We start from the raw sequence: 56,322 nt of genomic DNA, 5'->3' as shown, positions 1-56,322 counted from the left end.
TTCACCTATTTCGTGATCTTCGCGCTGGCCGGCTCGGCGGCGATCGTCGCGAACCTGGTCGGCGTGACCTATATCGTCCAGTTCGTCGCGGTGATCCTGGCGATCAACTTCGCGCTGAAACTCTCCCCCGCCGCCGCATACCGGATGGCGGCGATCAGCTTTGCGATCGGTGTGATCCTGTTCCTCGCAATGTACGCCGCAGGGTATACCGCGACCGCGATGCTGTTCTGGGTGCCGGTGCTGTTCGCCGGGCTCGGCCGCGGCGCGCTCAACTACATCCCGTGGGCGACCTACAATTACATGGCCGATGTCGACGAGATCGTCACCGGGCGCCGCCGCGAAGGCGCGTTTGCGGGCGTGATGACCTTCGTGCGGAAGATGAGCCAGGCCGCCGCGATCATCCTCGTCGGCCAGGTGATGCAGGCATCGGGCTTCGTCTCGGGCGCGAAGACGCAAAGCGCCGGCGCGTTGGTCGGCATCGTCGGGGTGATGGGCGCGGGCACGATCGCGATGCTGCTGTTCGGCATGTTCGTGTCGACGCGCTTCCGGCTCGATCCGCGCACCCATGCGATCCTGCTCGCGGAGATCGAGCATCTGCGCAGCGGCGCGCGCACGCCGTCCGATCCGGCGCATGCCGCCGTGGTCGAGGATCTGTCGGGCTGGTCGTATGACCGGCTGTGGGGCAACAATCCGGTGGCGGACGCGCACAAGTGATCGCGCTAGTCGCCGCGGCCTTGCTCGCGCAGGCCGCGGTGCTGGCGCCTAAGCCGCTGTTCCGCGATCCCGTGCATGACGGCGCTGCCGACCCGTCGACGGTCTACGATCCGGCGACGCGCGAATGGGTGATGTTCTACACCAACCGCCGCGCCGATTTGCCGATGGACGATGCCACGGACGTCCGCTGGGTCCACGGCACCGCGATCGGCATCGCCCGCTCGAAGGACGGCGCGCAGTGGCGCTACGGCGGCACCGCGGCGATCCCGGTCGCATGCACCGGCGCGACGCTGTGGGCGCCCGATGTCGAGCGGTTCGCGGGGCAATGGCACATGTGGGTCACCGTCGTCCCCGGCATCTATCGCGACTGGAACGCGCCGCGATTCCTCGTCCACCTGACCAGCTCCGACCTCAAAAGCTGGCGCTGCGGCGGGCGAGTCGAGCTGGGCTCGGACCGGGTGATCGATGCGAGCGTCGTCGCGTTGCCGCGCGGTGGCTACCGCCTGTTCTTCAACGACGAGCGGATGAACAAGGCGATCCGCACCGCCGACAGCCGGGATCTGGTGCATTGGACGCTCAAGGACCGGCTGACCGACACGCCCGGCGAAGCGCCCAAGGCGTTCCGCTGGCGCGGGCGCTGGTGGCTGGTGTCCGATGCGTGGAAGGGGCTGCTGGTGATGCGCTCGTCCGATGGCGAGCATTGGACGCGCCAGAGCGACTATCTGCTCGCCGCCCCCGGCGCCGCCGCGACCGACCGCGCCAAGGGGCAGCATCCCGACGTGATCGTCGCGGGCGAGCGTGTGTATCTCGTCTATTTCGTCCACCAGTCGGGCGAGCCGCAGGCCGCGTCCGATCCCGAGTGGCACCGCCGCAGCGTGCTCCAGATCGCCGAGCTGAACGAGGTCGACGGCATCCTCACGGTCGATCGCAACGCGCCTGTCTATGTACGGCTGCTGCGCCGCTGAACGCGGGCGCTAAAGGGTCGAGTACGCTTGGCGCTTTCCCGAACGCCCCCCGCCCGTTCGCCCTGAGCCTGTCGAAGGGCACCTCTCCACAACGAGCCAGCCCTCACGCGGAGAGCAGGGCTTCGACAAGCTCAGCCCGAACGGCGTTGGCGGATCACGCCAATTCGAAGGTGACCTAGAGAAACCCGACCTGCCGCAACCACGCCGCGCACAGTTGCGGCCACACCAACACTGGCAGGCCCTGCGTATCGAGCGCGAAGCCGTGCGGGGCATCGGCGAAGATGTGGCACTCCGCTGCACCGCCGGCTTGCTCCCAAGCGGCGTGCAGCCGCCGCGCATTCTCGACCGGGACGACCGGATCGTTGCCCGAATAAACGATGAACGCGGGCGGCGGGTCTTGCAGCAGTTGCGCGTCGGGCTGCAGCCGATCGTACATCGCCTGCTTCTCGACCGGGGGCAGCGGCGGCTTGTCGGCGACGATCGTGCGGCCTGCGGCATTGGTCGAAATCGGCGCATAGCCGATCACCAGCACATCGGGCCGCGTCGTCGCGTCGCGATCTACGCCCCAATCGCCGGGCACCGCCGCAGCGAGGCACGCCGCGAGATGCCCGCCCGACGACAGCCCGACGACACCGAGCGCGCTATTGTCCTCGCGCAGCAGCCGCATCGCCGCCAACCCATCGGCGAGCGCCGCGCCCGGCCCGTTGTCCGCATCGGGGAAGCGATGGATCAAAACATGCGCGTGATAGCCGAGCGTATTGAGCCAGCGCGCCACTTGGACGCCCTCGCGCCCGACCATCAGCTGGACATAGCCGCCGCCGCCGAGCACCAACATCGCGCGACCATTGGGCTGCGCAGGCGCGAAGCTCAGCAGCACCGGCTGCGTCACCGCAGTCACCACCGCTTGCGCCGGATCGGCGAAGGCGGGATCGAACGTCACCGCATCGGCGCGCACCGCCGCGCCATCGAGCGTACGCACTTGATCGGCACCGAGCGTCAGCACCCCGGATGCGCCCCGTCGAACGACGAGTGGCCCGCGACGCACGGATGCGTCGGATAGGCCTCGCCGTCGAGCTCGACCGCCTCGCGCACCACCGACAACCGGTCGCCATCGTCGCGCATCTCGTACAGCTTGCCGAGCGCATAATTGAACGGCCGATGCAGGATCATCATCAGTCTGCCGTCGAAGGTGTGGAACAGCATGCCGTGCCCGCTGTCGCGCTGTACCAGCGGCCCGAGCTGCTCCCACGGCCCGGCTATCGTGCCCGAGGTCGAGCGCGCCTGCGCCTCGACATAGCCCTTCTGCCCATAGCTCGACCACAGCATCAGCAGCGTGCCGGTCTTCGATCGATAGAGTTCGGGGCCGTCGGTGACATAGACGACGTCGCCGTTCGGCTGCTTCTGGCCGACCGCCCACGGCGCGTCGTTCGCCTTGAACAGGGTCTGCGGTGAGCCGGCAGCGGCGAGGTCGTCGGCGAGCGGCAGCGCTTCCATCGTGCCGACCGTCGTCTGCCACCATTCATGCGCATAGACGAGCCACGGCTTGCCCTTCGGATCGACGTAGAGCGAACCGTCGAGCGTCATCAGTCTGGGATCGACGATCGGCGCGCCGCCACGCACGAGCCGGTACGGCCCGGCGACCGTGTCCGACACCGCCAGCACCGTACCGCGGCGATAGGTGTCGCGCGTGCCGTTCTTGCCGAGCGGCAGGTCGGGATTGTGGAAGGTCGTGAACAGATACCATTTGCCGCGCCAGCGATGCACCTCGGGCGCCCAGCTGCCGGCCTTGGCCCACAGCCCGGCGGGCAGGACCAAGGCGAGCTTGGGCTTGCTCCAATGCTTCAAATCGCGGCTGGCATAGACCATCGTGCCGAGCCGCTGGTCGCCGCTCATCGCCGCCTCGTTGCGGGTGAACAGGTAATAGGTCTTGCTAGCTGCGTCGGCGACGATCCACGGATCGTGCAGATGCATCGCCGTCAGCACCAGCGGCGCCTCGGCCTGCGGTGCGGCGGGTGCCGCCCCCGCCAGTCCGAGCAAAGCGGCAGCGGCGAACACCCACCTCACGGCGCGACGGCGATGCTGTTGCCATAGCCGATCACCACGGTGGCGATCAGCAACAGGCCGACCCCGCTCCACACGGTCGCCTTGATCCGCGCGCCGGCTTCCTTCCACTCGCGGAAGGCGAAGCCCCACAGCGTGCCGAAGATGATGATGCTCGCCATGTGCAGCGTCCAGCTGGAGAAACCCAGCCGGCCCATCTGGCTCTCGCCCATCGTGTAGAAGAAGAACTGGAAGTACCAGGTGACGCCAGCCAGCGCGCTTAGCAGATAGTTGCGCAGCAACGGTGGCCGGCCAACGTCGCCCTTGGTGATCCCGCGCCATTCGGGGGCGCTGCGGTTCTTGGTGATGAGGAACGCGCACCATGCTCCGTTGGTGATCAGTCCGCCGAACATCACCAGGCACAGCACCGGCAGCCCGGTCCACAGCGGCCCCGTCCCCGCCGCAGCCGACAACGCCTTGATCGGCTCGCCCGCGGCGAGGCCGAAGGCGAAGCAGGCCGACATGATGCCCGCGAAGATCGCGACGAGGATGCCCTTCTTGAAGTCGAACTCGGCGACCACCGCCGCCTTCTGCGCGGGCGTCAGCAGCGCATCCTTTTTCGCACCGGCAATTGCGACGACGATGATGCCGAGCAGCGTCAGCGCGATACCGAGCAGCACGATCCGGCCTGAGGCGTTGGCGAGCAGCTTCGCGTGGAATTCGCCCGCGAACACCGGCGGGATCAGCGTGCCGAACACGGTGCACAGCCCCAGCACCACTGCCATGCCGAGCGACAGCCCGAGATAGCGCATTACCAGCCCGTAGCCGAGCCCGCCGAACCCCCACAGCACGCCAAAGACAATCGGCCACCAGAACGCCGTCGGCGTCGCGCCGTGGAGCACGCCGAGCAGGTCGTTGGTCCGCAGGCTGGCGAAGAACCACGGCGCGAACAGCCAGGAGAAGACGCCGCCGGTCAGCCAGTAAATCTCCCACGACCAGCGCTTCACCCCGCGATACGGCACGTAAAAGCTCGCCGAGGCGAGGCCGCCGAGCCAGTGGTAAAGAACGCCGAGCAGCGGGTTCATAGGTCTAATCCCAGGCGATAGAGGCGGTTGGCGTTGCGCGCGAACAGGTCGCGTTGCTCGTCGTCGCTGAAGTCGGCGGCGATCGCGTGGAATGCCGCCATCGTGCGCTCGATCGGCGCGAAGAGCGTGTCGGTCGGGGTATCGCTGGCAAACAGGCAGCGCTCGGTGCCGAACAGGTCGATCGCCGCGAGCAGCAACGGCCGCACGCTGTCGAGCGTCCAGGCGCGATCGATGAAGCCGAGCCCCGACAGCTTGATCGCGACATGCGGAAGCGCGGCGAGCGTTTCCAGTCCCGAGCGCCACTGCGCGATCCCATCGCGATCGCTAATCACCGGCATCCCGAGATGGTTGATGACCACCGGCACGTCGGGATGCCGCGCAATCAGCGGCGCGAGCCCGGCCATCTGCGCGGGATAGCATTGCAGGTCGAACGACAGGCCGTATTTCGCGAGCAACCCGAAGCCCGCCCCCCACTGCGCGTCCTGCGTCACATCGCGCGGCGTGTAGCTGCGCAGCGGATCGGCGTGCCAGTTGACGATCTGGCGGATGCCGCGAACGCGCGGATGCGCCGCCTGCTGCGCGAGCAACGCTTCGACCTCGGGATCGTCGAGCCGCGCAAACGCCACGATCGCGCTCGGCAAGCCACCCGCGTCGGCGACGCCTTCGAGCCATTCGGTCTCGTCCAGCGCCTGCGCCGGGTCCGCTCCGGCATCGATGTGCACCGCGCCGACGACGTTCCAGCGCGCCATGTCGGCGCGATAGTCGGCGAGCGTGTAGTCCTTGGCGATCGCTTCGACCGAGCCGTTGGGCCCGTCCTCCGCAAATGGCGGCGTCAGCCACGGATAGCGGATCCGGCCGAGCTCCCACAGATGGATGTGCGCATCGACGAACGGGATAGTCACGAAGCCTCTCCGGCTGAACGAGGCCGCGCCGTCGTCTTTCGGACGGTCGCGGCCATAAGGGCGATCAGAAAGTGGTGCGACCGCCCGACGTGTCGAAGGTCGCCGCCGTGGTGAAGCTACACTCCTCCGACGCCGCGAAGCACACCATCGCGGTCGATTCGTGGATTTCGCCCAGGCGCCCCATCGGGATCTTCGAGCGCATATATTCGACCTGGCTCGGCGGCAGCTGCTCGAGGATCGGGCTCTCGAAGGTCGCTGGGGTGATCGCATTGACGATCACGCCCTTGCCCGCGAGTTCCTTGCCGAGGCTCTTGGTCAGGCCGATCACCGCCGCCTTGGTCGCCGAATACGCGCTGGCGTTGGGATTGCCTTCCTTGCCCGCCACCGACGAGACGTTGACGATCCGGCCATAGCCATTCTCGAGCAGATACGGCACGACCGCGCGGTTGCAGTAGAACAGCCCGTTGAGGTTGACGTTGACCACCTGCAGCCAGCTGTCGATCGGGAATTCGTGCACCGGGACGGTCGCCCCGGTGATCCCGGCCGAGCAGATCAGCACGTCGATCTTGCCCAGAACCTCGGCACTTTCCTTAGCGGCAGCAGCGACCGCATCGGCATCCGACACGTCGAGCGCGACGACATGCGTCGCGCCGATCTCGTCCTTGGTCGCGGCCAGCGCCGCAGCGTTGCGATCCCACAGCACTGCCTTGCCACCCTCGGCGATGATCCGCCGGGCGACATCCTTGCCGAGTCCCGAAGCGCCGCCGGTGATGACCGCGCAGCGCCCTGCGAAACGTCCTTCGTAGACGCTCATGCGAGTTTGCCTTCGCCGAGGTGGCGCCACTCGACGACGGTCTGCGTCTGCGTGCCGAGCTTGGCGATCGACAGCGCCATCACGTCGCCGGCCTTCAAGAAGATCTTGTCGGGCTTCTTGCCCTCGCCCACGCCCGGCGGCGTGCCGGTGATGACCAGGTCGCCCGGCATCAGCGTGACATATTCGCTGGCATAGGAGATCAGCTCGGCGAGATCGAAGATCATCGTCTTGGTGTTGCCGGTCTGCATCCGCACGCCGTTCACGTCGAGCGTCATGTCGAGATCCTGCGCGTTGCCGACTTCATCGGGCGTCACCAGCCACGGGCCGGTCGGGCAGAAGGTGTCGTGGCCCTTGCCCTTCGACCATTGGCTGCCGCGCTCCTTCTGATTGAAACGTTCGGACACGTCGTTGACGAGCGTGAAGCCCGCGATCGCGTCGAGCGCGTCTTCCTTCGCAATATAGCGGCAGGTCTTGCCGATGATCACGCCGAGCTCGACTTCCCAGTCGGTGTGGGTCGAGCCCTTGGGCAGCACGACATCGTCGTTGGGGCCACTGAGGCTCGACAGCGCCTTGGCGAACATCACCGGCTCGGTCGGGATCGGCAAGCCGGACTCGATCGCATGGTCGCGATAGTTGAGCCCGATCGCGACGATCTTGCTGATCCCGGCGATCGGCACGCCGTAGCGCGGCGTTCCCTCGACCACCGGCAACGACGCGACATCGGCGGCGAGCGCCTGCGGCAGCGTTGCGATCGTCAGGTCGGCAATCACGCCCGAGAGGTCGCGGAGCGTACCGTCGGCGTCGACGATACCGGGCTTTTCCTGGCCGGGCTGGCCATAGCGGCAGAGCTTCATGAGACGGTCTTTCGTTATCAGTGCGTGTAGGGACGGTGCATCGCGATATCGCGATTGAGCTCGACGCCGAAGCCCGGCGCATCGAGCGCGCTGGCCTTGAGTCGGCCATTCTCGGGAACCGGCTCGCCGATCAGCTGCGGGTGGAACATCGGCACCACTTCGGTCGGCCCCGGATGCATCATCAGGAACTCGGCGAAGGGCGAATTGTGGCGCGTGATCACGAAGTGATAGCTGTAGACCGACGATCCGTGCGGCACGACCATCTTGCCCGCGGCATCGGCGAGCGCCGAGATCTTGAGCAATTCGGTCACGCCGCCGCACCAGCCCACGTCGGGCTGGATGATGTCGCAGCACTCCATCTCGAGCAGCATGCGGAAGCCCCAGCGCGTCGCTTCATGCTCGCCGGTGGTGACCAGCATGCCCTTGGGGACGTTGCGCTTGAGCTGCTGATAGCCCCAATAATCGTCGGGGCTGATTGCCTCCTCGATCCATTTAAGGCCGTGCTCATGCGCCGCGATCGCGAGGCGTGTCGCGTAATCGAGGTCGAGCGCCATCCAGCAGTCCCACATCAGCCAGAAATCTGGCCCGACGCGCTCGCGCATTTCGGCGAGCTCGGCGATATTCTTGTGGAAGCCCTCGAGCCCTTCGGCCGGGCCGTGGTGCAGCGGCATCTTGCCGCCGATGAAGCCGAGCTCCTTGGCGATATCTGGCCGCGCGCCGGTTGCGTAGAATTGCAGCTCGTCGCGCACCGCACCGCCGAGCAGGTGATAGACCGGCTCCTGCCGCAGCTTGCCGAGCAGATCCCACAAAGCGAGATCGACGCCCGAAATGGCATTCACCACCAAGCCCTTGCGGCCGTAATATTGCGTCGAGAAGTACATCTGGTCCCAGATCTTCTCATATTCGGTCGGGCTGCGGCCCTCGAGGAAGCGCGCGAGATGCTTCTCGACGATGAACGCCGCGGGCTCGCCGCCAGTCGTGACCGCGAAGCCGATCGTGCCGTCCTCGGCCTCGATCTCGACCACCAGCGTGCCGAGCACGTTGATCCCGAAGCTCTGCCGGCTCTGGCGATATTCGGGATAGCGGCTCATCGGCGTGGCGATATGGTCGTCGATCCAGTGGCCGGCACCCTGGTCGTGATAGTCGGCCCCGCCGCCGCGCACGGTGAATGCGCGGACATGCTTGATCTTGGGCAACTGGACGATCGCCACGTGTCTCTGCTCCTCATCATCGCTTCACGGATGCGAAGCGGTCCTCCACTAAGCAGACGTTCCGGGGCACCGCGCCGAAGCTGGCAGCCTCTCCCGGGCCGTTTGCATGGTCTCACTTTATGAGATAGGTCGTTAGTTGATGGAAAGAGCCGCGTCAAATACAGACTCGGGCGAACGAGAGGATGCTGCGGTGCGCGACAGTCTATGGGATCGTCGGAGCGTGCTCGCGGGCGCTGGCGCGCTGTCTTTTGCCGGCACGGTTCCTGCCGTGGCGCAGGGCGCTGACGTAGGTGTGGGCGCGTTCCGCACGATGCCGCTCTGGCCGGGCAAGCCGCCCGGCGGCGCGCGCGTCACCGCGACCGAGAACCGGGTCGAGCGCCAGCCGGCGACGGCCGACGGCAATTACATCGTCGAACATGTCCGCCAGCCGACGCTGACGATGCTCAAGCCCGCCAAGCCCAACGGCGCCGCTGTGCTGCTGATCCCCGGCGGCGGCTATCGCTTCGTATCGATGGGCAATGAAGGCTTTCCCGTTGCGCGGCGCTTTGCCGAGGCGGGCTACACTTGCTTCATCCTGCTCTATCGCCTGCCCGCCGACGGCTGGTCCGCCGGTGCCGACGTGCCGCTGCAGGATGCGCAGCGCGCCGTCCGCATGATCCGCAGCCTTGCTCCGCGCGAGGGCTTCGACCCGCAGCGGATCGGCGTAGTCGGCTTCTCGGCGGGCGGGCATCTCGCCGCCTGGCTCGCGACGCGCGACGTCCGCGAGATCGCGGCGCCGGTCGATGCGATCGACCGGCTGCCGGCCAGCGTCACCGCCGCCGCTTTCGTCTATCCGGTGATCACGCTGCGCGATCCGGTCGCGCACAAGGGCTCGCGCGAGCAGTTGCTCGGCGCCGATGCCACTCCTGCGCGAGTCGCGGCCTATTCGCTCGAGGAGAATGTGATGGCGACGCCGCCGCCCGCGGTGCTGGTCCACGCGCTCGACGACCCCGCCGTGCCCTATCAGAACAGTCTGCTGATGGCCGAGGCACTGCGCGCGCGCAAAGGCGCGGTGGAGGTGCATTTGCTTGAGTCAGGCGGCCACGGCTTCGGGCTCGGCACCACCAAGTCGGCCGTGGCGAACTGGCCCGAGTTGGTGGCAGGTTTCCTCGGGCGGCACGGCGTATGACCACCACGCCGCGCGTCGCACTGTTCGTCACCTGTCTGGTCGACCTGATCCGCCCGCGCATCGGCTTCGCCTCGATCGCCGCGATGGAGGCGGCGGGATGCGAGGTCGTCGTGCCCGAGGCGCAGACATGTTGCGGCCAGCCCGCGCTCAATTCGGGCGATCGCAAGACCGCCGAGGACTTCGCGCGCCGCAACATCGCCTTGCTCGAAGGCTATGACCAGGTCGTCGTCCCGTCGGGTTCGTGCGCGGCGACGATCCGCGTCCACTATCCCGAAATCCTCGAGCATGACGCGACGTGGTTCCCGCGCGCGCAAGCGCTGGCCGCCAAGACGTTCGAGATCCTCGCCTATCTCGACGAAGTCCGCGGCTGGAAGCCCGCAGGCGTCGCGCTGCCGACGACCGCGACCTATCACGACAGCTGCTCGGGCCTGCGCGAGCTCGGTATCAAGCGCCAACCGCGCCGCCTGCTCGCCGCGATCGACGGGCTGGAGCTCAAGCCGCTGGCGGGAGCCGAGACGTGCTGCGGCTTCGGCGGCACCTTCTGCGTGAAGTACCCGGCGATCTCGAACGCGATCGTCGGCGAGAAGACAGCGGCGATCAATGCCGCCGGCGCCGCGCTGCTGCTCGCGGGCGATCTCGGTTGCCTGATGAACATGGCGGGCAAGCTCCACCGCGACGGCTCGCCGGTCCGCGCGTTCCACGCGGTCGAGCTGCTCGCGGGCATGGGTGACGGTCCCGCGATCGGCGAAGAGGCGTGAGCGGCGGGTTCGCGGAACGCGTCGACGCCGCGCTTGCCGATCCGATCCTCAAGCTCGCGGTCGAGCGCACCGCCGGCACCGCCGAGGCCAAGCGCACGCTCGCGATCGACGCGTTCGCCGATTTCGAGGCGGCGCGCGACCGTGCGGCGGCGATCAAGGATCATGTCATCGCCAATCTCGGCGGCTACCTCGAACGCTTCGAGGCGAACGCGGTGGCGGCGGGCGCCGTCGTCCACTGGGCGCGCACCTCGCAGGAGGCGTGCGACATCGTCATCGGGCTGTGCAAGGCTGCCGGCGCGAAAAGCGTCGCGCGCTCGAAATCGATGCTCGGCGAGGAAATCGGCCTGCCGCACGCACTCACCGAGGCCGGCATCACCCGCGTCGAAACCGATCTTGCCGAACATATCATCCAATTGTCGGGCGAGCGCCCGTCGCACATCATCTGGCCCGCGATGCACAAGACGCGCGAGCAAGTCTCGGTGCTGTTCAAGGCCAACCACCGCGATCCGCACACCGAAGAGACGATCGCGGCGATGGCGGAGAGCGCCAGGCGCCATCTGCGCGAGGGGATGCTCGCGGCCGATGTCGGCATTTGCGGCGCGAATTTCCTGATCGCCGACACCGGCGCGGTGTGCACCGTCACCAACGAAGGCAATGCCGAACTGTCGCTGGTGCCGCCGCGAATGCAGATCGTTACCGCCGGGATCGAGAAGATCGTGCCCTCGATGGGCCACGCCGTGCACATGCTGCGGATGCTCGCGCGCTCGGCGACGGGTGCACCGCTGACGCAATATACGACCTTCTACACCGGCCCCAAGCGCCCCGGCGACCGCGACGGGCCCGAGGAAATGCACATCGTGCTGGTCGACAACGGCCGCACCGCGATGCGCGCGGACGGGCTCGCCGAGATGCTGCGCTGCATCCGCTGCGGCGCGTGCATGAACCATTGCGTGGTGTTCCGGCAGATCGGCGGCCATGCGTATGGTGGCACCTATCCCGGCCCGATGGGCGCGGTGCTGACCCCGGCGATCGACGGCCTGGCGGCGAACCGCGACTTACCCAACGCCTGCACGCTCAACGGCAAGTGCCAGGAGGTGTGCCCGGTGCGCATCCCGCTCCCCACGCTGCTGCGCGGCTGGCGCGAGAAGAGCTGGCGCGAGGGGCTCGAACCCAAAGCGACCCGCGCCGGGATCGGGCTGTGGGCGTGGGTGGCACGCCGCCCGCAACTGTACCGCACGGCGACCGCGACCGCGCTCACCGCATTGCGGCTGCTGGGACGGACCGGCTGGCTGAGCAACGTGCCGCTCGCCGGCGGCTGGACGCGGCATCGCGACTTGCCCAAGCCGGCGGCGGAAAGCTTCATGGCGCAATATAAGAAAGGCCAGCGCCGATGACCGCGCGCGACGCAATCCTGTCGCGGCTCGGCGGCACCATGACGCCCTCGCAAATCGAGGATGAAGCCGCCGCCCTGCTGATTGCGCCCGAACGGCCGCCCGTCGATCTGGTGGCGCTCGAGGAAACCTTCGCGGAGCGCCTCGCGCTGCCGAGTGTGGCGGCAAGCTACGACCGCATCGCGGACTGGAGCGAAGTTCCCGAGGCCGTGCGGCGCTATTGCGCGGCGAACAACCTGCCGGCGGTGCTGTGCCTTCCCCCCGACCCGCGGCTCACCGCGCTCGACTGGCACGGCGTGGCGCTGCACGACGCCGCCGCCCCCGATGAAGACGCGGCGTTGGCGATCGCGCGGTGCGGCGTCGCCGAAACGGGATCGCTGGTATTCGAGACCAGCCGCGAAGCGCCGATGCTGCCGAACTTCCTTGCGTTGCATCATCTCGTTATCGTCCCCACGCTGGTCGCGCATCTTGAGGACGCGATCCTGCCAGGCGCACAGCCGCGCGCGCATTACTGGGTGACGGGCGTTTCCGGCACGACCGACATCGAGGGCACCTATGTTCGCGGCGCGCATGGCCCGCGCTTCCTCCACGTTATCCGACTGGCGACCCCGCTAAAGCGTTGAACGGACCCGACGAACGCTTGCGCTGAACGTGCGGCCCGATAGGCGAGCGTATCTCGCACGACACGGAATTTCACATGTCGTACATTTATCCTTTCATATGGCATTTAATTAGCCGTATATAGATACCGCACTTCACATATTGGGATCAGCAACGACTGACCCGCGTGATTTTCGGGGAGGATATCATGACCTATCGTCGCGCCGCGCTCGCAGCCGCTCAAGTTTCCACGCTGGCCCTTATGGTCGCCGCGACCCCGTCCTGGGCGCAGCAGGCGAGCGCCCCCCAAACCACACCGCCCGAAACCGCCGCCGCTCCGACCGATGACGCGCAGGCGCCCGACATCGTCGTGACCGGCTTTCGCGCCTCGCTCAACGCCGCGATCAACCAGAAGCGCCGCGAGACCGCCGCGGTCGACAGCATCGTCGCCGAGGACATCGGCAAGTTCCCCGATTCCAACCTCGCCGAATCGATGCAGCGCATTCCCGGCGTCGCGCTCGCGCGCGGCGATGGCGGCGAGGGTCGCAACATCTCGGTCCGCGGCCTCGGCGCCGCCTTCACGCGCGTTCGCATCAACGGCATGGAAGGCACCGCGCAGACCGGGTCGTCGGACATTTACGGCGCCGGCAACAGCGGCCGCAGCTTCGACTTCAACGTCTTCCCGACCGAAATCTTCTCCGAACTGGCGGTTCGCAAGACGCCATCCGCCGATGTCGAGGAAGGCTCGCTCGGCGCGACGGTCGATCTGACCGCGCCCAAGCCGCTCGCCGGCAAGCGTGACTTCACGCTGACCGCGACCGCGCGCGGCATCTACAACGAGCTGTCCAAGAAGGTGAACCCGCGCGCCTCGCTGCTCGTTTCGAAGAAGTTCGCCGACGGCACCTTCGGCGTGCTCGCTTCGGTCGCCTATCAGCAGCGCGACATCCGCGAAGTCGGCTATTCGGCGGTCGACATCCTGTCGTCGAACACCAATGGCGGATTCTGCTCGCCGGTCGGTTTCACGCCGGTGAACCCGGCGGTCGGCAGCAAAGGCGCCTCGGCGACCGAATGCTATCCGGGCGTACCGCGCACCAGCACCGCGGCTGCCTACAACACCATCGTCAACGCGCGGCGTGCCGACTTGCCCAACACGCCGGGCAGCGGCGCCTTCCTGCCGCGCATTCCGCGCTACCTCAACTCGACGCAGAACCAGAAGCGGATCGGCGGCACGCTGACCTTCCAGTGGCAGCCCGACAGCGCCACCGACATCTCGCTCGACTTGCTCTATTCGCGGTTCGATGTCGTGCGCCGCGACAATTACATCGCCGGCCTGTCGTTCGGACGCTCGGCGACGAACAACGGCCAGCCGGTCACCTCGGTCAAGGACGTGCAGCTCAGCCCGAAGGGCAGCCTGGTCTACGGGCTGTTCGACGGCGTCGACGTCCGCTCGGAAGGGCTGGTCGATCGCTTCGTTTCGACCTTCAAGCAAGCCAACCTCAACTTGAAGCACGATTTCACCGACCGCTTCGGCGTCACCGGCCTGTTCGGCATCAACGAATCGGTATTCGACAACAAGCAGCGCTTCCAGTCGTTCATGGATGCGATCGACACGCCCAATTTCTCGGTCGACTATCGCAAGGGAAATGACACGCCGCTGCTCGGCTTCGGCTTCAACGTCGCCGATCCCAACGCCTTCGCGTACGGGCCCGCGCTGGCCGACGGCACGGTGCGCGGCGGCTATAACTTCCAGGGCAAGCCGTCGGTCAACACCAACAACGGCACGACCGGCGAGCTCAACTTCCACTGGAAGGTCAGCGACAGCCTGACGCTCAAGGCGGGCGGCCAGTATCGCCGCGCCGACTTCACCGTGCGCAACCTCGTCCCCTACACCGCCGACGTCGTGACGAAGGCGTTGCCCGCCGGGACGACGCTGGCCAGCCTGACCACGCAGATCAAGGGTGTCGACCAGCTCTGGGGCAATGGCGCCCCGGCAAGCTGGGCGGCGCTCGATCCCGACAAGCTGATCTCGACCTTCAACCTCAATGCCGTGCGCTATTGCGGGATCGAGTGCGGCGCGCAGTCGAGCCGTGTGCTCGAGGAAGTGTCGTCGGCCTATGCCATGGCGGCGTTCGACCTCGGGGAGCGGCTGGGGGGTATCGGCGTGCGCGGCGATGCCGGGGTGCGCTACGTCCACACCGACCAGACTTCGTCGGGCTATATTTCGATCGCCTTGCCTTCGTCGCCGACCGGCGTGACCGGCAGTTTCCAGAGTGCGTCGAAGCGCTACAGCGACTGGCTGCCATCGGGGAATCTGGTGATCGAGCCGGTCCGCAATCTGCTGTTCCGCTTCTCGGGCGCCAAGGTGCTCGCACGGCCCGAGCTGGCGCAGCTGACCCCGACCAGCGGGATCACCGCGACGACGCGCGTCGGCAGCTTCCAGAACCCGCAGCTCGATCCGATCCGCGCGACGACGTTCGATGCCGCGGTCGAATGGTATTTCCGCCCGGGTGCGCTGCTGTCGGCGGCGTTCTTCTACAAGGACATCAAGTCCTATGTGCAGAACGTCAACACGCAGGAAGTGTTCAACACGCTCGGCCTGCCGGCGGCCTTGCTCAACGGCACCAACACCGCCCCGACCGAGATCTTCACGATCTCGCGCCCGACCAACACGCCCGGCGGCAAGCTCAAGGGGATCGAGGCGAATGTGCAAATGCCCTTCACCTTCCTCCCCGGTTTCCTCAAGAATTTCGGCGCGCTGGCGAACTACACGCACGTCACCTCGCGCATCCGCTACATCCTGGCGAGCGTGAACGGCGTGCCGACCGTGACCACCACTGCCGATCTGGTCGGCCTGTCGAAGAACACCGCTTCGGGCACGCTGTATTATGAGGACCGCAAGTTCAGCATCCGCAGCACCGCCAATTGGCGCGACGGCTTCATCCGCGGCATCCCGGCGTCGCCGGGCAGCGATCTGCAGGGCAATTCGGAGACGCTGTTCGTCGATGCCTCGGCCTCGTACAACGTCAACGACAATATCAAGCTGATCGTCGAGGGCACCAACCTGACGGGCGAGCAGAACCGGCTCTACACCGACAGCGTCCGCCAAGACACGCTGTTCCAGACGCGCATCGGGCGGACGTTCACCTTCGGCGTGAACTTCAAGCTGTAGTCGGAGGGCGCGGGGGGCGGATCGGTCGCCCCTCGCTTGCCCGTCAGCGCGCGCGGACGCTGAGCGTATATTCGGGCACCACGCGGATCGTCCGCAGGTCCGCCACCTGGCCCGTCGCCGGGAGCAGCGTGCGTGCGCTGTCGTCGAGGTAGATCGGCGCGTCGCTGCGCAGCGGGAGCGCGGTGAGCGTCCACGGCTTGCCGAGCCGATCGGCGAAGCGCCGCAATCCGATCCGCCAGACCCGGCCATCCCAGAAGGCATCATCGAGCATGTCGGCGCCATCGAACAGCCGGGCGATGTCGGCGCGATAGTCGATCTCGAGCCACGCATCGCCCTGCCCCGCCAGCACGCTGCGCGGCAGCGTGAACGACCAGGCGGCGGCTGCGCGATGCGCCTCGGGCAGCGGCTGCAGCGCCGCCTTGGCGGGACCGCCGATTGCGACCGGCGGTGCGACGCCGGCCTCGCGCACGACGGTGGGCGTAACGGCAAGCATGGCGCGAACCGGCACCGTCGCGGAATAGGCGCCGTCCGTGGTGCGCCCGATCGCCGCGTCTGCGCTGATCGATTGCGGCGCTGGCAGGATGGCGAAATCGAACCGGGCGTTGCCGCGCTGGCTCAAGGTCAGACGATCGGCATCGAAGCTCACCCCGGCCGTGGTGAGAACCAATCGTCGCTGCCCCGCGAGCTCGCCGACCCAGGCGCGCGCGGCATCGTCGGCGCTCAGCACCAGCACGCGGACGACGCTGCCGTCGCGCAGCGTCACGCTGATCGGTCGCCGCGACGGCGTCACCGCCGCGATAAGGCGACCCGCGCCATCGTTGCGCGACGCTACCGACAGCCGCGTGACGCTGCTCGCGGCGAAGGCAAGCTCGACTGCACCCGGTAGCGTCGCCGCCAGGACATGGATCGGCCCCGCTGCGTCCTGCAGCCGCGTGAGCGGTTGCGCCGTCGCCCAGACGAGCGTTGCACCGTCAAGGTCCATGTTGATCGGCCAGAAGAAGCTCGCGCCGCTCGGCACCGTCACCCCGTGCGACGGCAGCGACAGCGTCTCCGCACCAAGCTTCACCGCAAAGCGCATGTCCGGGTGCGCTGCCATCGGATATTGCCGGACATGGTTGTTGACGAACAGGAAGCCCGCGCGCGCGTCCGATCGCACCGACCAGCGCAGCGTAGCCACATCCGCGGCGGCTGCCGGCAACCGCGTCGGCGCATGCGCAGCCATCGGCGCCAGGCGATCGCCATATGCGGCAAGGAACGCATGGATCGGCCGCAGCGCGCCGCTCACCGGATTGACCTCGCCATATTGGCCGAGCGGTGCCTGGAAGTCGTAGCCGATCTGCGGCACGTCATTATACCCGCCCGACGCCTGCGTCTCCTCGACCGCACGACCGTCGACCAGCGGGTTCGCGCCGCCGTGGAACATGTAATAGCCGAGCAGATTGACGCCCGAACCGAGCTGCGTGGTGATCGCCGCACCGATGTCGCTCGGCGACACGATCGGGCGGCGGCGATACATCACCGGCACCCCGGCGCCATATTCCGCGCCGAGGAAAGGCGTGTCGTCGGCGTCATCCTCGGCGTCGCCCCGCGCCCGCCCGCGCGTCTGCGCGCCGAGATCGCCGCTCACCCGACTGCCGAAGCGGAACAGGTAATTTTCCTTGGGCGGTAGCGGCCCGGTCTTGGCCGACCACGGCTCGTCGACATAGCCGCCCATCACCGGCACCACTTGCCCGCGCGGATAGACCGTATGGTCCCAGCCGGTAACGGTATAGAGCGGCACATCGAACCCGATCCGCTGCGCCAGCGCCTTCAGCGTCGCGATATGCTGACGCCCCTGGCCCGGGCCGTCGAGATTATATTCATTCTCGATCTGAAGGCCGATCACCGGGCCGCCGTCTTTCCACAGCAGCCCCTCGACCTGTCCGTAAAGCCCGCGCCAGAAGCGGTCGACCTCCGCCAGATACGCGGCATCGTCGCTGCGCGGGCGCGAGCGTGCGACGACCCAATCTGGGATGCCGCCGAAGCGCGCCTCGGCATGCGCCCACGGGCCTGGACGCAGGAAGAGCAGCAGCCCGTGCTTGCGGCAGAGCTCGGCAAAGCGGCGCAGATCGCGGGTGCCCGTGAAATCGAGCCGACCGGGCGCCAGTTCGAGCTGATTCCAGATCGCGTAGGTCGACACGATGTCGATCCCCGCGGCCTTCATCTTGAGCAGTTCCGCCTCCCACTCGGCCGCGGGCGTCCGCGTGAAGTGAAACTCGCCCATCACCGGCAGCCACGGCTTGCCATCGCGCGTCAGATAGAGGCTGTTGACGCCGATCGTGCCGCCAGGGCCCGTAGCGGTCCCCATGAGCAGATGGGCGCTGCGCAGCGGCGGTGGCGGCTGGCTGGCATCGATTTGAACAACCGTCTGCCCAGACGCGGCAGTCGAGGCGAGCAGCGCCGCGACACCCAGCAAGCGGGAAGTCGCGGTCCCGACGGCGCCCGCGCGCGCTCTGCCAATGCTGTGCATACCGACCTCCCGATCCACGATGTGTCGCGTGGTGTTCGGTAGGGGTACCCACCTGACGCTCAAGCGACAATCCCGCACTGCGAATCGAACTACTACAAAATGGAAGTTAGCGTATGCCATCCCGACGCGATTGGCGAACCGATCCGACCGCTCCCGCCATCATCGAGCCGCTGGCAAGCGCAGCCGCAAATCTGCTAGGACAGCGCATGTCCGCGCTTCTCCCCGCCTTCCCCCGCCCCCTTGGTCTTGCCGCATGAGCGACAAGGCGGCGAACAGCGACGCCGATGATTCGCGCAAGACCGGGACGCAGACGCTCGAGCGCGGGCTCGATTTGCTCGAGCTCGCGGTCAACGAGTCGCTCACGCTCGCCGAGCTGACGACGCGCTCGGGCTTGCCGCGCGGTGTGGCGTATCGCCTGGTGACCGCGCTCGCCGGGCGCGAGTTTCTCGCACAATCGGGCAACGGTCGCTTTCGTGGTGGCCCGAGCCTGTTGCGGCTGAGCCACCGCGCAGGCGAACAGACCGACATCGCCGCGATTGCACGCCCGCATCTCGACGCGCTGTCGGAGCGCACCGGGCTGAGCGCGTTCCTCGGCCGGCGCGACGGCGAGTATTCGGTGCATTTGCTGCGCTCGCAGGGCAGCGAGCGTGTTGCCGTGACGACTCAGCCTGGCACGCGCCGCCTGTTGCCCGAGACCGGCATGGGCAAGGCACTGATGCTCGACGACACGCCCGCCGAATGGGCGCGACTGCAGACGCTGATCGGACCGGAGCATCGCCCCGACGCCTTGTTGCCGGCGCTCGAGGCCGCGGCGGCGAGCGGCGTCGTGCTGCAGCGCGGACCGCCGCCCGATTCGATCTGCTCGGTCGCAGCCCCGGTGCGCGATGCCACCGGCCGCATCGTCGCCGCGATCAACGTCGCCGCCGCGGCCCCCTATCTCAGCGACGCGCGAATGGCCGAGCTTGCGCCATGGGTGAAGCAGGCGGCCGAGGCGGTCGGAAACGTGCTCGGGCATTCTGGCGTGCGGCGCACCAGATCGAACGCGTAGCCGCTTGACCTCCGCGCGTTCGCGGCGCAGGCGGTCCGATATCTGAAACGGAGTTTCACATGTTCGACCGCACCTATTACGCAACGCACCCCGACATGATGGAGTGCGTCTCCAACGACGAGCTGCGCGACCGCTATTTGATCCAGGATCTGTTCCGCGCCGGCGAATGCGTGCTCAATTATACGCATGCCGAGCGCTTCGTGATCGGCGGCGTCGCGGTCGCGACCGGATCGGTCAAGCTTCCCGACCAGACCGAACCGGCCTCGGCGGCGGGGCATCCCTTCCTCGAGCGCCGCGAACTGGCGATCGTCAATGTCGGCAAGGCCAAGGGCATCGTAACGGTCGATGGCGAGGCGTTTACGCTCGGCAACAAGGATTGCCTGTACGTGACGATGGGCGCCAAGGACGTGCAATTCTCGGGCGACGGCGCGCGCTTCTATCTAGCGTCGTGCCCAGCGCACAAGGCGTTCACGACCAAACTGATCTCGACCAAGGATGCGACCGCGCTCGAGCGCGGCACCCTCGCCGAATCGAACGAGCGCACGATCTTCCAGATGGTCATCCCCGGCATTTGCGACAGCGCGCAGCTGGTGATGGGCCTCACCGTGCTCAAGGAAGGCAGCGTGTGGAATACGATGCCGCCGCACATCCACGAGCGCCGCAGCGAAATCTATTTCTACTTCGAGCTCGACGATCTCGAGAAGGATCGCGTGTTCCATTACATGGGCGAGGGCGAGGCCACCCGGCACATCGTGATGGCGAACGAGGAAGCCGTTATTTCGCCGCCGTGGTCGATCCACATGGGCTCGGGCACCAAGGCCTATGCCTTCATCTGGGCAATGGCGGGCGAGAACCAGGACTATACCGACATGAGCGTGCTGGATATCTGCCAGCTGGCGTAACCCGTCGGGCCTGGGGAGGGCGTTGCTCTTCCCGGGCGCGCGGAGAGGCGTCGCCGGGGTCATCCCGGTCGACGGCGCCGAGCGAAGTCGGTGCGGCGCGCCGACAGTCGAAACCGTGTAACGTGCGTTGAGTAGCGCATCGAACACGCTATGGAGAAAGCGCGTTTCGGGAGTACGCGTCCGGCAACCGGCCTTCGGCCGTACCAAGGCGACTGCATACGTGACCGATCTGGCAGCATCGCCCAATCCACCCGACGCGGTCAAACAGCCCCAGCGCCCCAGGCTCCGCGATGTGCTCGGCCCCGGCCTCATTACCGGTGCGTCAGACGACGATCCGAGCGGCATCGCGACCTATTCGCAAGCAGGCGCGCAGTTCGGCTACACCCTCGGGTGGATCATGCTGTTCAGCTGGCCGCTGATGTGCGCGATCCAGGAGATCAGCGCACGGATCGGCCGGATCACCGGCCGCGGGATCGCCGGCAACCTCAAACGACACTATCCGGCGCCCTTGCTCCACGCGATCGTCACGCTGCTGGTCGTGGCCAATACGATCAATCTCGGTGCCGATCTCGGCGCGATGGCGGCGGCGTTGCAGCTGCTGATCGGCGGGCCGCAACTCCTCTACGTCGCCTTGTTCGCCGTGGCGTCCGCGCTGCTCGAGATCTTCGTGCGCTACGCGCGCTATGTCTCGGTGCTCAAATGGCTGACCGTATCGCTGTTCGCCTATGTCGGCGTCGCATTCATCGTGAAGCTGCCGTGGGGCATCGTCGCGCATGCGGTGGTCATCCCGGATATTACCTTCAACGCCGCCTATCTGACCGTGGTCGTCGCGATCCTCGGCACGACGATCAGCCCCTATCTGTTTTTCTGGCAGGCGGAGGAAGAAGCCGAGGACGTCAAGGAACGCGCCGGCGCCAAGCCGCTCATTCGCGCGCCCGAACAGGCCCCGTCCGAATTGCGCCGGATTCGCTGGGACACGATCGTCGGCATGGGCTTTTCGAACGTCGTCGCGCTGTTCATCATCCTGACGACCGCTGCCACGCTGCACGCGCACGGCGTCACCGACATCCAGACCTCGGCGCAGGCAGCGCAGGCGCTGCAACCGATCGCCGGGCGCTTCGCCTTCCTGATCTTCGCGCTTGGCATCATCGGGACGGGATTACTTGCGCTGCCGGTGCTTGCCGGATCATCGGCATATGCGCTGGGCGAAGTCTTTGGATGGCATGTCGGCCTCACCCGCAAACCGGGCCGGGCCAAGCGCTTCTACGGAATGATCGCCGCCGCGACGCTGGTGGGCGGAGCGCTCAACTTCACGCCGATCGACCCGATCAAGGCGCTGTTCTGGAGCGCGGTCATCAATGGCATCGTCGCCGTTCCCGTGATGATCATGATGATGCTTCTGGCGCACAACCCGAGAGCGATGGGCGCTTTCCGCCTGCCGCGGATGCTGTCGATCATCGGCTGGCTGGCGACCGCGACGATGGCGTTGGCGGCGATCGGCATGTTCGCGACATTCGACGCATAACGCACGATCGCGGCCGACCACGGAACCGACGTCGCCTTTGCCTGTTCTGTTCGCGAAACGACCGGGCCGGCAGGCGGTCCCGGCGGTGTCATGGAGAAAAATCATGGGCGAACTCACCGACAAGCTGAACGCCGCAGGCAACAAGATCGCCGGCAACGTCAAGGAAGCAATCGGCAAGGCGACCGACAATGAGAAGCTGGTCGCCGAAGGCGAAGCGCAGCAGCTCAAGGGCACCGCGCAGGACGTCAAGGGCAGCGTCAAGGGCGCACTCGGCGACAAGATCTAAACAAACGCTGATCTTGTCAGGGGCCGCCGCGGAGACGCGGCGGCCTTTTACGATACGACCTGCGTCAGTTCTCGCGCGGTGCTTGAACGCTCTAAAACGGGCGATCCCACCCAAAGGTCCGAACACCGCGACAGGCGACGGCGCGCGGAACGATCCACGCCCTCCGTCATTTGCATCTGCGAATGCGACACGGAGACACCGCAATGAAAACCGTCCTGCTTGCCATGGTTGCCCTGGCCACCCCTGCCCTCGCGCAAACCCCCGCTTCGCGCTCGGTGCAGCCAGTGACGATCACGATGACCGATCATGGCTTTGTCCCCCGCAATATCGCTTTGCGCCGCGGCGGCTCGTACGTGCTGCATATCGCGAACCGATCAGACAAGGGCCACAACCTCACGCAGAAGGCCTTTTTCGCCGCAGCGCGCCTGAGCCGCGAAGACCGTGGTCTCGTGCGCGACGGGCAGATCGTGCTTGCAGCGGGCGAACGCGCCACGATCCGCTTCCAGGCTCCGCTGACGCGCCGGGGCGGGATGTTCCAGTTCAGCAGCACGACGCTTGGCGATGCCGACAACGCATATACCGGCGCGTTCCGCATCCAATAACCATCGCACGAACGACGGATCCTGTGTCGGGGTCGGCCCGACACAGGTCAGCGCTTTTCATTGCACGATACGATAGTTCGGCTATAGTCGAACGATGGAACTAAAAAACGCTGTCACAGCGCTCTCGGCGCTTGCCCATCCGAGTCGGCTCGCCGTCTTTCGGATGCTGGTACAGGCTGGGCATGAAGGGATCGCGGCCGGCGAGATTGCGCGGCGGCTCGACGTCCCGCCCAATACCCTATCGTCCAACCTCACCATCCTGACCAATGCCGATCTGGTCGAGAACCGCCGCGATGGCCGGTCGCTGATCTACTCGGCACGATACGAGAGCATGGCCAACCTGCTCGAATATCTCCTGGAGGATTGTTGCGATGGCAATCCGGAAATCTGCGCGCGCATGGGCGACATGGTGCTGCGTGGCCGCTGCGTCGAAGAGGGCACCGCATGAGCGACCGTATCGATACCAGCGTGCCCGAAGACGCGACGCCCGACGCGCGCGCGCCTGGCATGACCGCCGATATCATCATCTATCACAATCCCGCCTGTGGAACGTCGCGCAATACGCTGGCGATGATCCGCAATGCCGGGATCGAGCCCCACGTCGTCGAATATCTCAAGACGCCGCCGTCGCGGGCGTTGCTCGGCCGCTTGATCGACCGGGCGGGCCTAAGCCCGCGCGACCTGTTGCGCGAAAAGGGCACCCCCTACGCCGACCTGGGCTTGGCCGACGAAACGCTGAGCGATGATGTCCTGCTCGATGCGATGATCGCGCATCCGATCCTGATCAATCGCCCAATCGTCGTCTCGCCGCTCGGCGTGAAGCTGTGCCGTCCGTCCGAAATCGTCCTCGACCTGTTGCCCGCAACGCACATCGGGGCGTTCACCAAGGAAGATGGCGAGGCGATCATCGACGCGGATGGCGCGCGGATCGTCTGATGACGATCGCCGTGCTGATTTTCCTCGCGACGCTCGCGCTGGTCATCTGGCAGCCCAGGGGACTCGGCATCGGGTGGAGCGCGATGGCCGGTGCGCTCGTCGCGTTGCTGGCCGGCGCGATCACGCTGGCGGACGTGCCGGTGGTGTGGGGGATCGTGTGGAACGCGACCGGCGCGTTCGTCGCGATCATCCTGATCAGCCTCATCCTCGACGAAGCTGGCTTTTTCGAATGGGCGGCGCTCCACGTCGCGCGCTGGGGTGGCGGGAACGGCAAGCGGCTGTTCGCGCTCGTCGTGCTGCTGGGGGCGGCAGTGTCCTCGCTGTTCGCCAATGACGGCGCGGCGTTGATCCTGACCCCGATCGTGATCGCGATGCTGCGGGCGCTCGGCTATGGCACCAAGGCAACACTGGCGTTCGTGATGGCGGCGGGCTTCATTGCCGACACGGCCAGCTTGCCGCTCGTCGTCTCGAACCTCGTCAACATCGTTTCGGCGGACTTCTTCAAGCTCGGCTTTGCGCACTATGCGCTCGTCATGGTGCCGGTCGATTTGGCGGCTATAGCGGCGACGCTGGCGGCGCTTCTCCTGTTCTTCGGCCGCGACATTCCCTCGAATTACGACGTGACGCAGCTTCGCGTGCCTGGCGAAGCGATCCGCGACCGCGCGACGTTCCGTGCCGGATGGGTGGTGTTGGCGCTGCTGCTTGCCGGGTTTTTCCTGCTCGAGCCGCTGGGCGTCCCGGTCAGCGCGACCGCCGCGGTGGGGGCGCTGGTATTGATCGTCATCGCCGCGCGCGGTCCTGTGATCGAAACCCGCAAGGTCGTCCGCGGGGCGCCGTGGCAGGTCGTGATCTTTTCGCTCGGCATGTATCTGGTCGTCTACGGCCTCAAGAATGCGGGCCTGACCGATCATCTGGCGGTCGCGCTCGATTACGCGGCACATGGCGGCGTATGGGGCGCGGCGTTCGGGACCGGCATGATCGCAGCGCTGTTGTCATCGATCATGAACAACATGCCGACCGTGCTCGTCGGGTCGCTCTCGATCGATGCGACCCACGCCACCGGCGCGATCAAGGATGCAATGATCTACGCCAATGTCATCGGCTGCGATCTCGGGCCAAAGATCACGCCGATCGGCTCGCTGGCGACGCTGCTGTGGCTCCACGTCCTCGCGCAGAAGGACGTGAAGATCGGCTGGGGCTATTACTTCCGGGTCGGCGTGACGCTGACCATCCCGATCCTGCTGGTGACGCTCGCAGCGTTGGCGCTACGGCTCAGTCTTCGCTGATGCCGCTGCGCTCGCTGCCCGATCCAACCCATCTCCCCGCGCTCGATCCGCGCTACGCCCAGCGGCGTCCGGCGATCGGCCTTGGACCGGATGATCCCGCCCCGCGCATCCTGCTGCTCTACGGGTCGCTTCGCGAACGCTCGTTCTCGCGCCTGTGCGTCGAGGAAGCCGCGCGGCTGCTCGAGTTCTTCGGTGCGCAAACGCGGATCTTCGATCCCTCGACCCTGCCGCTGCCCGATCAGGTGGCAGGCGACGACCATCCCGCGGTTCACGAATTGCGCGCACTGTCGCTATGGTCCGAAGGACATGTGTGGTGCAGCCCGGAGCGGCACGGACAAGTCACCGGCATCATGAAAACGCAGATCGACCACCTGCCGCTCGCCATGGGTGGGATGCGCCCGACGCAAGGACGCACGCTCGCGGTCATGCAGGTATCGGCCGGGTCGCAGTCGTTCAACAGCGTCAACACGCTACGCCTCCTCGGGCGCTGGATGCGGATGTTCACGATCCCGAACCAGTCGAGCGTTGCAAAGGCGTATCAGGAGTTCGACGAAACGGGCCGCATGAAGCCGTCGGCTTACTATGATCGGATCGTCGACGTGATGGAGGAGCTGGTCCGCTTCACGATCGTACTGCGCCCCCATACCGCGCAGCTCGTCGACCGCTATTCCGAGCGAAAGGATGCTGAGCGGAGCTAGGCTCGATCGCGCGGATTGATTAGGCCGGCGGCTTGTCGCGCATCATCGATCTGCAGATCGCCCCTGCACTCGGCCGCAATCTGGTGCATTGGGAGCGCTCCGACGGGACACCGCTGCGCCTGCCGAGCGAGGAGATCCCGATCCCACGACCCTGCGCCTTGTCACACCGGGTTCAAGCCAACGCTCCGGTTAGCCGGGGTCTGCGGTCAATCCGCTCGGATTGGAGGATCGCTGTCCAGGCACGCAAGACCCTAGGCGCCGGCTCGCGGCAGCATGAGCGCGTCGAGAAACGTCTGCCGCCACCAATTGATGTCCTGCGATTCAATCGAATCCATGCACGCGCGCCAACGACGGATGCGCTCCGCGCGATCCATTCGCATGGCCTTCAGGATCGCGTCGGACACTTCCTCGGCGCTATACGGGTTGACCAGGATCGCCTCGGTCAACTGGGCCGCTGCCCCGGCGAAGCGCGAGAGGATCAGGACGCCGGGATCCTCGGGATCCTGCGCGGCGACATATTCCTTCGCCACCAGGTTCATCCCGTCGCGCAGCGGCGTGACCAGTCCGATCTTCGCCGCCCGATAGATGCCGGCCAACGTATCGCGGCCATAGCCCTGGTTGACGTAGCGGATCGGGACCCAATTGACATCGGCATAGGCACCGTTGATCCGCCCCGACAGGCCCTGCAGCGTGTCGCGAATCCGCTGATAGCTGCCGACCGCGCCACGCGACGGCGGCGCGATCTGCAGGAGAAACACTTCCTTGCGCTCTTCGGGATGCTCGACCAGGAACCGTTCGTAGCCGAGGAAGCGCTGCTCCAGCCCCTTCGAATAATCGAGCCGGTCGACCCCGACGATCATGTCGCGGCCATCGGCGCTGTCGCGCATCTTCCGGTACGCCAGCCGCGCCGGCACGCCCGCTGCGAGCTCGACGAATTCGGGCGTATCGATCCCGATCGGGCACACCAGAGCGCGCACGCTGCGGTCGCCGAGCTTCACGATCCCGTCCGCACCGATCGTTCCGCCGAGCTCGAGACGGACGAAGTCGAGAAACGACTCAAGCCATTCCGCGGTGTGGAAGCCGATCACGTCATAGGCGAACATCCGCCGCACCAATTCCGCCGCTTCGGGCAGGATCGACAGCAGCCGACGCGGCGGCCAGGGAATATGCAGGAAGAAACCGAGCCGATTGCCGCAGCCGCGCTGGCGCAGTTCGTCGCCGAGCGGGAACAAATGGTAATCCTGGATCCACACCACGTCGTCGGCCTCGAGCAGCGGCGCGACCATGTCGGCGAAGCGCGCGTTGACCCGCTGGTAACCGCCCGCGAAATCGCGCTCATATTCGGCCAGATCGACGCGGTAGTGGAACAGCGGCCACAGCGTCCGGTTGGCATAGCCGTTATAATATTCGTCGATGTCCTGGTCCTCCAGGTCCATCGTGGCAGTCGTGACACCCTGATTGACCTGATAGTCGATCTCGCCAGTGAACGTATCGATCCGTTCACCCGACCAGCCGAACCACAGGCCGTCATGCTCGCGCAGCGCCGATGCGAGCGCGACCGCCAGCCCACCCTGCGCGCCGGACTGTGATCCCTTAGGGGCCGACACGCGGTTCGAGATGACGATCAGCCGGCTCATCGGATCGCGCTCCACGGCTTGCTGAGCAGGACGGCGCAATTGATCATGCCGACCAGCGAATAGGTTTGCGGGTAATTGCCCCACAATTCGCCGGTCTCGGGCTCGATATCCTCGGAGAGCAGGCCGGCGGCGGTGCGTCTGGCCAGCATCTCCTCGAACAGCGAGCGCGCATCCGCGCTGCGCCCGGTGAAGTGAAGCGCCTCGATCAGCCAGAAGGTGCAGACGTTGAACGCGGTCTCAGGCAGGCCGAAATCGTCCTCGATCGCGTAGCGCAGCATGAACGACCCACGGCGCAGCCCCGCCTCGACGGCCGTCAGCGTATCGAGGAAGCGGGGATCGTCGGGCGACAAGAAACGCAGATCGAGCAATTGCAGCACGCTCGCGTCGAGATCGTCGCCGGCAAAGGTCGCCGACATGCGCTTGGTCTCGGGCCGCCACGCAGCGGTCTCGATCCGCGCACGGATCGTGTCGGCGCGCTCCTGCCAGAAGGTCGCGCGATCGGTCAGGCCGAGCGCCAGCGCGGCATTGGCGAGCCGGTCGCACGCCGCCCAGCACATCGCCGACGAATAGGTGTGGACGCTCTTGCGCGTGCGCAGCTCCCACAGACCAGCATCGGGCGCGTCGTAATTGAGCCAGGCGCGCTCGCCCACGCGCTCGAGCGATTCGAAATCCTCGAGGCCCGCCATGCGGAACAAGCGCGTGTCGAAAAAGGCGTGCACCGCGCACAACACGATCTGGCCGTAAGCATCGTGCTGGATTTGCTCATAGGCCTGGTTGCCGACGCGAACCGGCCCCATGCCGCGATACCCCGCGAGCGCCGGTTCGATCCGCTCCTCGAGCCGCGCCTCGCCCAGCACGCCGTACAGCGGCTGGATGTGCCCGCCAGCGGCGTCATCGACAATGTTGCGCAGGTAGCCGAGATAGCTTTCGAGCACGTCGAGCGCACCGAGGCGGTTGAGCGCCTGCACGGTATAATACGCGTCGCGCACCCAGCAGTAGCGGTAATCCCAGTTGCGCTGCGATCCGGCATGTTCGGGGATCGAGGTCGTCATCGCCGCGACGATCGCGCCGGTTTCCTCATGCTGACACAGCTTCAGCGTGATCGCCGAACGGATCACGACATCCTGCCATTCGAGCGGAATGGCGAGGCCGCGCACCCATTCCTGCCAGTAGCGCGTGGTATCGGCGAGCATCGTGTCGAGCGTCGCGGCCAGATCGCCCGCAAACCCCTCGTCGGGCCCGAGGAAGAAATGCAGTGGCCGCTCGACGCGGAACGCGCGCTCTTCCTCGACCATCCCGACCGGCGCGGTCGTCGTCAGACGCAGCGCCATGCCCGGCATCAGGAAGCGGATGTGGTTCGACCCGCCGGTCTGCTCGCCGCAGGACCCGCCCCAGCCGCACGTCGGGCGCAACCGCACGCGGATGCGCGGGCTGCCGGTCACCGGCCGCACGATCCGCGCATAGGACACCGGGCGATAGCTGCGCCCCTGGCGTTCGAAGCGCGGGCAGAAATCGATCACGTCGATCGCGTTGCCCGTCGCGTCGGTATGACGGCTCACCAGGATCGGGGTGTTGCGAACATAGTGCTGCTCGACCTGCACGCTGTCCTCGATCTCGATCGCCCAGAAGCCGGCCTGGGGGGTCTCGCCGCCAAGCAGCGACGAGAACACCGGATCGCCGTCGATCCGCGGCACGCAGCCCCACACGAACTGGCCCGCCCGATCGACGAGCGCGCTGACCTGGCAATTGCCGATCGGCCACAGATCGACCGAGCTCATGCCGCCTGCTCGCACGCGGTTTCGAGCCAGGCGAGCGTGTCGGCGACATCGTGCAGACCGTAAAGTGCGCTGCTTGGGCGCGGATCGCCCACGAGGATACCCGCACCCCCGAGCGCGGCGGCAGCGGCCATAGCCGGTTCGTCGGTATCGTCGTCGCCGAGGAAGACTGGGCGATGCCCCGCCATCGGCGCCCGCTGCATCAACTGGCGTAGCGCGCTTCCCTTTTCGGCCCCACCGACGCGCAGTTCGACCATCATCTTGCCGGTCTGCAAGTGCAGCCCCGTCTCGTCCGCAAGCTTCCCGGCGAGCGCGTGTGCCGCGGCTTCCATATGGGGGGCGCCGCGATAGTGCAGCGCCTCGCCCAGCGTCTTCGTCTCGACCAACAGGCCCGGCGTTGCGTGTGCTAATTCTGTCATGATGGCATGAATACGATCGAGAGCAACCGGTCGTTCCGGTAAGGATACCGTTCCGTCGCGCCAGCGCACCTCCGTGCCGTGGCTCCCCGCGATCGTGAGCGGCAGGCTGCCGAACAGCGCGGCGATGCCATCGACCGAGCGCCCGCTGATCAAGGCGACGCGGCCATCGAGCCGTTCCGTCAACCGCGCGATCAACGCCGCAAGCCGAGCATCGACCGCGACCATATCGGGGCGCGCGGCAAGCGCGACGAGCGTTCCGTCGAAATCGAGGAACAGCGAAGCGTTCCGCAACAGGGCAGCGGGCGGTCGTGGCAAAGGCTTTGTCATCGCGCCTGCGTTAGATCACAAATCCCGCGCTCGCGCCCCTTATGTGAGGGGCGCCTGCACATCCCGATATGATCGGGTTCGATCGAAGACATCCAGTCAACCGCGTCGGGATGGCCCGCCGGGCAATCTTTCAGACGGGCCACCGATGGTTCGGGCCATGGCCCATATTGAGCTAAGGTCGGCTGAAATCTGCTCGAACATCATCCGACACCACACAGGACAAGCTGGCAAAAATCTGCCGTTTTGTCGATGGTGGTCGGATGTCCTGCGAAGAACGAATGGTGCCCGGAAGAGGACTCGAACCTCCACGCCCTTGCGAGCGCCAGCACCTGAAGCTGGTGCGTCTACCAATTCCGCCATCCGGGCACTGGGTAGGTCGCGGGCCTTAGGGGAGGCGAGTCGGCCTTGTCAACACACTGTGTGCTGGGGCAAGGGCTGACCACCCCAAGCGAATGGCAGGCACAAGGCGCACGCGATGAAGAATACACTGGTTACGCTGATCGGCGGCGGAGGGTTTCTCGGCCGCTATGTCGCACAGGCGCTGCTCGCAAGCGGTGCGCGCGTGCGAATCGCGCAGCGCGATCCGCGTCAGGCATTTTTTCTCAAGCCGCTCGGTGGCTTGGGTCAGACGCAATTCGCCGTCGCCGACATTTCCAAGCCCGATTCGATCCGCCGCGCGGTCGCGGGCTCCGACGCGGTGGTCAATCTCGTCGGCATCCTGAGCGGTGACTTCCAGAAGATCCAAGTCGAGGGTGCGCGGATCGTCGCCGAGGCCGCTGCCGCCGCGGGTGTCGCATCGCTCGTCCACGTCTCGGCGATCGGGGCCGATCCGCACTCCGCCTCGGCCTATGGCCGCTCGAAGGGCGAAGGCGAGGCTGCCGTCCACGCCGCCTTCCCGACCGCCACGATCCTGCGCCCGTCGATCGTGTTTGGGCGCGAGGACCAATTCATCAATCGCTTCGCCGCGATGGTCGCGACGGCAGCGTCGATGCCGCTCGTCCATGTCGTGCCCGTGCTGCGCGCCGGCACCAAGTTCCAGCCAGTCTATGTCGGTGACGTCGCCGACGCCGTGATCGCGGCGCTGAGCCATCCCGCGATCGCCGCCGGCAAGACGCTCGAGCTCGGCGGGCCCGACGTGCTGTCGATGGGAGCTCTGGTGCGCTGGATCGCCAAGGCGACCAACCGCACGCCGAAAATCGTCGAGCTGCCCGATGCGATCGGCGCGGCGATCGCTGCGGCCGGCTTTCTCCCGGGTGCGCCGATCACGCAGGATCAGTGGAAGATGTTGGCAAACGACAATGTGGTTTCGGCGACCAACGGACTAGAGCTGCTCGGCATCACGCCGACGCCGCTCGACGCGGTCGCGCCGAGCTGGCTGGTGCGCTACCGCAAGGGCGGACGCTTCGCGGTGCCGGCGGCGGCATAAGCGCCGTCTATTAGGGGAATTTCGTGGGCGACATCATCAGCATCATCCTGCTCGGCATCGTCGAGGGGGTGACCGAATTCCTGCCGGTGTCGTCGACGGGTCACCTGATCCTCGCGACCAAGCTGCTCGGCTATGACGCGGCGCGGTGGCAGGTGTTCAACATCGTCATCCAGCTGGGCGCGATCCTCGCGATCGTCGTGCTGTACTGGCGGACCTTCCTCGCGGTCGCGATGGGTCTGGCGCGGCGCGATCCGGTGTCGCTGCGCTTCGTGCGCAACATCCTCGTCGCGTTCATCCCCGCCGCGATCCTCGGGCTTGCGATCCACAAGCAGATCGAAGCGCTGCTCGGCAATGCGGTGGTCGTGTCGATCGCGCTCGTCGTCGGCGGGATCGCGATCATCGCGGTCGAGCGGCTCGCCCCCAAAAGCGACATCGTCGGCGTCGCGGACATTCCGCTCGGCAAGGTCGTCGGGATCGGCTGCCTGCAATGTCTGGCGATGGTGCCGGGCGTCAGCCGTTCGGGCGCGACGATCCTCGGTGCGCTCGCGCTCGGCGTCGAGCGGCGCACCGCGGCCGAGTTCAGCTTCTTCCTCGCCATCCCGACGATGCTCGGCGCGACCACGCTCGAACTCGTCAAGAACCGGCACGAATTGCTGAGCGGGCAAGGCGTCGGGCTTGGCGCGATCGGCCTCGGCTTCGTCGTCGCGTTCATCGTCGCGCTGCTGGTCGTGAAGTGGTTCGTCGGGGTCGTGACACGCTATGGATTCGTGCCGTTTGCTTGGTACCGCATTATTGCCGGAACCGCGGCTTTCGTGTGGCTTATGACTATTTAGTCCGTTTCGGCCATAGTTCGGTTGCACACGACGGTGAAATTCGTTGCATTCCCGACGTCGCGATTTAAATAGGTCAGCGTTGCTGTCATAAATCACGTTTTCGTAATGACAGCGTGACCATCGCTCGGTATTTGCGCATCCGAAAGGTGCGCACATGGCTGACACGTCCCTGTTGAAATTCGTCGATCGCGAGCAGGTTTATCCCGCAAAGCGCGAGCCCGAGCTCCGCGCCGAAGACTTTCGCGAGATTGCCGAGCGCTATCCGGTTCCCGATGCGGAAGCCCAGGCCGGGCGCTGCTCGCAATGCGGCGTGCCCTATTGTTCGGTCCACTGCCCGCTCCACAACCACATCCCCGATTGGCTGCGGCTGACCGCAGAGGGCCGGTTGCGCGAGGCGTACGAGCTCAGCAACGCGACCTCGACCATGCCCGAGATCTGCGGGCGGATCTGCCCGCAGGACCGCCTGTGCGAAGGCAATTGCGTGATCGAATTCTCGGGCCACGGCGCGGTGACGATCGGCGCGGTCGAGAAGTTCATCACCGACACCGCATGGGAAGAAGGCTGGGTCGAGCCGCTCGTCCCCGGCCGCGCGCGCGGGCAATCGGTCGGCGTGATCGGCGCGGGCCCGGCAGGCCTTAGCGCCGCCGAATACCTGCGCGGCAATGGCTATGACGTCCATGTCTATGATCGCTACGATCGCGCGGGCGGGCTGCTGACCTACGGCATCCCCGGCTTCAAGCTCGAAAAGCCCATCGTGACGCGCCGCGTCGAGCGGCTCAAGGCCGGCGGCATCGTCTTCCATGAGAATTTCGAAGTCGGCCGCGACGCCAGCATGGACGAGCTGCGCCAACGCCACGACGCGATCCTGATCGCCACCGGCGTGTACCGCGCCCGCGCGATCAAGGCGCCGGGCGTCGACGCGAACGGCGTGGTCGATGCGCTCGCCTTCCTTACCGCATCGAACCGCAAGGGCTTTGGCGATGCCGTGCCGAGCTTCGACGACGGCAGCCTGAATGCCGCGGGCAAGCATGTCGTCGTGATCGGCGGCGGCGACACCGCGATGGACTGCGTCCGCACTGCGATCCGCCAGGATGCGGCGTCGGTGAAGTGCCTCTACCGCCGCGACCGCGCCAACATGCCGGGCTCGCAGCGCGAAGTCGCCAATGCCGAGGAAGAAGGCGTCGAGTTCGTCTGGCTGTCCGCGCCCGAGAGCTTTGCCGGCGAAGGCGCGGTCTCGACCGTCAAGGCGAGCGCGATGCGGCTCGGCGCACCCGACGCCTCGGGCCGCCGCGCGCCCGAGATCGACCCCGAAGGTGGGTTCGAGCTCGATGCCGACCTGGTGATCAAGGCGCTCGGCTTCGATGCCGAGGATCTGCCGACGCTGTTCGGCGCGCCCGAATTGAACGTCACGCGCTGGGGCACGGTGCTGGTCGACAACAAGACGCTGATGACCTCGCTCGACGGCGTGTTCGCGGCGGGCGACATCGTGCGCGGCGCGAGCCTCGTCGTCTGGGCGATCCGCGATGGGCGCGACGTTGCGGCGAACATGCACCGCTACCTCAAGACCAAGGCCGCGGCCGACATGGCGGCGAGCAAGCAAGCGGCATGATGCGGCGTCGGACCCGCCCGTGGCTCGGTCGGAGTGCCACGCTCGGCGTCGCGCTGCTCGCTGGCGCGACGGCGCATGCCGAGACGCGGCGCCCTGCTTTGCCCGCGCCGGCCGCCAATGCTGATGCCGCCGCCGACTATGACGAACGCCGCGCCGCCGCCGGTCGGCTGCTCGTTGTCAGCCGCTTCCGTGCGCGGCAAGCGGTGCTGATCAAGGACGCGATACGCGCTGCCGAGTCCGAACTGACCGAGAATTGCCTCGATCGCGCGGCGACAGGGCGCGACATGAAGCCGTGCCAGGCGTTTGTCAGCCCGAGCGCGGGGACGCGGGCACGGCTTGCCGCGAGCGAATCCGCGATCCTCGACGATCTGATGGCGGCGAGCCAGACGATCTACGCGCGGCGCTTCACCGCTGCCGAGCTCGACGAGATCGCGCGCTTCTTCCGCACGACGGTCGGGCAGCGTTACGCGCTCACCTCGCCGCAGCTCCTCAACGAAGTTCAATCCCGCAAGCGCGAGATCGTGCGCCGCTATCTGAGCGCCGCCACAGCCGCCGACACCAAGGGGTCCCAACGATGACCGACCAGCACGCCTATCTCGCCGAGCACGGCATGTACCGCCCCGAATTCGAAGGCGATGCCTGCGGCGTCGGCCTCGTCGCCGCGACCGACGGCACGCCCTCGCGCCGCGTCGTCCAGTCGGCGATCGATGCGTTGAAGGCGGTATGGCACCGCGGCGCGGTCGATGCCGACGGCAAGACCGGCGACGGCGCCGGGCTGCACATCGACTTGCCGCTCAAATTCTTCGACGACGCGATCGCTGCGTCGGGCCACCGCCCGCTCCCCAACCGCCTCGCGGTCGGGATGATCTTCCTGCCGCGCACCGATCTCGGCGCGCAGGAAGCGTGCCGCACGATCGTCGAGAGCATCATCATCGACGAGGGCTACACCATCTACGGCTGGCGCCAGGTGCCGGTCGATGTGTCGGTGATCGGCCAGAAGGGCTTGGCCACCCGCCCCGAGATCGAGCAGATCATGATCGCCGGGCCCTTGCCCGAGGAGGCGAGCTACGCCGAGTTCGAGAAGAACCTCTATCTCGTCCGCCGCCGGATCGAGAAGCGCGTGATCGAAGCGCAGATCCAGGGCTTCTACATCTGCAGCCTGTCGTGCCGCTCGATCATCTACAAGGGGCTGTTCCTCGCCGAATCGCTGTCGATCTTCTACCCCGATCTGCGCGACACGCGCTTCGAGAGCCGCGTCGCGATCTTCCATCAGCGCTATTCGACCAACACCTTCCCGCAATGGTGGCTGGCGCAACCGTTCCGCACGCTCGCGCACAATGGCGAGATCAACACGATCCGCGGCAACAAGAACTGGATGCTCAGCCACGAGATCCGCATGGCGAGCCTCGCTTTCGGTGAGCATTCGGAGGACATCAAGCCGGTGATCCCGGCGGGCGCGTCGGACACGGCGGCGCTCGACGCGGTGTTCGAAGCGATCTGCCGCTCGGGCCGCGACGCGCCGACCGCCAAGCTCATGCTCGTCCCCGAGGCAATGGCCGATTCGATCGACATGCCCGCCAATCATCTCGCGATGTACCAGTATCTGGCCTCCGTCATGGAACCGTGGGACGGCCCCGCCGCGCTCGCGATGACCGATGGCCGCTGGGCGGTCGCGGGCATGGACCGCAACGCGCTGCGTCCGCTCCGCTATGTCCGAACGATCGATGGCCTGCTGATCGTCGGGTCGGAGAGCGGGATGGTCGTCGTCCCCGAATCGACCGTGATCGAGAAGGGCCGGCTCGGGCCGGGCCAGATGATCGCGATCGATCTCGACGAAGGCGTGCTGCTGCACGACCGCGCGGTGAAGGACCGGATCTCGGGCGAGCATGATTATGCCGCGATGATCGGCGAGTTCACCAGCATCGAAGACCTGCCGCTGCCCGGCGGCGATCCAGTCACGCGCTTTGACCGCGCCGATCTGACGCGCCGCCAGGTCGCCGCCGGCCAGACGCTCGAGGATATGGAGCTGATCCTCGCGCCGATGGTCGAGGGGGCCAAGGAAGCGATCGGCTCGATGGGCGACGATACGCCGCTCGCCGTCATCTCGGACAAGCCGCGCCTCATCAGCCAGTTCTTCCGGCAGAATTTCAGCCAGGTCACCAACCCACCGATCGACCCTTTGCGCGAACGCCACGTGATGTCGCTCAAGACGCGCTTCGGCAACCTCGCCAACATCCTCGATACCGAGGACCGCCGCGACGGCGTGCTCGTGCTCGAATCGCCCGTGCTCGACGGGGCCGACTGGGCGAAGCTCAAGGCGCATTTCGGCAGCCAGGCGGCCGAGATCGACTGCACCTTCGAAGCCGGCGGCGGCCCCGAGACGCTGCGCGCCGCGATCGCGCGGATCCGCGCCGAGGCGGTCACCGCAGTACGCCAGGGGCATAGCGAGCTGTTCCTGACTGATCGCAACATCGGCCCCGATCGCATCGGCATCGCCGGCGTGCTCGCGGCGGCGGCGGTCCACACGCATCTCGTGCGGATGGGCCTGCGCTCCTACGCCAGCATCAACGTGCAGACCGCCGAATGCCTCGACACGCATTACTACGCCGTGCTGATCGGCGTCGGCGCGACGACGGTCCACGCCTATCTGGCCGAGGCGTCGATCGCCGATCGCCACGCGCGCGGGCTGTTCGGCGCGCTGAGCCTCGCGGAATGCCTCGCGCGGCATCGCCATGCGGTCGAGGAGGGTCTGCTCAAGATCATTTCGAAGATGGGGATCGCGGTGATCTCGTCGTACCGCGGCGGCTACAATTTCGAGGCGGTGGGCTTGAGCCGTGCGCTGGTCAACGATCTGTTCCCGGGCATGCCCGCGAAGATTTCGGGCGAGGGCTATGCCTCGCTCCATCTCAACGCGCAGCTACGCCACGACAAGGCGTTCGACGAAGGCGTCGCAACGCTGCCGATCGGCGGCTTCTATCGCCAGCGCCACACCGGCGAGACGCATGCCTATTCGGCGCAGCTGATGCACCTGCTGCAGAACGCGGTCGCGACCGACAGCTACTCGACCTACCTGCAATTCTCGCGCGGGGTGGAGGCGTTGCCGCCGGTCTATCTGCGCGACCTGCTGCAGTTCAACTTCCCCGCCGAAGGCGTGCCGGTCGACCAGGTCGAGGCGATCACCGAGATCCGCAAGCGTTTCGTGACGCCGGGCATGTCCTTGGGCGCGCTCAGCCCCGAGGCGCACGAGACGCTCGCGATCGCGATGAACCGGATCGGCGCCAAGGCGGTGTCGGGCGAAGGCGGCGAGGACAAGGCGCGCTATCAACCCTATGCCAACGGCGACAACGCCAACTCGGGCGTCAAGCAGATCGCGAGCGGCCGCTTCGGCGTCACCGCCGAATATCTCAACGCCTGCGACGAGATCGAAATCAAGGTCGCCCAAGGCGCCAAGCCCGGCGAGGGCGGGCAGCTGCCCGGCTTCAAGGTGACCGAGTTCATCGCCAAGCTGCGCCATGCGACGCCCGGCGTAACGCTGATCTCGCCGCCGCCGCACCACGACATCTATTCGATCGAGGATCTCGCGCAGCTCATCTACGATCTCAAGCAGATCAACCCGGTCGCGCGCGTCTGCGTCAAGCTCGTGAGCTCGGCCGGGATCGGCACCGTCGCGGCGGGTGTCGCCAAGGCGCATGCCGACGTGATCCTGATCGCCGGCCATGTCGGCGGCACCGGCGCTTCCCCGCAGACCAGCATCAAATATGCCGGTACGCCGTGGGAAATGGGGCTCTCGGAGGTCAACCAGACGCTGACGCTCAACGGCCTGCGCGGTCGCATCAAGCTGCGCACCGATGGCGGATTGAAGACCGGGCGCGACATCGTCATCGCCGCGATCCTCGGCGCCGAGGAATTCGGCATCGGCACGCTGTCGCTCGTCGCAATGGGCTGCATCATGGTGCGGCAGTGCCATTCGAACACCTGCCCGGTCGGCGTCTGCACGCAGGACGAGAAGCTGCGCGCCAAGTTCAGCGGCAGCCCTGAGAAGGTCATCAACCTGATGACCTTCATCGCCGAGGAAGTCCGCGACATCCTCGCACGGCTCGGCTTCCGCAGCCTCGACGAAGTGATCGGCCGCACCGAACTGCTCCGCCAGGTCAGCCGCGGTGCCGAGCATCTCGACGATCTCGATCTCAACCCGATCCTCGCGAAGGTCGACGCGCCCGACGATCAGCGCCGCTTCAGCCTGACCGGTCGCCGCAACGAAGTGCCCGACAGCCTCGACGCGCAGATCATCAAGGATGCGGCGGCGGTGTTCAGCCGGCGCGAGAAGATGCAGCTGACCTATTCGGTGCGCAACACGCACCGCGCGGTCGGCACGCGGCTGTCGAGCGAGATCACGCGGACCTTCGGCATGTCGGCACTCGCCGACGGGCACGTCCATGTCCGGCTGCGTGGGAGCGCCGGGCAGAGCCTCGGCGCGTTCCTGTGCAAGGGCATCACGCTCGAAGTGTTCGGCGATGCCAACGACTATGTCGGCAAGGGGCTGTCGGGCGGGATCATCGCGGTACGCCCGGTGGTGAGCTCGCCGCTCGCCAGCCAGGACAACACGATCATCGGCAACACCGTGCTCTATGGCGCGACCTCGGGCAGCCTTTATGCCGCGGGCCAGGCGGGCGAGCGCTTCGCGGTGCGCAATTCGGGCGCGACCGTCGTGGTCGAGGGCTGTGGCGCGAACGGATGCGAATATATGACCGGTGGCACCGCGGTGGTGCTGGGACCGGTCGGTGCGAATTTCGGCGCGGGGATGACCGGCGGGATGGCGTTCGTCTATGACGCCGACGGCAGCTTCGCACGCCGCGCCAACCCCGAGAACATCACCTGGAACAGGCTGTCGTCGCTGCACTGGGAAGCGGTGCTGCTCGGCCTGGTCCGCGCGCACCATGCCGCGACCGATTCGAAATGGTCGGGGGCGTTGCTCGACGATTGGGGCCGTGTGGTCGATCGCTTCTGGCAGGTCGTGCCGAAGGAAATGCTCACTCGCCTCAGCCACCCGCTCGATGATCGCGAGGAGCAAGTCGCGGCGGAGTAGGCCCCTTCCGTCGGGGGACAGCCCCTCCGTCACCCCCGCGGAAGCGGGCGTCCCGCTTCTTCTGCCGACGCTGGAAAGAAGCGGGATCCCCGCTTTCGCGGGGATGACGGGGTAGGTGCATCTGTCCCGATGCAACTCGCGGATCGACAAAACGCCCCGAATCGTGCTATGCGCTCCGCTCGATCGGGGGCGTTCGAGGGTTGATTATGCGTAGAATTTTGCTCGGTCTGGTCGCTTGCGGCATCGCCACTCCGGCTTTCGCCAATGAGAGCGCGCCCCCGCCCCGCCAGCTCCCCGATGCGGCGCAGGTCGGCGCGCTGCTGTCGAGCCCGCTCGTCCAGGAAATCATCGCGACCACGGTCGACCAATATGCTGATGCGCTGCTCCAGACGCATGTCGGCCCGCTCGCCAAGCTGACCGACACGCGCGACCATGTCCGCCCCGAGGACACGCTCGGCGATCTCGCCGCGCGCACCCACCCCGATTACCGGCGCGACCTGCACAACCAGACCCGCAGCGCGGTCGCCGCGACTGGCCAGGCCGCGCGCGACATCGCCAGCCTCAGCGCCGAGCTCAAGCACACCACCGAACGCCTCCGCGCGGCGATTGCGCTCACCCAGGCCGAGGTCAGCGCGGTCCGCTGATCCGGGGTGGCCCGACACAAAGTCGCGTGACGCCTTCCCCTCCCGGCTCGTGCGTTCTACCAAGCGGGCATGTGGCAACTCTACCAATTCCCGCTCTGCCCGTTCTCGCGCAAGGTCCGGCTTCTGCTCGGCGAAAAGGGCGTCGGCTGCGAGCTCGTTCGCGAAAACCCGTGGGAACAGCGCGATGAGTTCCTCGACATGAACCCCGCCGGCCAAGTGCCGGTGATGACCGATCCACAGCGCGGCATCCGCCTGATGGATTCGATGGCGATCTGCGAATATCTCGAAGAGACGGTCGAGAAGAACGCGATGATCAACGGCACCGCGGTCAACCGCGCCGAGATTCGCCGACTCGTCGCCTGGTTCGATTCGCAATTCTTCGCCGATGTCGTTGCGCCCTTGCTCCACGAGCGGATGGAGAAGCGCCTCGTCACCAAGGAACCGCCCGATTCGAAGCGGCTGCGCGATGCGATGAAGGCGGCGGTGCGCCACCTCGATTATATCGATTATTTGCTCGACCATCATAACTGGATGGCCGGCGCGACGATGAGCCTCGCCGATCTGGCGGCGGCAGCGCAGATCTCCGTCGCCGATTATCTCGGCGGGATCGACTGGCGCAACCACGAGCAGACCGCGAAATGGTATCGCGGCTTCAAGAGCCGCCCGAGCTTCCGTCCCCTGCTGTCCGAACGGATGGAAGGGATCATGGCGCCGAAACATTATGACGATGTCGATTTCTGAGCAGGTCACCTTCGACGATTTCGCGAAGCTCGACATCCGTGTCGGGACGATCGTCGAGGCCTTGCCCTTCCCGCAGGCGCGCAAGCCCGCATTCCGCCTGACGATCGATTTCGGCCCCGAGATCGGGATCAAGCGCTCCTCGGCGCAGATCACCGCGCGCTACACGCTCGAGGAATTGCCCGGGCGGCAAGTCGCCGCGGTGGTCAACTTCCCGCCGCGCCAGATCGGCCCGATGATGTCCGAAGTGCTGACGCTCGGCTTTCCCGATGAAAATGGCGAGGTCGTGCTCGTCCAGCCCAATCTGCCGATCCCCAACGGCGGTCGGCTATACTGAGCCGCGACGCTCGGCCCGGCGGGTCCACCACAGCATCAGCCCGAGCATCGGCAGCGCCAGGTCGAGATACAGGATCAGCCCGATCCAGGGCGAAAATCCCCAATACATATTGGGCACGGTGTTGAGATAGCCGTGCGCGAGCAACCCCATGATGTTACGCGACCACACCGGCGTCATCATCGTCTCAGGGGCGAAGATGTCGGTCGCCGCGACGATCAGGTTGAGCAGCATCGACACGGCGAGCAGCGCAATCGCCTTGATCTTGTCGCTGCGCCGCTCGATCGACGCCCAGATTGGCGCGAGGCCAATCGCGAAAAACGGGATCGCCGGGACCGAATGCCGCGGGCCGACCGACGCGCCACCATCCCAATAGGCATAGGATGCGTTGATCGACAGCACGACGACGATCATCGCGACGCACATCACGCCAAGGTCGCGCGTCGCGGGGTCGCGCACCAGCTTCACGACGCCGAACCAGCCGAGCAGCAGGATCGGCGCAACCCAGAACAGCCCGCGCCGCACGCCGAAGGTGATCCCGAGCAGCGCGGTGATCTTGGGATAGGTCAGCCCGAACAGCCCCTGGTTCATCCCGCTGAACCCGACCACGCCCGTATAGCCCGTCATGAACGGCGTCCCGAAGGCGAATTGGTTATAGGCGAGCATCGGCAGCACCGCGACGAGCGCGGTCGCCACCGCGACGAGATACAGCCGCCGCCGCACCGGCCAGGCCGCGTCACGGCTGCGCCACAACGCCCAGCCACCGATCACCAGCCCGCCGAGCGCCGCCTGGAACTCGATCGTCACCGCAAAGCCGAGCGCCGCGCCTGCCATCAACGGATAGCGCCAGCGGCCGAACTCGCGCTCGCCCGACGTGCCGCGCCAGATCGCCCAGGTCGCGATCAGGAACAGCGCGGCAACGGGCGCATGGCCGAACAGCGTCGTCGACCAGCCCCACACGATCGACCCAAGCGAATAGCCGAGCGCGGCAAACATCCCCGCGGCCGGGCTGCCGGTGATACCCGTCGCCAGATCGAGCAGCAGCACCGCGGCAAACGCGGTGAGAACCGCTGCGCCACACGCGACCGCGAGCTGCATGCGAAGCCGCAGGAACGCGGCAAGCCGGGGATTGGTAATGTCGATGATATGATCGTACGAGCTGACGCCCGTGACGCGGTTGGTCGCCCACACCACCGGCGCCGCCATCAGCGTCATGCCCGGCGCCTTGTCCATATAGTAATGCGTCACGCCGCCTTGCTTGAACTCGGCCTTGTCGATCGTCAGCGTCTGGTAGCGATCGATCGTCGCTTCGCCGCGCTCGACCAGCGCCAGCGTCCCGAACAGCCGCGTCGCGCTGTTGGGATTGAATACGAACGAGCCGAACCACACGCACGACAGCCAGACGAGCGCGAACAGCAGGAGCGCGACCGCATGCGGCGCGCGAACGATCGGAGCGGAGGGTGTCATAAGGTCAGGCGGTCAACCATTGGCCGAGCAGCCGGAACGGCGGCAGCGTGAAGAACCCCGCGATGAGCAGCGCGCCCGTCACCATCCCGCGAACCTGTCGGCGATGCGCCGCGATCCGGTGCGTCCGCGCGGTCCACCAGATGAGCGGCGCGGCGAGGACGACATAGGCCGACAGGATATGGATGAAACTGAAGCGCGGCGGCGTGCCGTGGCGGACGAAGAAGGATTCGGCGGCGGTCAGGAACATCGCGACGACCCACACCTTGCCGAGCATCCGGTGCGCGGCATCGCCGCGCGGACGCATCAGCATCACGGGGGTCAACGCCAGCGCGATCACAACCGTCGCGAGATGGCCCCATACGGCGAGCGGCACGCTTCCCCAATGCGCCGCGCCTTTGACGAGCGCGACGAGGATAGCGACCAACAGCACCACCGCCGCGCCGGCAAGCACGGTCTCATAGCGGTCGGCGCGTAGCGATTTGCTCGCATTCGTCCGCCCTGCCCCCGCAGGCGTCGACATCCCCCCGGCCTGCGTCAGGGAACCAGCGCAGCGTCGACGGCGCGCTGGTCGGCCTTGGCGTCCTGCTTCTCGCGCTTGTACTTGCGCCCCGCCTGCGCGAAGCAGCCCATGCCGCCCCCGGCGCCGACGTTGCTGCAGCTGCCGATTCCCGTCGCACCGACCCGATCGTTGGCTGCGCCCTTGGCGGCCCAGCTTTCGTTTTCGGGCGTAACCTTCAATTCGCGCAATTCCTTGGGAATGCGGAACTGCTCGCCCGGCGCACGCCGCACGCAGACGACGATCTCATTCCCATCGGAATCGGTCGGGCATTTCTGCTTGCCGTAGATCACCAGCGGCGGGTTGCTCACGCCCTGCGCCGCAGCAGGCGCAGAGGCGAGCCCACCCGCGCCGAAGCCAGCGAGCACGAGCGCGGCAAGCGCACCCTTCGTCATCAGGTTCTGCATGATCCTGTCTCCCCGTCAGATACGTTTCGCGGTCGCGATCGCGACCTTGCAACCGAGCCGGATCAGCCCGCTCAACACTGGATAGCCCGGCGTGTTCTCAGCCCCCGCGGCGAGTGCTGTCTCGCGATGCTCGACTTCCTCGGCCTGGAAATCGCGGATCGCCTCGGACAGTTCGGGATCGCTGTCGCCGAGCGCGACGAGCTGGTCCTCATAATGCTTGTCGATCTCGGTCTCGACCGCGGCGGTGCACGCCATTGCGGCGTTGGGACCGAGCGCCGCCGTCACCGCGCCGAGCGCGAAGCCGGCGACATCCCAGAGCGGCGCGAGCAATGTCGGCCGTACCGAGCGCCGCGCCATCATCGAATCGAAAAAGGCGCGATGGCGCTCTTCCTGATTGGCCATCCCCGCGATCGCACGCGCCGCCGGGCTGCGGTCGCCGAGTACCGCCAGCTGCCCGGCATAGATCCGCGTCGCGCCGAATTCGCCCGCTTGGTCGACGCGCACCATCGAGGCTGTGTCGCGCTTGGGGTCGCCGGGTTTCCAGCCGCTCATGCTTTTGCTCCTCGCATCAGGCCAAAGATGGTGATCGCCCCGCCGACCGAAAAGAGCGCGTTGAAGCCGGCGAGCGAAACATGGAACAGCGTCCATTGCGCGACATCGCAGCGGATGATCGGCGCGGCCATGATGCTGTCGAGCGTGATCGCGCCCGACACGGTCGAAGTGCAGGCCGTAACACCCGCCCACCAATGATATTCGACGCCTGCGTGATAGGCGCCGATCACGCCGCTGACGAGGATCGCCACCGCCGCCAGGCTGACGAACACCTCGCGCTGCGCGCGGCTCGGCACGACGAAGGCGAGCAACGCGAGCGGCAGCGCGGCGATGTGCGGATAGCGCTGCCACCAGCACATCTCGCACGGGTAGAGCTTGCCGATATATTGGAAGGCGAGCGCACCGCCGAGCAGAGCGAGCGGAATCAGCAGCGCGAGCAGCCGGGCGAGGATAAAACGGTCGCGCGCCATTACCGCGCCGCCACCGCTTGCGTCGTGCTCGACAGCCGCGCGAGCGTCTTCAGCGCGTAGGTCAACTGGAAATCCTCGATCCCCTTCGCCTTGAGCTGATCGGGCGTCATCACGAAGCGCGGATCGGGCTTGCCGTCTTCCTCGACCGCGGCGTTGGTCGTCTTGGCTTCGTTGATCAGATGCCGGCGCAGATCGTCCTCGCGGAAGACGGGGCGCGACTTGTAATCGGGGTCGGAAAGCTGCGGCACGGCGATATCGGGTTCGATCCCGCCCTCCTGCACCGACCGGCCCGACGGCGTGTAATAGCGCGAGGTGGTGAGCCGTAGCGCAGCGTTGGCGCCCATGTCGATCACCGTCTGGACCGATCCCTTGCCGAACGAGCGCTCGCCCATCACCAGCGCGCGGTGATGATCCTGCAGCGCACCCGCGACGATCTCGGAGGCGGACGCAGTGCCGGCATTGGTCAACACGATCACCGGCAGCCCGTGCGCAAGATCGCCCTTCACATACGATTCGGCGTAGAACGGCTCGATATCGGCCTTGTCGCGCCCGCGCTGCGAGACGATCTCGCCCGACAACAGGAAATTGTCGGCGACCGCGATCGATTCGTCGCGCAAACCGCCGCCATTGTCGCGCAGATCGATGACATAGCCGAGCGGATCGTGTCCGAGCTGCTTGACGATCCCGCGGATCGCGCCGGTCACGGCATCGCCGGTATGTTCGGAGAAGGCGGTGATGGTAATCAGCCCGACGCCGTCCTTGACGCTCCATTTGACGGGCTTCTGGACGATCTTCTCGCGGATCAGCGAGACAACGATCGGCTTGTCGTGCCCCGGGCGCAGCAGCGTCAGCGCAACCTTGCTGCCGGGCACGCCGCGCATCTTCTGGATCGATTCGTCGAGCGTATCGCCGAAGATCAATTTGCCGTCGATATGCGTGATGTAATCGCCCGACTTGATCCCGGCGCGCGCGCCCGGCGCGTCGGGCTGCGGCGACATCACCTTGACCGCGCCGTCCTCCATCGTGACGGTCAGGCCGAGCCCGCCGTAACTCCCCATCGTCTGGATCTTGAGATTGTCGTAATCGAGCCCGGTCTCGTACGCGCTGTGCGGATCGAGCGCGGCGAGCATGCCTTCGATCGCGCCCTTGACCAGCACCTTGTCGTCGACCTTGTCGACATATTCGGCCTTCACGCGGTTATAGACGTCGAGGAACACCGCCATCTCGCGATAGGTGCCATTGTCGACCGCCGCCATTGCGCTCGTACCGATCGGCACGATCGCCAGCACCGCCGCGATCGCGGAAGCTTGGAGCAGCGAAGTGGTGAAACGCGACATCGGTCAATACTCGGCAAGCAAGAGGTCTTGGAGGCACCGTAGCGGGGTTTGCGCGGGGATCAAAGCGGGGCAATCGATGGCGTGCCCGGGCTGAACCGAAGCTGAGCGGGATTGCCGCCGCGGATTTCGCCTCACCCGAGCAGCGGCGTCATGTCGACCGCGCGATCGCGGCGGCGCAGCTCGACCGTCACGCTCGGCGCTTCGCCGCGCGCCGCCTGCCCGATCGGCGCGCCTTGGCCGATCGTTTCGCCGATCCGCGCGCTGGTGCTGCCGAGCCCCGAGACGAGCGTCGTCCAGCCGCTGCCATGATCGAGGATGACGATCGTGCCATAGCCGCGGAACGGCCCGGCAAAGGCGACGCGCCCCGCCGCGGGGGCGACGACTTGCGCGCCTGCCAGCGGCGCGATCGTCAGCCCGCGCGAATGGACGCCGGTGTCCGAGAGTTCGCCGAGCCCGGTGACGATCTTGCCCTGCACCGGCAGGCGATACGGCGGTGCGCTGTGCGACCAGGTGCCGCGGTCGATCGGCGCGACGACTTCGCCCGGGCGTGGCGGGCGCGCGAGCGGGCCGGGCAGCGACGCAAGGCTCTCGCGCGTCGCCGCCTGGTTGCCGATCGTGTCCATCAAGTCGACGATGTCGCGCGCCTTTTCACCGAGCGCGATCGCGCGGTCGGATTCGATCAGCGCATCGCGTCCGAACGCGCGCGAGCGCAGCCGGTGCGCCGCCTCGAGTCGCGTCAGCGCAAGCCGCTGGACTTCGAGCCGCGACCGGCTCTCGGCGAGCGCGCGGGTCGCGACCGCGCCTGCCGCCTGCAACTGGCGGGTGCGCGCAAGATCGGCGCGGACGTCGGCGGTGCGCGCGCGGATCACTGGCATCGTGTTGGCCAGCACCGCGCGGACATGGACAAGATCGTCGACCGATCCGGGCTGGACGAGGCTGATGATCGCGGGCCGCCTTGCGAGCGATTGCAGGGCGCCCATCAACCGCGCGACGGGCACTTGCTTGGCGGCCAGCTTGGTGCGCTGCGCATCGAGCAAGCGATCGACGATCGCGAGCCGCGCCTGCCCTGCGGCGATATCGGCCTCGGCCTGCTGGATGCGGGCGGCGACCGCAGCTTCCTGCGCTTGCGCCTGGCGCGCCTGGTCGCGCTCTGCGGCGGCCTGGCGTTCGAGCGCGGCAGAGCGGCGCGCGGCGGCATCGGATTGCGCCTTGGCTTCGGCGAGCCGGGTGCGCTGGTCGACGGGTTCCTGCGCGACGGCCACGCTCGCGCCAATCGCCGCTGCGACACCCGCGATCAGAAGAGCCCGCCCCCGCATGGCTCTATCCTTCGCGGTGGTAGGGGTGATTGGCAAGGATGCTCGTCGCGCGGTACAATTGCTCGGCGAGCATCGCGCGGGCAAGCAGGTGCGGCCACGTCGCCCGCCCGAAGCTCAGCAGCAGATCGGCCGAGGCGCGCTGCGCATCGTCGAAGCCGTCGGCCGCCCCGATCAGGAAGCGCGCCTCGCGCACGCCTGAGTCCCGCCATTTCTCGAGCGTGGCCGCGAGATCGCGCGATGGCAGGACCTGCCCCGTCTCGTCGAGCATGACGATCCGGCAGCCGGGCTCGACCGCCGGCATCTTGCCGCCGGTGTCGGGCAGTTCGGTCAGCTTGTACGGCCAGGACAGCCGCTTGACGTAGCGCTCGACCAGTTCGGCCTCGGGACTCCGCCCGATCCGCCCGCGCGCGACGATGTGGAGCAGCATGCTTGCCTCCGTTGCGAGCGATGCTCAGCGCTGTACCGCTACACGTTCCCCGGCGAAGGCCGGGGCCCAGTCGCGAAGGTCGCCATAGCCGAGCGCTGCGCACTCCGCCGCACCGCTCGCTCCTGGACCCCGGCCTTCGCCGGGGAGCAGGAGATCCAGCGATCAGTCCTCGATAACCGGCGCGGCGGGCGGGGTCGGCGCATCGCCGAACGCCCACATCCGCTCGAGATTGTAGAAGGTGCGGACCTCGGGGCGGAACAGATGGACGATCACGTCGCCGGCATCGAGCAGCACCCAATCGGCGGTCGGCAGGCCCTCGATACGCGACGGCCGGCCGTATTCGGCCTTGATCTTCTCGGACAGCTTCTGCGCCATCGACGCGACCTGGCGCGTCGAGCGGCCGCTCGCGATCACCATGTAATCGGCGATGCTCGATTTGCCCGCAAGCGGGATCGAGATGACATCGACGGCCTGATCGTCGTCGAGCGACGCGAGCACGAGCCGAAGCAGCGCGTCGACCTCTTCGGGTTCGGACGCGCGATAGACGGGAGAAGATGAGGCCAAGATGATTCCTATGCAGAAGGTGGGGTCGGGACGGCTGGCAGGAAATGCCGCTGCCAGGCGGGGTCGGCAGCACGAAGCTGTGTCGCGGAGCGCGGGTCGGGGCGGAAGCGCAACAGCACGAGTGCCGGCAATCTCCACTGCGTCCAGTTCTTCGCCTGGTGTGCGGGCCGACGTGCGCGCCGCAACCAACCCATCGCGGGAGCCGCGAGAGCAGCACGTTCATACCCCGGACGCGCGATTACCGCAATCGGAACCTCGCGGGCGATCCGGCGCCACCCTTTCCACTGGTCGAACTGCGCGAGATTGTCCGATCCCATCAGCCAGATGAAGCGCTTTTTGGGGAAAGCGCGGCGGAGTTTGGTGACGGTATCGACGGTGTAGCGCGTGCCGAGCTTGTGCTCGATCGCGCTGACGCGGATCGGCGCGTGGCGCGCCATCCGCACCGCAGAGGCAAAGCGCGCGGCGTAGGGGGCCATGTCGCCGCTCTTCTCCTTGAGCGGATTGCCGGGCGAGACGAGCCACCACACTTCGTCGAGCCCTAGCGCATCGAGGGCTGCAAGGCTGATCGCGCGGTGGCCGGCATGAGCTGGATTGAACGAGCCGCCGAGGATGCCGATGCGGGTCAGGTCCGTATCCAATTTTCGCGCGCATGACGGATACGCAGCACCTCGATGTGCGTGTCGCTTACCCGATACAGAAGAAGATAGTCGGTGGGCGCGACGCGCCATTTTCGAGCGTCGACCTCGGGAATCGCCGGCCCTGCTGCCGGGGTGGCCGCGACGAATTCGGCTGCCTCCTCAATCAGGGCTGCAATCCGCTCGGCGGCGTCGGGAGAATATGCCGACCAGTAATCGTCAATCTCCTCGAGATCGGCGATCGCGGGGTCGCTCCATTCGACGGTCCTCATGCGACGGCGCGCTGCTGCCTCCGGCGGCGCAGGTTTTCGAAGACGGTAGCTTGCGGGGTCAGGGCACCACGATCGGCCGCATCAATCCCGACTTGGATGAAGGCGAGAAGATCGTCTTCGCTCTCAATGACTCGCCGGATGGCTTCGGCCGCAAATGCGGCTCCGGTTATCCCTTGCGCAGCCGCTGCTTTGGCGACCCGCGCAGCCGTCTCATCGTCCAGGTCGATCGTGACCGATCGCGAAAAAGGCGCAGGATGGTTCATCGCGGCAAATTACACCGGAGCCCGACCGCCATCAACCCCGCACCTGCCCGCTGCCGTAACCCACCCATTTGTACGTCGTCAGCCCTTCGAGCGCGACGGGGCCGCGGGCGTGGAGGCGCCCCGTCGCGATGCCGATCTCGGCACCGAGGCCGAACTCGCCACCATCGGCGAACTGCGTCGAGGCGTTCCACAGCACGATCGCACTGTCGACCTCGGCAAGGAAGCGGGTCGCCACGGCCTCGTCGGCGGTGACGATCGCGTCGGTGTGGTGCGAGCTGTGCGCCGCGATGAAGCGCAGTGCGCCATCGATGCCGTCGACCAGCCCGGCGGACGCGATCGCGTCGAGATATTCGGTGTCCCAATCGGCGTCGGTCGTGGGGGCTAGGCTTGGCACCAGCGCGCGCAGGCCAGGCCCGCCGCGCACTTCGCAGCCGGCCGCCGAAAGCGCCGCGACGAGGCCCGCCGGATCGGGATAGGCGCGGTCGATCAGCAACGTCTCCATCGCGCCGCACACGCCGGTGCGCCGCATCTTGGCGTCGACGACGATCGCCTTGGCCATCGCCGGATCGGCCGATCCGTCGACATAGATATGGTTGATCCCGTCGAGATGCGCGAGCACGGGGACCCGCGCCTCGGCCTGGACGCGCGCGACGAGCCCCTTGCCGCCCCGTGGGACGATCAGATCGATCGCCGCGGCGCCCGACGACCCGTCCGCCGTCAGCATCGCCCCGACCGCAGCACGATCGGTGGTCGGCACGAGTTGCGCAGCATCGGCAGGAATACCCTCGGCCACCAGTCCCGCGACCAGAGCGGTATGGATCGCACGGTTGCTTTCGATCGCCTCCGACCCCCCGCGTAGGATGACGGCATTGCCCGCCATGACGGCGAGTGCGGCGGCATCCGCGGTAACGTTGGGGCGGCTTTCATAGATGATCCCGATCACGCCGATCGGCACGCGAACGCGGCGCAAGCGCAGCCCGTTGGGACGCACGCTCTCGTCGATCACCGCGCCGACCGGATCGGCGAGTGCTGCGACCGCGGCGACACCGTCGGCCATGCTCGCGACGCGCGCGGTATCGAGCTTGAGCCGGTCGAGCATCGCGCCCGACAAGCCGGCGGCAGTCGCCTTCGCCATGTCGCTGGCATTCGCCTCGAGGATTACCGGGGCGGCATCGCGCAACGCCTGCGCCGCCGCCAGCAGTCCGCGCGCCTTCACCGCAGTCGGCAGCGTCGCGAGCGTGCGGGCAGCGCCGCGGGCGCGATCGGTCATGGTGGCGAGCAGGGTCGTGGCGTCGGTCATGACGCTCGCGGTATCACGACCGCGCCCCTTGCGGCAAAATCTATCGCATTCGCCAAAGCCACTGCTATGCTGCCGCAATGTCGGGGGGAATCGATACAGCGGGCGATATCGCCACGGGACTCTTTGTCGCGCGTGCGGTCGAGCCGCCTGCGGGCGAAACCGCGCACGGACCGCTCGCGCACGGACTGTGCCTCAATTGCGGGACCGCGTTGCACGGCGAGTTTTGCCATGCCTGCGGGCAAAGCGGGCATGTCCACCGCTCGCTCCACTCGATCGGGCATGATCTGCTTCACGGCGTCTTCCATTTCGAAGGCAAGATCTGGCGCACCGTGCCGATGCTGGTGTTCCAGCCCGGCGCGCTGACGCGACGCTACATCGCGGGCGAACGCGCGCGCTTCGTGTCGCCGCTCGCGCTGTTCCTGTTCGCGGTGTTCCTGATGTTTGCGACGATCCACGCCTTTGGCGGCGAGCTCGGCGCTGACTTGCCGCCCGCGGCGCGCGAAACCGCATTGCAGAACATCGACGCCGACATCGCCAAGGGACAGGCCAAGCTCGCCCGGCTGCAGACCGCCCCACGCCGCGCCAATGCCGACGCCAAGATCGCCAAGGTGCAGGAAGATCTGCGCAGCCTGCAGGTCGCGCGTAGCGTGATGGATGGTGGGTCGGGCGTCACGATCGGCGACGTCCCGCTTTCCGGGCTGCGCACCGACTGGCACGCGCTCGACAAGGGCATCGCCAAGGTGAAGGCCAATCCCGGACTGGCGCTCTACAAGCTGCAGTCGAGCGCCTACAAATACAGCTGGGCGCTGATCCCGATCTCGACTCCGTTCGTCGCGCTGCTCTTCCTGTGGCGGCGGCGCTACAAACTCTACGACCACGCCATTTTCGTGACCTATTCGCTCGCCTTCATGATGATGCTGGTCGCCTCGCTGAGCACCGCCGGCGCTATCGGCGTTGGCAGCGGACTGATCGGGTTGCTCGTGATGTTCGTGCCGCCGGTGCACATGTTCGCACAGTTGCGGGGTGCCTATACGCTGCGCAAACGCTCGGCGCTGTGGCGAACGGTCGCGCTCATCGTCTTCGCCTGGATCGCGCTTACCGCCTTCGCCTGCCTGTTGCTGGCGATGGGGTTCATGGAATAGCGGCGACCGGCCCGCTTGCAGCGCCACGGGAGGCGCCCCGTAAAGTCGCACTGCCTACGCGGCCTGCTCGTTCCTCAGCGCGAACGGCGGCTTAGCGCCGTGGCGGAGCACGCAAGCGACCACGTTTCGATCGCGCCCGCCTAGTCCCGGTCGTGCTGTGCGCGTCGAAGCTCGTCCATTCTCTTGGTCGCAGCGAGAACGATAGTCCTTTGACATGCTCAAAGACGACCGGATTCGGAAACAGCGCAGAAGCGTCCGCATACCGCGCAGAGACGAAAAAGCCGCGCCCGACACTTGTCGGACGCGGCTCTTTTTACCGTTCCAGTCCCGCGGGCGTTACGCCCCGGCAGGCGCCGGATTACCGAACGGCCCGCCGCCCTTGGGCCGGCGCGTTTTGGGGATCGAGGTCCCCGCGCCGGGCACGATCGAAACCTTGGCATCGGCATCGTCGCGGCCGATATCGCCGTCGAACGCGAGGCGCTTGATCTCGTCGCCGGTCAGCGTCTCATATTCGAGCAGCGCACCGGCGATCCGGTGAAGCTGATCGATATGCTCGGTCAGGATTTCGCGCGCCTGCGCCAGGCCGCCATCGACCAGCTTGCGGATCTCGCTGTCGATCATCAGCGCGGTCTCGTTCGACATGTTCTGGCGCTGCGTCTGCGAGTAGCCGAGGAAGGTCTCGCCCTGCTGCTCTTCATATTGCAGCGGGCCGAGCGCGTCCGACATGCCCCATTGCGACACCATCGCACGCGCAAGCTTGGTCGCCTGCTTGATGTCGCCCGAAGCGCCGCTCGACACCTTGTCGTAGCCGAAGATCAGCTCTTCCGCCACGCGGCCGCCCATCACGGTCGCGAGATCGGCATACATCTTGTCGCGATGATACGAGTAATTGTCACGCTCGGGCATCGACACGACCATGCCCAGCGCACCACCGCGCGGGATGATCGTCGCCTTGTGGATCGGGTCCGACGCGGGCGTGTGGACGCGCACCAGCGCATGGCCTGCCTCGTGATACGCCGTCATACGCTTCTCATCGGTGGTCATCACCAGCGAGCGCCATTCGGTGCCCATGATGACGCGGTCCTTGGCGGTCTCGAACTGCGCCATCGCCACCAGCCGCTTGCCGAGCCGCGCCGCCATCAGCGCCGCTTCGTTGACGAGGTTGGCGAGATCGGCACCCGACATGCCCGGCGTGCCGCGTGCGAGCGTGCGCGCATCGACGTCGGGGGCGAGCGGCACCTTCTTCATGTGCACTTCGAGAATCTTCACGCGGCCCTCGATATCGGGCAGCGGCACCGTGACGCGGCGATCGAAGCGACCCGGACGCAGCAGCGCAGGATCGAGCACGTCGGGGCGGTTCGTCGCCGCGACGATGATGATGCCTTCCGAAGCCTCGAAGCCGTCCATCTCGACGAGCAGCTGGTTGAGCGTCTGCTCGCGCTCGTCATTGCCGTTGCCGAGGCCCGCACCACGGTGACGGCCGACCGCGTCGATTTCGTCGATGAAGACGATGCACGGCGCCGACTTCTTGGCTTCGGCAAACATGTCGCGCACGCGGCTCGCGCCGACGCCGACGAACATCTCGACGAAGTCCGAGCCCGAAATCGTGAAGAACGGAACGCCAGCCTCGCCCGCGATCGCGCGCGCGAGCAGCGTCTTGCCGGTGCCGGGCGAACCGACGAGCAACGCACCCTTTGGAATCTTGCCGCCGAGGCGGGCGAACTTGGTCGGATCCTTGAGGAACTCGACGATCTCCTGCAGCTCTTCGCGTGCCTCGTCGATGCCGGCGACGTCGTTAAAGGTCACGCGACCTTCCTTTTGCGTCAGCATCTTCGCGCGGCTCTTGCCGAAGCCCATCGCGCCCGAGCCCGAGTTCTTCTGCATCTGGCGCATCACGAAATAGCCGAGGCCGAGGAACAGGAAGAAGGGTAGCGAATTAACCAGCAGAACCTGCCAGATCGGCGCGCCTTCTTCAGGCTTGGCGGTGATCGTCACGTTCTTCTCGCGCAAACGATCGGTCAGGCGCGGGTCCTGCGGCGCATAGGTGCGGAACTTTGTGTTGTCGCTCATCGTGCCGGTGACGACTTCGCCGGCGATGTTGACGTCCTTGACCTGCCCGTTCTGGACACGGTCGAGGAACTGCGAATAGGCGATCCCGTTGACGTTGGGGCCGACCGAACGATTGTCGATCAGCGTCACGAACAACGCCAGCGCGACGAGGATGCCGACCCAGATCAGCAGCGATTTCATCCAGGGGTTGGGCCCGCCAGAGTCGCCGCCGGGCTGCTTGTCATTGTCGTTCATGGGCACGGGATACCTTTCGTGACCCATAAGATAAGCACAGCGCGATTAATGGCAATGCAACGGCCCGCGCAATCGTCGATCAAATCGTCGATCAGTGTGAGTGACGCGGCGGTTGTGGCGCAAAATTCCAGAGGGTGTCGCGCACAGCGACCAGGATTCCCGCATGGGTCGCGGTTTTGCCGGCTTCGAGCGCGTCGAGCAGCGGTTCGATATTGGCCGAGTCGGTGAAGGCTGGCGTGGTGAGCGCGTGCGCCGCGCGGACGGCGTGGATCGCGCGCCGGGCGAGGCGGCGTTTCAACTCGCGGGGTAGGTCCGCGACGTCGAGGTCGATTACGACGCCCCCCTCCCCCGTCATACCGGGCGCGTCGCGGCATCCACCGTGCCGCACGTCGTGCGGATGTTGCTCGTGGACGGCGGTGGTCCCCGGCACGAGGCCGGGGTGACGGTTGGGGGTGGGGCTGCGGCGGGTCTGCCATAGCCAGTCTTCCATCCCCCGTATCGTGGCATCGGCTTCGGCCGCGTGCGCCGCGGCGCGCGCGATCTGCAACGGGTCGAGCCACGGCGTGTCGCGGAGCAATGCGCGAAAGCGGGTGCGCTCGTAATGCGGGTCGACGTTGCTCGGGTCATCGACGAAGGGCAGTGCGTGCGTCACAGCAAGCGCGCGCAATTCGGCGACCCGCCAGCCGAGCAACGGCCGGATCAGCGCGATCGCGCCGAGCTGCTGGTGCGCGCGAATACCGCCGAGCCCGGCGACCCCCGCCCCGCGCGCCGCGCGCATCAGGAAAGTTTCGGCCTGATCGTCGGCATGATGTGCGGTGGCGAGACACGTCGCCCCCGCCGCTGCCGCCCAGTCGCGCAGCAGCGCATAGCGCCGGTCGCGTGCGCGACCCTGGACCGCGCGCGAGCCGATCGCGTCGTCGACCACCAGTGTCGCATGCGCTATGCCCTGCGCGGCGCACCATTCGGCGACCATCCGCGCCTCGTCGGCGGCGGCAACGCGCAGCCGGTGATCGACCGTCGCAGCGATGATCCGTCCGGGAAAAGCGGCGGCGGCGAGCGCGAGCAGCGCCATGCTGTCGGGCCCGCCCGATACCGATACCGCGAGCGCGAGGCGTTCAGTCGAGCCCAGCGGGCGCACCCGTTCGAAATCCTTGCGGAACCGCGCGACCAGTGCCGGCTCCACCGGCACGCGGTCGGGCGCTCTCATCTCACGAGCAGTTGGAAGCGGCACGACCCTTGGCGACGCCCGCCTTCATCCGCGCATCGGCATCGACCTTCGCGCCATAGCTGCGCTGGAGCTCGGTATAGACCTTGCACACTTGCGCGGCGGGCTTGTCGAGCTTCACCAGCGCCTGGGCGAGGTAATAGAGGCTCTCGGGCGCGCGGTCGCCATCGGGCCATTTCTTGTAATTGTCGTAGAAAGCGAGGCTCGCGCGCGACGGCTGGCCATCCTCGAGATACGAACGGCCGAGCAGGTTCTGCGCATAGCTCGCGCGCTTGTGCGTCGGGAACTTGGTCGTGACGGTGGTGAACTGCGCCTCGGCCTCGGGATAGAGGTGCGCCGCCCACAGGCGATAGCCGTAGAGATAGGTGTCCTCGGCGACGTCACCCGAATCGGGTCGCTCGACCGCGGCGACTTGCTGCGCGCGTGCCGGATCCTTGGTGCTGACCACTGGCGGCGGGGTCACCGTCGACTTTGCCGGCGCGGGGCGTGTTGGGGTGGCGGGTCGGTCGAACCCGCGATCGGGGGTGCGATCCGCCGTCGGGCGCGCGGGCACGGGCCGGTCGAAGCTGCCGCCGTCATCCCCTGGCACAGCCGCAGGCGTCGCCGCAGCAGCGGCCGCGGCGGCATTGGCCTCGAGCGTCTTCAGGCGGCTGTCGAGTCCTTGCAGGCGGTGCTGGTTGGTCTCGGTCTGCGCGGTCAAGGTGCGCAGCTGGTTTTCGAGCGAATCGACGCGTGCGGTCAAATCGGCGACCGGGCTGGTCGGCGATCCGCCGAGGATTGCGTCGGGATCGGCCGGACGATTGTCGGGCTGGATATACTGGCCACCGCTGCCGCCACTGCCACCGGGGAACACCTTGCGCTGCACCGCGCGCATCTCGCCTTCGAGCCGGTCGACCCGGCCCTCGATCGCGCGCCCGTTGCCGCTGCTGCTCTGCGCATTCGCGGGCAGCGCGCTCAGCATGCTCCCGGCGAGCAGGAAAGCGGTCAATAGATGGTTACGCATTCGTACACCCCCCGGTGCTGATGAAGCGAGTAGCATAGCCGACATTAGCCTTGTGCCGCCAGCGTTAAGGGGCGGGCGTCGGAGCGGCGGCGGGTTTGGCCGGTTCGGGCGCCACCGCGGCAGGCGCCGCGATGTTGAGCGGCTGGAGCGACGACGACGGCGCCGAAGTCGATGCCGCAGTGCGCGTCCGCGTCGAGCGTGCCTCTTCGCGCCGCGTCGTCGGTCCGGCAGCGGCCGAAGGCGTCACCGCGGCCGCGGGCGCGGTGCCGCGCGCGGTGAGCGCGGCGGCGTCGAGCGGTACGTCCTTGATCGCGCGCTTGCCGTCGCCGAGCGGCGCGACAGCCGTGCCACCGACGGTCACCTGCAGCTTGTCAGGGCGCCCGACATTGATCATCGGGCCGACCGCGTCGGCGGGGATGGTATAGCTCTCGCCCGCTTTCATCGTGCCGAGATGGATCGTCTTGCCGGCCGTGTCATAGATCCGGAGCCACACCTCGTCGGACGCGGTCAGCACGACTGCACCGGTCGGCACGCTCGGCGACGGGGCTACGGTGGGGGCGGCCGCGATGGTATTGGCGCTTTGTGTGCTCGGGGCGCTGGCGGGCTCGCCATCGCCGCGGAACAGCGAGGTGCCGTAGAACAGCCCAGCGCCGATCAGCACCACGACCGCGATCAGCAAGGTGGTGATCGCCAGGCCGCGCGGCGGAACGCGCGACGGCTCGTCGATTTCGTACGCTTCGTGATTGGTGCGCTTGGCGCTCGGCTGGTCGCTCGCGCCGCGGACTTCGCGC

Annotated in this window: 53 protein-coding genes and 1 tRNA gene (2 of these 54 cut by a window edge); 25 read left to right on the top strand and 29 right to left on the bottom strand. The window is 66.9% G+C overall.

Annotated features, from left to right (window positions below; all coding sequences use genetic code 11):
- Together ACP7C5_RS15795 and ACP7C5_RS15790 are read left to right on the top strand one after the other, a co-directional pair.
- Window positions 1-714, top strand: the 3' end of a protein-coding gene (locus ACP7C5_RS15795; protein WP_426264956.1) for an MFS transporter. 831 nt of this gene lie to the left of the window's left edge; the window shows 714 of its 1,545 coding nt (coding positions 832-1,545); its start codon lies beyond the left edge, outside the window; it ends in the stop codon at window positions 712-714.
- On the top strand, window positions 711-1,679 hold the full coding sequence (locus tag ACP7C5_RS15790; RefSeq protein WP_426264955.1) for a glycoside hydrolase family 43: 969 nt from the start codon (window positions 711-713) through the stop codon (window positions 1,677-1,679). Before ACP7C5_RS15795 ends, ACP7C5_RS15790 begins: the two co-directional genes overlap by 4 nt.
- Before the next feature lie 175 nt (window positions 1,680-1,854).
- Here the strand turns inward: ACP7C5_RS15790 and ACP7C5_RS15785 are convergent, their stop codons facing one another.
- From ACP7C5_RS15785 to rhmD, 7 genes are all read right to left on the bottom strand, one after another.
- On the bottom strand, window positions 1,855-2,682 hold the full coding sequence (locus tag ACP7C5_RS15785; protein WP_426264954.1) for an alpha/beta hydrolase: 828 nt from the start codon (window positions 2,680-2,682) through the stop codon (window positions 1,855-1,857).
- Window positions 2,676-3,743, bottom strand: coding sequence for a glycoside hydrolase family 43 protein (locus ACP7C5_RS15780; protein ID WP_426264953.1), 1,068 nt, complete (start codon window positions 3,741-3,743; stop codon window positions 2,676-2,678). Before ACP7C5_RS15780 ends, ACP7C5_RS15785 begins: the two co-directional genes overlap by 7 nt.
- Entirely contained in the window at window positions 3,740-4,804 is a 1,065-nt protein-coding gene (rhaT, locus tag ACP7C5_RS15775) for an L-rhamnose/proton symporter RhaT (protein ID WP_426264952.1), read from the bottom strand. The genes ACP7C5_RS15780 and rhaT overlap by 4 nt, the downstream gene beginning before the upstream one ends.
- The gene (locus ACP7C5_RS15770; RefSeq protein WP_426264951.1) at window positions 4,801-5,706 is read right to left on the bottom strand and encodes an amidohydrolase family protein; all 906 of its coding nucleotides are present in this window, start codon (window positions 5,704-5,706) and stop codon (window positions 4,801-4,803) included. The genes rhaT and ACP7C5_RS15770 overlap by 4 nt, the downstream gene beginning before the upstream one ends.
- A 64-nt stretch (window positions 5,707-5,770) precedes the next feature.
- Window positions 5,771-6,520 carry an SDR family NAD(P)-dependent oxidoreductase gene (locus ACP7C5_RS15765; protein WP_426264950.1) on the bottom strand — a complete coding sequence of 250 codons (750 nt, stop codon included), beginning with the start codon at window positions 6,518-6,520 and terminating at the stop codon, window positions 5,771-5,773.
- The gene (locus tag ACP7C5_RS15760; protein ID WP_354288392.1) at window positions 6,517-7,374 is read right to left on the bottom strand and encodes a fumarylacetoacetate hydrolase family protein; all 858 of its coding nucleotides are present in this window, start codon (window positions 7,372-7,374) and stop codon (window positions 6,517-6,519) included. The genes ACP7C5_RS15765 and ACP7C5_RS15760 overlap by 4 nt, the downstream gene beginning before the upstream one ends.
- A gap of 17 nt (window positions 7,375-7,391) precedes the next feature.
- Window positions 7,392-8,585 (bottom strand): L-rhamnonate dehydratase, encoded by a 1,194-nt coding sequence (rhmD, locus tag ACP7C5_RS15755; RefSeq protein WP_332791065.1) that lies wholly within the window; start codon window positions 8,583-8,585, stop codon window positions 7,392-7,394.
- Between the two features lie 190 nt (window positions 8,586-8,775).
- Here rhmD and ACP7C5_RS15750 point away from each other — a divergent pair, with 190 nt between their 5' ends.
- The 5 genes from ACP7C5_RS15750 (at window position 8,776) to ACP7C5_RS15730 (ending at window position 15,671) form a co-directional block, all read left to right on the top strand.
- Complete coding sequence (locus tag ACP7C5_RS15750; protein ID WP_426264949.1) at window positions 8,776-9,753, top strand: alpha/beta hydrolase; 978 nt, start codon at window positions 8,776-8,778, stop codon at window positions 9,751-9,753.
- Window positions 9,750-10,511, top strand: coding sequence for a (Fe-S)-binding protein (locus ACP7C5_RS15745; protein WP_426264948.1), 762 nt, complete (start codon window positions 9,750-9,752; stop codon window positions 10,509-10,511). Before ACP7C5_RS15750 ends, ACP7C5_RS15745 begins: the two co-directional genes overlap by 4 nt.
- Window positions 10,508-11,905 carry a lactate utilization protein B gene (locus tag ACP7C5_RS15740; RefSeq protein WP_426264947.1) on the top strand — a complete coding sequence of 466 codons (1,398 nt, stop codon included), beginning with the start codon at window positions 10,508-10,510 and terminating at the stop codon, window positions 11,903-11,905. Before ACP7C5_RS15745 ends, ACP7C5_RS15740 begins: the two co-directional genes overlap by 4 nt.
- On the top strand, window positions 11,902-12,525 hold the full coding sequence (locus ACP7C5_RS15735) for a LutC/YkgG family protein (protein WP_426264946.1): 624 nt from the start codon (window positions 11,902-11,904) through the stop codon (window positions 12,523-12,525). Before ACP7C5_RS15740 ends, ACP7C5_RS15735 begins: the two co-directional genes overlap by 4 nt.
- A gap of 185 nt (window positions 12,526-12,710) precedes the next feature.
- Window positions 12,711-15,671 carry a TonB-dependent receptor gene (locus ACP7C5_RS15730; RefSeq protein WP_426264945.1) on the top strand — a complete coding sequence of 987 codons (2,961 nt, stop codon included), beginning with the start codon at window positions 12,711-12,713 and terminating at the stop codon, window positions 15,669-15,671.
- 43 nt (window positions 15,672-15,714) lie between these two features.
- On the opposite strand, the gene ACP7C5_RS15725 is transcribed toward ACP7C5_RS15730, so the two are convergent.
- The gene (locus ACP7C5_RS15725; RefSeq protein WP_426264944.1) at window positions 15,715-18,180 is read right to left on the bottom strand and encodes a beta-galactosidase; all 2,466 of its coding nucleotides are present in this window, start codon (window positions 18,178-18,180) and stop codon (window positions 15,715-15,717) included.
- 253 nt (window positions 18,181-18,433) lie between these two features.
- Between ACP7C5_RS15725 and ACP7C5_RS15720 the strand changes: the two genes are divergently transcribed.
- The 9 genes from ACP7C5_RS15720 (at window position 18,434) to arsH (ending at window position 25,463) form a co-directional block, all read left to right on the top strand.
- Entirely contained in the window at window positions 18,434-19,228 is a 795-nt protein-coding gene (locus tag ACP7C5_RS15720) for an IclR family transcriptional regulator (protein ID WP_426264943.1), read from the top strand.
- A 59-nt stretch (window positions 19,229-19,287) separates the two neighbouring features.
- The gene (gene kduI / locus ACP7C5_RS15715) at window positions 19,288-20,130 is read left to right on the top strand and encodes a 5-dehydro-4-deoxy-D-glucuronate isomerase (RefSeq protein ID WP_426264942.1); all 843 of its coding nucleotides are present in this window, start codon (window positions 19,288-19,290) and stop codon (window positions 20,128-20,130) included.
- Window positions 20,131-20,350: 220 nt separating this feature from the next.
- Window positions 20,351-21,655, top strand: a complete 1,305-nt coding sequence (locus tag ACP7C5_RS15710) for an NRAMP family divalent metal transporter (protein WP_426264941.1) — start codon at window positions 20,351-20,353, stop codon at window positions 21,653-21,655.
- A gap of 103 nt (window positions 21,656-21,758) precedes the next feature.
- Window positions 21,759-21,941 carry a CsbD family protein gene (locus ACP7C5_RS15705; RefSeq protein WP_133190700.1) on the top strand — a complete coding sequence of 61 codons (183 nt, stop codon included), beginning with the start codon at window positions 21,759-21,761 and terminating at the stop codon, window positions 21,939-21,941.
- 203 nt (window positions 21,942-22,144) lie between these two features.
- Window positions 22,145-22,543: a cupredoxin domain-containing protein gene (locus ACP7C5_RS15700; RefSeq protein ID WP_426264940.1), complete on the top strand. Its 399-nt coding sequence runs from the start codon at window positions 22,145-22,147 to the stop codon at window positions 22,541-22,543.
- Window positions 22,544-22,637: 94 nt separating this feature from the next.
- Window positions 22,638-22,991, top strand: a complete 354-nt coding sequence (locus tag ACP7C5_RS15695) for an ArsR/SmtB family transcription factor (RefSeq protein WP_133190704.1) — start codon at window positions 22,638-22,640, stop codon at window positions 22,989-22,991.
- Window positions 22,992-23,050: 59 nt separating this feature from the next.
- Complete coding sequence (gene arsC, locus ACP7C5_RS15690) at window positions 23,051-23,479, top strand: arsenate reductase (glutaredoxin) (RefSeq protein WP_426265047.1); 429 nt, start codon at window positions 23,051-23,053, stop codon at window positions 23,477-23,479.
- Window positions 23,479-24,765 carry an arsenic transporter gene (locus ACP7C5_RS15685; RefSeq protein WP_426264939.1) on the top strand — a complete coding sequence of 429 codons (1,287 nt, stop codon included), beginning with the start codon at window positions 23,479-23,481 and terminating at the stop codon, window positions 24,763-24,765. The genes arsC and ACP7C5_RS15685 overlap by 1 nt, the downstream gene beginning before the upstream one ends.
- Window positions 24,765-25,463 carry an arsenical resistance protein ArsH gene (arsH, locus tag ACP7C5_RS15680; RefSeq protein WP_426264938.1) on the top strand — a complete coding sequence of 233 codons (699 nt, stop codon included), beginning with the start codon at window positions 24,765-24,767 and terminating at the stop codon, window positions 25,461-25,463. Before ACP7C5_RS15685 ends, arsH begins: the two co-directional genes overlap by 1 nt.
- A 251-nt stretch (window positions 25,464-25,714) precedes the next feature.
- On the opposite strand, the gene ACP7C5_RS15675 is transcribed toward arsH, so the two are convergent.
- From ACP7C5_RS15675 to ACP7C5_RS15660, 4 genes are all read right to left on the bottom strand, one after another.
- The gene (locus ACP7C5_RS15675) at window positions 25,715-27,100 is read right to left on the bottom strand and encodes an alpha,alpha-trehalose-phosphate synthase (UDP-forming) (protein ID WP_426264937.1); all 1,386 of its coding nucleotides are present in this window, start codon (window positions 27,098-27,100) and stop codon (window positions 25,715-25,717) included.
- Window positions 27,097-28,878 (bottom strand): glycoside hydrolase family 15 protein, encoded by a 1,782-nt coding sequence (locus tag ACP7C5_RS15670; protein ID WP_426264936.1) that lies wholly within the window; start codon window positions 28,876-28,878, stop codon window positions 27,097-27,099. The genes ACP7C5_RS15675 and ACP7C5_RS15670 overlap by 4 nt, the downstream gene beginning before the upstream one ends.
- Window positions 28,875-29,621, bottom strand: a complete 747-nt coding sequence (otsB, locus tag ACP7C5_RS15665; RefSeq protein WP_426264935.1) for a trehalose-phosphatase — start codon at window positions 29,619-29,621, stop codon at window positions 28,875-28,877. Before otsB ends, ACP7C5_RS15670 begins: the two co-directional genes overlap by 4 nt.
- A gap of 279 nt (window positions 29,622-29,900) precedes the next feature.
- A tRNA-Leu gene (locus ACP7C5_RS15660) sits at window positions 29,901-29,987 on the bottom strand.
- A gap of 109 nt (window positions 29,988-30,096) precedes the next feature.
- Here ACP7C5_RS15660 and ACP7C5_RS15655 point away from each other — a divergent pair.
- The 8 genes from ACP7C5_RS15655 to ACP7C5_RS15620 all read left to right on the top strand — a co-directional run bounded on the left by ACP7C5_RS15655 (window position 30,097) and on the right by ACP7C5_RS15620 (window position 40,294).
- Window positions 30,097-31,047 carry a complex I NDUFA9 subunit family protein gene (locus ACP7C5_RS15655; RefSeq protein WP_426264934.1) on the top strand — a complete coding sequence of 317 codons (951 nt, stop codon included), beginning with the start codon at window positions 30,097-30,099 and terminating at the stop codon, window positions 31,045-31,047.
- A 23-nt stretch (window positions 31,048-31,070) separates the two neighbouring features.
- A complete protein-coding gene (locus tag ACP7C5_RS15650; RefSeq protein ID WP_189676101.1) occupies window positions 31,071-31,880 on the top strand; it encodes an undecaprenyl-diphosphate phosphatase in 810 nt (269 codons plus the stop codon).
- A 154-nt stretch (window positions 31,881-32,034) separates the two neighbouring features.
- The gene (locus ACP7C5_RS15645; protein WP_426264933.1) at window positions 32,035-33,489 is read left to right on the top strand and encodes an NAD(P)-dependent oxidoreductase; all 1,455 of its coding nucleotides are present in this window, start codon (window positions 32,035-32,037) and stop codon (window positions 33,487-33,489) included.
- Window positions 33,486-34,067: a DUF2059 domain-containing protein gene (locus tag ACP7C5_RS15640; RefSeq protein ID WP_426264932.1), complete on the top strand. Its 582-nt coding sequence runs from the start codon at window positions 33,486-33,488 to the stop codon at window positions 34,065-34,067. Before ACP7C5_RS15645 ends, ACP7C5_RS15640 begins: the two co-directional genes overlap by 4 nt.
- Complete coding sequence (gltB, locus tag ACP7C5_RS15635; RefSeq protein ID WP_426264931.1) at window positions 34,064-38,575, top strand: glutamate synthase large subunit; 4,512 nt, start codon at window positions 34,064-34,066, stop codon at window positions 38,573-38,575. Before ACP7C5_RS15640 ends, gltB begins: the two co-directional genes overlap by 4 nt.
- Before the next feature lie 206 nt (window positions 38,576-38,781).
- On the top strand, window positions 38,782-39,219 hold the full coding sequence (locus ACP7C5_RS15630) for a hypothetical protein (protein ID WP_426264930.1): 438 nt from the start codon (window positions 38,782-38,784) through the stop codon (window positions 39,217-39,219).
- A gap of 69 nt (window positions 39,220-39,288) precedes the next feature.
- The gene (locus tag ACP7C5_RS15625; RefSeq protein ID WP_133190728.1) at window positions 39,289-39,960 is read left to right on the top strand and encodes a glutathione S-transferase family protein; all 672 of its coding nucleotides are present in this window, start codon (window positions 39,289-39,291) and stop codon (window positions 39,958-39,960) included.
- Window positions 39,947-40,294, top strand: a complete 348-nt coding sequence (locus tag ACP7C5_RS15620; RefSeq protein ID WP_354288423.1) for a tRNA-binding protein — start codon at window positions 39,947-39,949, stop codon at window positions 40,292-40,294. The genes ACP7C5_RS15625 and ACP7C5_RS15620 overlap by 14 nt, the downstream gene beginning before the upstream one ends.
- On the opposite strand, the gene ACP7C5_RS15615 is transcribed toward ACP7C5_RS15620, so the two are convergent.
- The 13 genes from ACP7C5_RS15615 to ACP7C5_RS15555 form a co-directional block, all read right to left on the bottom strand.
- Window positions 40,286-41,758, bottom strand: coding sequence for a hypothetical protein (locus ACP7C5_RS15615; RefSeq protein ID WP_426264929.1), 1,473 nt, complete (start codon window positions 41,756-41,758; stop codon window positions 40,286-40,288). The two genes, ACP7C5_RS15620 and ACP7C5_RS15615, sit on opposite strands and share 9 nt — an antisense overlap.
- 4 nt (window positions 41,759-41,762) lie before the next feature.
- The gene (locus tag ACP7C5_RS15610) at window positions 41,763-42,278 is read right to left on the bottom strand and encodes a DUF2306 domain-containing protein (RefSeq protein ID WP_426264928.1); all 516 of its coding nucleotides are present in this window, start codon (window positions 42,276-42,278) and stop codon (window positions 41,763-41,765) included.
- A 14-nt stretch (window positions 42,279-42,292) separates the two neighbouring features.
- Entirely contained in the window at window positions 42,293-42,721 is a 429-nt protein-coding gene (locus tag ACP7C5_RS15605; protein WP_133190736.1) for a hypothetical protein, read from the bottom strand.
- Window positions 42,722-42,736: 15 nt separating this feature from the next.
- Window positions 42,737-43,273, bottom strand: a complete 537-nt coding sequence (locus ACP7C5_RS15600) for a demethoxyubiquinone hydroxylase family protein (RefSeq protein WP_426264927.1) — start codon at window positions 43,271-43,273, stop codon at window positions 42,737-42,739.
- A complete protein-coding gene (locus ACP7C5_RS15595) occupies window positions 43,270-43,743 on the bottom strand; it encodes a disulfide bond formation protein B (protein WP_426264926.1) in 474 nt (157 codons plus the stop codon). The genes ACP7C5_RS15600 and ACP7C5_RS15595 overlap by 4 nt, the downstream gene beginning before the upstream one ends.
- A complete protein-coding gene (locus ACP7C5_RS15590; RefSeq protein ID WP_426264925.1) occupies window positions 43,743-45,080 on the bottom strand; it encodes a S41 family peptidase in 1,338 nt (445 codons plus the stop codon). The genes ACP7C5_RS15595 and ACP7C5_RS15590 overlap by 1 nt, the downstream gene beginning before the upstream one ends.
- 131 nt (window positions 45,081-45,211) lie before the next feature.
- A complete protein-coding gene (locus ACP7C5_RS15585) occupies window positions 45,212-46,396 on the bottom strand; it encodes a murein hydrolase activator EnvC family protein (RefSeq protein ID WP_426264924.1) in 1,185 nt (394 codons plus the stop codon).
- A 4-nt stretch (window positions 46,397-46,400) separates the two neighbouring features.
- On the bottom strand, window positions 46,401-46,823 hold the full coding sequence (locus tag ACP7C5_RS15580; protein WP_426264923.1) for a 23S rRNA (pseudouridine(1915)-N(3))-methyltransferase RlmH: 423 nt from the start codon (window positions 46,821-46,823) through the stop codon (window positions 46,401-46,403).
- A gap of 162 nt (window positions 46,824-46,985) precedes the next feature.
- Complete coding sequence (gene rsfS / locus ACP7C5_RS15575) at window positions 46,986-47,387, bottom strand: ribosome silencing factor (RefSeq protein WP_133190748.1); 402 nt, start codon at window positions 47,385-47,387, stop codon at window positions 46,986-46,988.
- 8 nt (window positions 47,388-47,395) lie between these two features.
- Window positions 47,396-48,013 (bottom strand): nicotinate-nucleotide adenylyltransferase, encoded by a 618-nt coding sequence (locus tag ACP7C5_RS15570; protein ID WP_426265046.1) that lies wholly within the window; start codon window positions 48,011-48,013, stop codon window positions 47,396-47,398.
- Window positions 48,010-48,294, bottom strand: coding sequence for a type II toxin-antitoxin system RelE/ParE family toxin (locus ACP7C5_RS15565; protein ID WP_133190750.1), 285 nt, complete (start codon window positions 48,292-48,294; stop codon window positions 48,010-48,012). Before ACP7C5_RS15565 ends, ACP7C5_RS15570 begins: the two co-directional genes overlap by 4 nt.
- Entirely contained in the window at window positions 48,291-48,557 is a 267-nt protein-coding gene (locus tag ACP7C5_RS15560) for a CopG family transcriptional regulator (protein ID WP_133190752.1), read from the bottom strand. The genes ACP7C5_RS15565 and ACP7C5_RS15560 overlap by 4 nt, the downstream gene beginning before the upstream one ends.
- A 31-nt stretch (window positions 48,558-48,588) precedes the next feature.
- Window positions 48,589-49,857: a glutamate-5-semialdehyde dehydrogenase gene (locus tag ACP7C5_RS15555; protein ID WP_426264922.1), complete on the bottom strand. Its 1,269-nt coding sequence runs from the start codon at window positions 49,855-49,857 to the stop codon at window positions 48,589-48,591.
- A 77-nt stretch (window positions 49,858-49,934) separates the two neighbouring features.
- Here ACP7C5_RS15555 and ACP7C5_RS15550 point away from each other — a divergent pair, with 77 nt between their 5' ends.
- Window positions 49,935-50,999, top strand: a complete 1,065-nt coding sequence (locus ACP7C5_RS15550) for a DUF3667 domain-containing protein (protein WP_426264921.1) — start codon at window positions 49,935-49,937, stop codon at window positions 50,997-50,999.
- A gap of 336 nt (window positions 51,000-51,335) precedes the next feature.
- Here the strand turns inward: ACP7C5_RS15550 and ftsH are convergent, their stop codons facing one another.
- The 4 genes from ftsH to ACP7C5_RS15530 form a co-directional block, all read right to left on the bottom strand.
- Window positions 51,336-53,303: an ATP-dependent zinc metalloprotease FtsH gene (gene ftsH, locus ACP7C5_RS15545; RefSeq protein WP_133190758.1), complete on the bottom strand. Its 1,968-nt coding sequence runs from the start codon at window positions 53,301-53,303 to the stop codon at window positions 51,336-51,338.
- A 91-nt stretch (window positions 53,304-53,394) separates the two neighbouring features.
- Window positions 53,395-54,510 carry a tRNA lysidine(34) synthetase TilS gene (gene tilS / locus ACP7C5_RS15540; RefSeq protein WP_426264920.1) on the bottom strand — a complete coding sequence of 372 codons (1,116 nt, stop codon included), beginning with the start codon at window positions 54,508-54,510 and terminating at the stop codon, window positions 53,395-53,397.
- A 1-nt stretch (window position 54,511) separates the two neighbouring features.
- A complete protein-coding gene (locus tag ACP7C5_RS15535; protein WP_426264919.1) occupies window positions 54,512-55,531 on the bottom strand; it encodes a tetratricopeptide repeat protein in 1,020 nt (339 codons plus the stop codon).
- Between the two features lie 64 nt (window positions 55,532-55,595).
- Window positions 55,596-56,322, bottom strand: the 3' portion of a protein-coding gene (locus ACP7C5_RS15530; RefSeq protein ID WP_426264918.1) for a helix-turn-helix domain-containing protein. The gene runs 245 nt beyond the window's last position; only the last 727 of its 972 coding nucleotides appear in the window; the start codon falls outside the window, past its right edge; it ends in the stop codon at window positions 55,596-55,598.

It is taken from the genome of Sphingomonas sp. PWP1-2 (assembly GCF_049898305.1).
Lineage (GTDB): Bacteria > Pseudomonadota > Alphaproteobacteria > Sphingomonadales > Sphingomonadaceae > Sphingomonas > Sphingomonas glacialis.
This window is presented reverse-complemented; position numbering and strand designations above follow the sequence as displayed.

Excerpts from the sequence above, each read along its gene's own strand:
- rhaT (WP_426264952.1), bottom strand. The coding sequence starts at position 4,804 with ATGAACCCGCTGCTCGGCGTTCTTTACCACTGGCTCGGCGGCCTCGCC.
- ACP7C5_RS15765 (WP_426264950.1), bottom strand. The coding sequence starts at position 6,520 with ATGAGCGTCTACGAAGGACGTTTCGCAGGGCGCTGCGCGGTCATCACC.
- ACP7C5_RS15760 (WP_354288392.1), bottom strand. The coding sequence starts at position 7,374 with ATGAAGCTCTGCCGCTATGGCCAGCCCGGCCAGGAAAAGCCCGGTATC.
- ACP7C5_RS15745 (WP_426264948.1), top strand. The coding sequence starts at position 9,750 with ATGACCACCACGCCGCGCGTCGCACTGTTCGTCACCTGTCTGGTCGAC.
- ACP7C5_RS15735 (WP_426264946.1), top strand. The coding sequence starts at position 11,902 with ATGACCGCGCGCGACGCAATCCTGTCGCGGCTCGGCGGCACCATGACG.
- ACP7C5_RS15730 (WP_426264945.1), top strand. The coding sequence starts at position 12,711 with ATGACCTATCGTCGCGCCGCGCTCGCAGCCGCTCAAGTTTCCACGCTG.
- ACP7C5_RS15725 (WP_426264944.1), bottom strand. The coding sequence starts at position 18,180 with ATGCACAGCATTGGCAGAGCGCGCGCGGGCGCCGTCGGGACCGCGACT.
- ACP7C5_RS15720 (WP_426264943.1), top strand. The coding sequence starts at position 18,434 with ATGAGCGACAAGGCGGCGAACAGCGACGCCGATGATTCGCGCAAGACC.
- kduI (WP_426264942.1), top strand. The coding sequence starts at position 19,288 with ATGTTCGACCGCACCTATTACGCAACGCACCCCGACATGATGGAGTGC.
- ACP7C5_RS15705 (WP_133190700.1), top strand. The coding sequence starts at position 21,759 with ATGGGCGAACTCACCGACAAGCTGAACGCCGCAGGCAACAAGATCGCC.
- ACP7C5_RS15700 (WP_426264940.1), top strand. The coding sequence starts at position 22,145 with ATGAAAACCGTCCTGCTTGCCATGGTTGCCCTGGCCACCCCTGCCCTC.
- ACP7C5_RS15695 (WP_133190704.1), top strand. The coding sequence starts at position 22,638 with ATGGAACTAAAAAACGCTGTCACAGCGCTCTCGGCGCTTGCCCATCCG.
- arsC (WP_426265047.1), top strand. The coding sequence starts at position 23,051 with ATGACCGCCGATATCATCATCTATCACAATCCCGCCTGTGGAACGTCG.
- ACP7C5_RS15685 (WP_426264939.1), top strand. The coding sequence starts at position 23,479 with ATGACGATCGCCGTGCTGATTTTCCTCGCGACGCTCGCGCTGGTCATC.
- arsH (WP_426264938.1), top strand. The coding sequence starts at position 24,765 with ATGCCGCTGCGCTCGCTGCCCGATCCAACCCATCTCCCCGCGCTCGAT.
- ACP7C5_RS15675 (WP_426264937.1), bottom strand. The coding sequence starts at position 27,100 with ATGAGCCGGCTGATCGTCATCTCGAACCGCGTGTCGGCCCCTAAGGGA.
- ACP7C5_RS15670 (WP_426264936.1), bottom strand. The coding sequence starts at position 28,878 with ATGAGCTCGGTCGATCTGTGGCCGATCGGCAATTGCCAGGTCAGCGCG.
- otsB (WP_426264935.1), bottom strand. The coding sequence starts at position 29,621 with ATGACAAAGCCTTTGCCACGACCGCCCGCTGCCCTGTTGCGGAACGCT.
- ACP7C5_RS15655 (WP_426264934.1), top strand. The coding sequence starts at position 30,097 with ATGAAGAATACACTGGTTACGCTGATCGGCGGCGGAGGGTTTCTCGGC.
- ACP7C5_RS15645 (WP_426264933.1), top strand. The coding sequence starts at position 32,035 with ATGGCTGACACGTCCCTGTTGAAATTCGTCGATCGCGAGCAGGTTTAT.
- ACP7C5_RS15640 (WP_426264932.1), top strand. The coding sequence starts at position 33,486 with ATGATGCGGCGTCGGACCCGCCCGTGGCTCGGTCGGAGTGCCACGCTC.
- gltB (WP_426264931.1), top strand. The coding sequence starts at position 34,064 with ATGACCGACCAGCACGCCTATCTCGCCGAGCACGGCATGTACCGCCCC.
- ACP7C5_RS15630 (WP_426264930.1), top strand. The coding sequence starts at position 38,782 with ATGCGTAGAATTTTGCTCGGTCTGGTCGCTTGCGGCATCGCCACTCCG.
- ACP7C5_RS15625 (WP_133190728.1), top strand. The coding sequence starts at position 39,289 with ATGTGGCAACTCTACCAATTCCCGCTCTGCCCGTTCTCGCGCAAGGTC.
- ACP7C5_RS15620 (WP_354288423.1), top strand. The coding sequence starts at position 39,947 with ATGTCGATTTCTGAGCAGGTCACCTTCGACGATTTCGCGAAGCTCGAC.
- ACP7C5_RS15615 (WP_426264929.1), bottom strand. The coding sequence starts at position 41,758 with ATGACACCCTCCGCTCCGATCGTTCGCGCGCCGCATGCGGTCGCGCTC.
- ACP7C5_RS15610 (WP_426264928.1), bottom strand. The coding sequence starts at position 42,278 with ATGTCGACGCCTGCGGGGGCAGGGCGGACGAATGCGAGCAAATCGCTA.
- ACP7C5_RS15605 (WP_133190736.1), bottom strand. The coding sequence starts at position 42,721 with ATGCAGAACCTGATGACGAAGGGTGCGCTTGCCGCGCTCGTGCTCGCT.
- ACP7C5_RS15600 (WP_426264927.1), bottom strand. The coding sequence starts at position 43,273 with ATGAGCGGCTGGAAACCCGGCGACCCCAAGCGCGACACAGCCTCGATG.
- ACP7C5_RS15595 (WP_426264926.1), bottom strand. The coding sequence starts at position 43,743 with ATGGCGCGCGACCGTTTTATCCTCGCCCGGCTGCTCGCGCTGCTGATT.
- ACP7C5_RS15590 (WP_426264925.1), bottom strand. The coding sequence starts at position 45,080 with ATGTCGCGTTTCACCACTTCGCTGCTCCAAGCTTCCGCGATCGCGGCG.
- ACP7C5_RS15585 (WP_426264924.1), bottom strand. The coding sequence starts at position 46,396 with ATGCGGGGGCGGGCTCTTCTGATCGCGGGTGTCGCAGCGGCGATTGGC.
- ACP7C5_RS15580 (WP_426264923.1), bottom strand. The coding sequence starts at position 46,823 with ATGCTGCTCCACATCGTCGCGCGCGGGCGGATCGGGCGGAGTCCCGAG.
- ACP7C5_RS15565 (WP_133190750.1), bottom strand. The coding sequence starts at position 48,294 with ATGAGGACCGTCGAATGGAGCGACCCCGCGATCGCCGATCTCGAGGAG.
- ACP7C5_RS15560 (WP_133190752.1), bottom strand. The coding sequence starts at position 48,557 with ATGAACCATCCTGCGCCTTTTTCGCGATCGGTCACGATCGACCTGGAC.
- ACP7C5_RS15555 (WP_426264922.1), bottom strand. The coding sequence starts at position 49,857 with ATGACCGACGCCACGACCCTGCTCGCCACCATGACCGATCGCGCCCGC.
- ACP7C5_RS15550 (WP_426264921.1), top strand. The coding sequence starts at position 49,935 with ATGTCGGGGGGAATCGATACAGCGGGCGATATCGCCACGGGACTCTTT.
- ftsH (WP_133190758.1), bottom strand. The coding sequence starts at position 53,303 with ATGAACGACAATGACAAGCAGCCCGGCGGCGACTCTGGCGGGCCCAAC.
- tilS (WP_426264920.1), bottom strand. The coding sequence starts at position 54,510 with ATGAGAGCGCCCGACCGCGTGCCGGTGGAGCCGGCACTGGTCGCGCGG.
- ACP7C5_RS15535 (WP_426264919.1), bottom strand. The coding sequence starts at position 55,531 with ATGCGTAACCATCTATTGACCGCTTTCCTGCTCGCCGGGAGCATGCTG.